Annotated in this window: 66 protein-coding genes, 1 tRNA gene, 1 pseudogene and 1 CRISPR repeat array (1 of these 69 running past the window's edge); of the genes and pseudogenes, 38 read left to right on the top strand and 30 right to left on the bottom strand. The window is 54.0% G+C overall.

The window, feature by feature from the left end; all coding sequences use genetic code 11:
* The coding region (locus tag AC1HCZ_RS04780; RefSeq protein WP_479462409.1) for an RAMP superfamily CRISPR-associated protein at positions 1 to 310 on the bottom strand (310 nt) is incomplete at its 3' end.
* A gap of 49 nt (positions 311 to 359) precedes the next feature.
* Here AC1HCZ_RS04780 and AC1HCZ_RS04785 point away from each other — a divergent pair.
* Positions 360 to 4118, top strand: coding sequence for a type III-B CRISPR-associated protein Cas10/Cmr2 (locus AC1HCZ_RS04785; RefSeq protein ID WP_479462410.1), 3759 nt, complete (start codon positions 360 to 362; stop codon positions 4116 to 4118).
* Positions 4119 to 4123: 5 nt separating this feature from the next.
* The gene (locus tag AC1HCZ_RS04790; RefSeq protein WP_479462411.1) at positions 4124 to 5086 is read left to right on the top strand and encodes a type III-B CRISPR module-associated Cmr3 family protein; all 963 of its coding nucleotides are present in this window, start codon (positions 4124 to 4126) and stop codon (positions 5084 to 5086) included.
* Positions 5087 to 5088: 2 nt separating this feature from the next.
* Here AC1HCZ_RS04790 and AC1HCZ_RS04795 read toward each other — a convergent pair whose 3' ends face one another.
* Entirely contained in the window at positions 5089 to 5544 is a 456-nt protein-coding gene (locus AC1HCZ_RS04795) for a hypothetical protein (RefSeq protein WP_479462412.1), read from the bottom strand.
* A gap of 124 nt (positions 5545 to 5668) precedes the next feature.
* Positions 5669 to 5896, bottom strand: coding sequence for a 4Fe-4S dicluster domain-containing protein (locus tag AC1HCZ_RS04800; protein WP_479462413.1), 228 nt, complete (start codon positions 5894 to 5896; stop codon positions 5669 to 5671).
* Positions 5897 to 5919: 23 nt separating this feature from the next.
* On the opposite strand from AC1HCZ_RS04800, the gene AC1HCZ_RS04805 reads away from it, so the two are divergent.
* The 4 genes from AC1HCZ_RS04805 to AC1HCZ_RS04820 all read left to right on the top strand — a co-directional run bounded on the left by AC1HCZ_RS04805 (position 5920) and on the right by AC1HCZ_RS04820 (position 8024).
* Positions 5920 to 6336, top strand: a complete 417-nt coding sequence (locus AC1HCZ_RS04805) for a YkgJ family cysteine cluster protein (protein ID WP_479462414.1) — start codon at positions 5920 to 5922, stop codon at positions 6334 to 6336.
* Positions 6329 to 6883 (top strand): class II aldolase/adducin family protein, encoded by a 555-nt coding sequence (locus AC1HCZ_RS04810; protein WP_479462415.1) that lies wholly within the window; start codon positions 6329 to 6331, stop codon positions 6881 to 6883. Before AC1HCZ_RS04805 ends, AC1HCZ_RS04810 begins: the two co-directional genes overlap by 8 nt.
* A 344-nt stretch (positions 6884 to 7227) precedes the next feature.
* Complete coding sequence (locus tag AC1HCZ_RS04815; RefSeq protein ID WP_479462416.1) at positions 7228 to 7590, top strand: hypothetical protein; 363 nt, start codon at positions 7228 to 7230, stop codon at positions 7588 to 7590.
* Positions 7578 to 8024: a hypothetical protein gene (locus tag AC1HCZ_RS04820; RefSeq protein WP_479462417.1), complete on the top strand. Its 447-nt coding sequence runs from the start codon at positions 7578 to 7580 to the stop codon at positions 8022 to 8024. The genes AC1HCZ_RS04815 and AC1HCZ_RS04820 overlap by 13 nt, the downstream gene beginning before the upstream one ends.
* On the opposite strand, the gene AC1HCZ_RS04825 is transcribed toward AC1HCZ_RS04820, so the two are convergent.
* Positions 8006 to 8797: a hypothetical protein gene (locus AC1HCZ_RS04825; RefSeq protein ID WP_479462418.1), complete on the bottom strand. Its 792-nt coding sequence runs from the start codon at positions 8795 to 8797 to the stop codon at positions 8006 to 8008. The two genes, AC1HCZ_RS04820 and AC1HCZ_RS04825, sit on opposite strands and share 19 nt — an antisense overlap.
* A gap of 54 nt (positions 8798 to 8851) precedes the next feature.
* Here AC1HCZ_RS04825 and AC1HCZ_RS04830 point away from each other — a divergent pair, with 54 nt between their 5' ends.
* On the top strand, positions 8852 to 9274 hold the full coding sequence (locus tag AC1HCZ_RS04830; protein WP_479462419.1) for a SixA phosphatase family protein: 423 nt from the start codon (positions 8852 to 8854) through the stop codon (positions 9272 to 9274).
* Here AC1HCZ_RS04830 and AC1HCZ_RS04835 read toward each other — a convergent pair.
* Together AC1HCZ_RS04835 and AC1HCZ_RS04840 are read right to left on the bottom strand one after the other, a co-directional pair.
* Positions 9252 to 9542: a transcriptional regulator gene (locus tag AC1HCZ_RS04835; RefSeq protein ID WP_479462420.1), complete on the bottom strand. Its 291-nt coding sequence runs from the start codon at positions 9540 to 9542 to the stop codon at positions 9252 to 9254. The genes AC1HCZ_RS04830 and AC1HCZ_RS04835 overlap by 23 nt on opposite strands.
* The gene (locus AC1HCZ_RS04840; protein ID WP_479462421.1) at positions 9532 to 9777 is read right to left on the bottom strand and encodes a FeoA family protein; all 246 of its coding nucleotides are present in this window, start codon (positions 9775 to 9777) and stop codon (positions 9532 to 9534) included. The genes AC1HCZ_RS04835 and AC1HCZ_RS04840 overlap by 11 nt, the downstream gene beginning before the upstream one ends.
* Positions 9778 to 9980: 203 nt before the next feature.
* On the opposite strand from AC1HCZ_RS04840, the gene glnA reads away from it, so the two are divergent.
* From glnA to pheT, 3 genes are all read left to right on the top strand, one after another.
* A complete protein-coding gene (gene glnA / locus AC1HCZ_RS04845; protein WP_479462422.1) occupies positions 9981 to 11474 on the top strand; it encodes a type I glutamate--ammonia ligase in 1494 nt (497 codons plus the stop codon).
* A gap of 93 nt (positions 11475 to 11567) precedes the next feature.
* Complete coding sequence (gene pheS, locus AC1HCZ_RS04850; protein WP_479462423.1) at positions 11568 to 13004, top strand: phenylalanine--tRNA ligase subunit alpha; 1437 nt, start codon at positions 11568 to 11570, stop codon at positions 13002 to 13004.
* Between the two features lie 27 nt (positions 13005 to 13031).
* Positions 13032 to 14621, top strand: a complete 1590-nt coding sequence (pheT, locus tag AC1HCZ_RS04855) for a phenylalanine--tRNA ligase subunit beta (protein ID WP_479462424.1) — start codon at positions 13032 to 13034, stop codon at positions 14619 to 14621.
* Here pheT and AC1HCZ_RS04860 read toward each other — a convergent pair.
* Positions 14613 to 15125: a hypothetical protein gene (locus tag AC1HCZ_RS04860; RefSeq protein ID WP_479462425.1), complete on the bottom strand. Its 513-nt coding sequence runs from the start codon at positions 15123 to 15125 to the stop codon at positions 14613 to 14615. The two genes, pheT and AC1HCZ_RS04860, sit on opposite strands and share 9 nt — an antisense overlap.
* Before the next feature lie 34 nt (positions 15126 to 15159).
* The gene (locus AC1HCZ_RS04865; protein WP_479462426.1) at positions 15160 to 15393 is read right to left on the bottom strand and encodes a hypothetical protein; all 234 of its coding nucleotides are present in this window, start codon (positions 15391 to 15393) and stop codon (positions 15160 to 15162) included.
* Positions 15394 to 15573: 180 nt separating this feature from the next.
* Here AC1HCZ_RS04865 and AC1HCZ_RS04870 point away from each other — a divergent pair, with 180 nt between their 5' ends.
* Positions 15574 to 15738, top strand: coding sequence for a hypothetical protein (locus AC1HCZ_RS04870; protein ID WP_479462427.1), 165 nt, complete (start codon positions 15574 to 15576; stop codon positions 15736 to 15738).
* A 261-nt stretch (positions 15739 to 15999) separates the two neighbouring features.
* A complete protein-coding gene (locus tag AC1HCZ_RS04875) occupies positions 16000 to 17703 on the top strand; it encodes a chloride channel protein (protein WP_479462428.1) in 1704 nt (567 codons plus the stop codon).
* On the opposite strand, the gene AC1HCZ_RS04880 is transcribed toward AC1HCZ_RS04875, so the two are convergent.
* From AC1HCZ_RS04880 to AC1HCZ_RS04905, 6 genes are all read right to left on the bottom strand, one after another.
* Positions 17700 to 18071 (bottom strand): hypothetical protein, encoded by a 372-nt coding sequence (locus AC1HCZ_RS04880; RefSeq protein WP_479462429.1) that lies wholly within the window; start codon positions 18069 to 18071, stop codon positions 17700 to 17702. The genes AC1HCZ_RS04875 and AC1HCZ_RS04880 overlap by 4 nt on opposite strands.
* A 50-nt stretch (positions 18072 to 18121) precedes the next feature.
* Positions 18122 to 19438: a Fe-S cluster assembly protein SufB gene (gene sufB / locus AC1HCZ_RS04885; protein WP_479462430.1), complete on the bottom strand. Its 1317-nt coding sequence runs from the start codon at positions 19436 to 19438 to the stop codon at positions 18122 to 18124.
* Positions 19435 to 20154, bottom strand: coding sequence for a Fe-S cluster assembly ATPase SufC (sufC, locus tag AC1HCZ_RS04890; RefSeq protein WP_479462431.1), 720 nt, complete (start codon positions 20152 to 20154; stop codon positions 19435 to 19437). The genes sufB and sufC overlap by 4 nt, the downstream gene beginning before the upstream one ends.
* Before the next feature lie 90 nt (positions 20155 to 20244).
* A complete protein-coding gene (locus AC1HCZ_RS04895) occupies positions 20245 to 20967 on the bottom strand; it encodes a hypothetical protein (protein ID WP_479462432.1) in 723 nt (240 codons plus the stop codon).
* A 10-nt stretch (positions 20968 to 20977) separates the two neighbouring features.
* Positions 20978 to 21277, bottom strand: coding sequence for a DUF190 domain-containing protein (locus AC1HCZ_RS04900; protein WP_479462433.1), 300 nt, complete (start codon positions 21275 to 21277; stop codon positions 20978 to 20980).
* Between the two features lie 14 nt (positions 21278 to 21291).
* Positions 21292 to 21942, bottom strand: a complete 651-nt coding sequence (locus AC1HCZ_RS04905; protein WP_479462434.1) for a hypothetical protein — start codon at positions 21940 to 21942, stop codon at positions 21292 to 21294.
* Between the two features lie 84 nt (positions 21943 to 22026).
* Between AC1HCZ_RS04905 and AC1HCZ_RS04910 the strand changes: the two genes are divergently transcribed.
* Together AC1HCZ_RS04910 and AC1HCZ_RS04915 are read left to right on the top strand one after the other, a co-directional pair.
* Complete coding sequence (locus AC1HCZ_RS04910) at positions 22027 to 22368, top strand: hypothetical protein (RefSeq protein WP_479462435.1); 342 nt, start codon at positions 22027 to 22029, stop codon at positions 22366 to 22368.
* 5 nt (positions 22369 to 22373) lie between these two features.
* Complete coding sequence (locus AC1HCZ_RS04915; RefSeq protein WP_479462436.1) at positions 22374 to 23399, top strand: V0D/AC39 family V-type ATPase subunit; 1026 nt, start codon at positions 22374 to 22376, stop codon at positions 23397 to 23399.
* A 2-nt stretch (positions 23400 to 23401) separates the two neighbouring features.
* Here the strand turns inward: AC1HCZ_RS04915 and AC1HCZ_RS04920 are convergent, their stop codons facing one another.
* Both AC1HCZ_RS04920 and AC1HCZ_RS04925 read right to left on the bottom strand, forming a co-directional pair.
* Positions 23402 to 23824: a hypothetical protein gene (locus tag AC1HCZ_RS04920; protein WP_479462437.1), complete on the bottom strand. Its 423-nt coding sequence runs from the start codon at positions 23822 to 23824 to the stop codon at positions 23402 to 23404.
* 24 nt (positions 23825 to 23848) lie between these two features.
* A complete protein-coding gene (locus tag AC1HCZ_RS04925) occupies positions 23849 to 24832 on the bottom strand; it encodes a CBS domain-containing protein (protein ID WP_479462438.1) in 984 nt (327 codons plus the stop codon).
* Positions 24833 to 24902: 70 nt separating this feature from the next.
* Here AC1HCZ_RS04925 and AC1HCZ_RS04930 point away from each other — a divergent pair, with 70 nt between their 5' ends.
* Genes AC1HCZ_RS04930 through AC1HCZ_RS04940 form a run of 3 tightly spaced genes read left to right on the top strand, consistent with a single transcriptional unit; the run spans position 24903 to position 27651 of the window.
* On the top strand, positions 24903 to 25682 hold the full coding sequence (locus AC1HCZ_RS04930; protein ID WP_479462439.1) for an ATP/GTP-binding protein: 780 nt from the start codon (positions 24903 to 24905) through the stop codon (positions 25680 to 25682).
* Between the two features lie 3 nt (positions 25683 to 25685).
* Entirely contained in the window at positions 25686 to 26570 is an 885-nt protein-coding gene (locus tag AC1HCZ_RS04935; RefSeq protein ID WP_479462440.1) for a coiled-coil protein, read from the top strand.
* Positions 26539 to 27651 (top strand): DUF373 family protein, encoded by a 1113-nt coding sequence (locus AC1HCZ_RS04940; RefSeq protein ID WP_479462441.1) that lies wholly within the window; start codon positions 26539 to 26541, stop codon positions 27649 to 27651. Before AC1HCZ_RS04935 ends, AC1HCZ_RS04940 begins: the two co-directional genes overlap by 32 nt.
* Here the strand turns inward: AC1HCZ_RS04940 and AC1HCZ_RS04945 are convergent.
* On the bottom strand, positions 27602 to 28507 hold the full coding sequence (locus AC1HCZ_RS04945; protein ID WP_479462442.1) for a homoserine kinase: 906 nt from the start codon (positions 28505 to 28507) through the stop codon (positions 27602 to 27604). The two genes, AC1HCZ_RS04940 and AC1HCZ_RS04945, sit on opposite strands and share 50 nt — an antisense overlap.
* Positions 28508 to 28583: 76 nt before the next feature.
* Between AC1HCZ_RS04945 and AC1HCZ_RS04950 the strand changes: the two genes are divergently transcribed.
* On the top strand, positions 28584 to 29135 hold the full coding sequence (locus AC1HCZ_RS04950) for a cysteine hydrolase family protein (RefSeq protein ID WP_479462443.1): 552 nt from the start codon (positions 28584 to 28586) through the stop codon (positions 29133 to 29135).
* On the opposite strand, the gene AC1HCZ_RS04955 is transcribed toward AC1HCZ_RS04950, so the two are convergent.
* The gene (locus AC1HCZ_RS04955) at positions 29122 to 29454 is read right to left on the bottom strand and encodes an Sjogren's syndrome/scleroderma autoantigen 1 family protein (protein ID WP_479462444.1); all 333 of its coding nucleotides are present in this window, start codon (positions 29452 to 29454) and stop codon (positions 29122 to 29124) included. The two genes, AC1HCZ_RS04950 and AC1HCZ_RS04955, sit on opposite strands and share 14 nt — an antisense overlap.
* 78 nt (positions 29455 to 29532) lie before the next feature.
* On the opposite strand from AC1HCZ_RS04955, the gene AC1HCZ_RS04960 reads away from it, so the two are divergent.
* The 6 genes from AC1HCZ_RS04960 to AC1HCZ_RS04985 are packed head-to-tail and all read left to right on the top strand — an operon-like array spanning position 29533 to position 36188.
* A complete protein-coding gene (locus AC1HCZ_RS04960) occupies positions 29533 to 30420 on the top strand; it encodes a nucleotide-binding protein (protein ID WP_479462473.1) in 888 nt (295 codons plus the stop codon).
* A 32-nt stretch (positions 30421 to 30452) separates the two neighbouring features.
* Positions 30453 to 31373 carry a helical backbone metal receptor gene (locus tag AC1HCZ_RS04965; protein WP_479462445.1) on the top strand — a complete coding sequence of 307 codons (921 nt, stop codon included), beginning with the start codon at positions 30453 to 30455 and terminating at the stop codon, positions 31371 to 31373.
* A gap of 5 nt (positions 31374 to 31378) precedes the next feature.
* Complete coding sequence (locus AC1HCZ_RS04970) at positions 31379 to 32263, top strand: iron chelate uptake ABC transporter family permease subunit (protein WP_479462446.1); 885 nt, start codon at positions 31379 to 31381, stop codon at positions 32261 to 32263.
* Positions 32253 to 32705, top strand: coding sequence for a cyclic pyranopterin monophosphate synthase MoaC (gene moaC, locus AC1HCZ_RS04975; protein WP_479462447.1), 453 nt, complete (start codon positions 32253 to 32255; stop codon positions 32703 to 32705). Before AC1HCZ_RS04970 ends, moaC begins: the two co-directional genes overlap by 11 nt.
* Positions 32706 to 32763: 58 nt before the next feature.
* Positions 32764 to 35118, top strand: a complete 2355-nt coding sequence (locus AC1HCZ_RS04980; RefSeq protein ID WP_479462448.1) for an ABC transporter substrate-binding protein — start codon at positions 32764 to 32766, stop codon at positions 35116 to 35118.
* A 35-nt stretch (positions 35119 to 35153) separates the two neighbouring features.
* The gene (locus AC1HCZ_RS04985) at positions 35154 to 36188 is read left to right on the top strand and encodes a histone deacetylase family protein (RefSeq protein ID WP_479462449.1); all 1035 of its coding nucleotides are present in this window, start codon (positions 35154 to 35156) and stop codon (positions 36186 to 36188) included.
* A 1-nt stretch (position 36189) separates the two neighbouring features.
* Here the strand turns inward: AC1HCZ_RS04985 and AC1HCZ_RS04990 are convergent.
* Positions 36190 to 36276 (bottom strand) — tRNA-Leu (locus AC1HCZ_RS04990).
* Positions 36277 to 36342: 66 nt separating this feature from the next.
* Between AC1HCZ_RS04990 and secY the strand changes: the two genes are divergently transcribed.
* The 6 genes from secY to AC1HCZ_RS05020 all read left to right on the top strand — a co-directional run bounded on the left by secY (position 36343) and on the right by AC1HCZ_RS05020 (position 40489).
* A complete protein-coding gene (gene secY / locus AC1HCZ_RS04995) occupies positions 36343 to 37782 on the top strand; it encodes a preprotein translocase subunit SecY (RefSeq protein ID WP_479462450.1) in 1440 nt (479 codons plus the stop codon).
* Positions 37783 to 37790: 8 nt separating this feature from the next.
* Positions 37791 to 38387, top strand: a complete 597-nt coding sequence (locus AC1HCZ_RS05000) for an adenylate kinase (RefSeq protein ID WP_479462474.1) — start codon at positions 37791 to 37793, stop codon at positions 38385 to 38387.
* 33 nt (positions 38388 to 38420) lie between these two features.
* Positions 38421 to 38696, top strand: a complete 276-nt coding sequence (locus AC1HCZ_RS05005) for a 50S ribosomal protein L34e (protein WP_479462451.1) — start codon at positions 38421 to 38423, stop codon at positions 38694 to 38696.
* A 183-nt stretch (positions 38697 to 38879) separates the two neighbouring features.
* The gene (locus tag AC1HCZ_RS05010; protein ID WP_479462452.1) at positions 38880 to 39098 is read left to right on the top strand and encodes a PolB1-binding protein PBP2 family protein; all 219 of its coding nucleotides are present in this window, start codon (positions 38880 to 38882) and stop codon (positions 39096 to 39098) included.
* A gap of 51 nt (positions 39099 to 39149) precedes the next feature.
* Positions 39150 to 39644, top strand: coding sequence for a hypothetical protein (locus tag AC1HCZ_RS05015; protein ID WP_479462453.1), 495 nt, complete (start codon positions 39150 to 39152; stop codon positions 39642 to 39644).
* A gap of 23 nt (positions 39645 to 39667) precedes the next feature.
* On the top strand, positions 39668 to 40489 hold the full coding sequence (locus AC1HCZ_RS05020; RefSeq protein WP_479462454.1) for a class I SAM-dependent methyltransferase: 822 nt from the start codon (positions 39668 to 39670) through the stop codon (positions 40487 to 40489).
* On the opposite strand, the gene AC1HCZ_RS05025 is transcribed toward AC1HCZ_RS05020, so the two are convergent.
* The 4 genes and pseudogenes from AC1HCZ_RS05025 to AC1HCZ_RS05040 all read right to left on the bottom strand — a co-directional run bounded on the left by AC1HCZ_RS05025 (position 40486) and on the right by AC1HCZ_RS05040 (position 42353).
* Positions 40486 to 41055: a metallophosphoesterase family protein gene (locus AC1HCZ_RS05025; protein ID WP_479462455.1), complete on the bottom strand. Its 570-nt coding sequence runs from the start codon at positions 41053 to 41055 to the stop codon at positions 40486 to 40488. The two genes, AC1HCZ_RS05020 and AC1HCZ_RS05025, sit on opposite strands and share 4 nt — an antisense overlap.
* Positions 41052 to 41399 carry a YhbY family RNA-binding protein gene (locus AC1HCZ_RS05030; protein WP_479462456.1) on the bottom strand — a complete coding sequence of 116 codons (348 nt, stop codon included), beginning with the start codon at positions 41397 to 41399 and terminating at the stop codon, positions 41052 to 41054. The genes AC1HCZ_RS05025 and AC1HCZ_RS05030 overlap by 4 nt, the downstream gene beginning before the upstream one ends.
* 55 nt (positions 41400 to 41454) lie before the next feature.
* Positions 41455 to 41580: pseudogene (locus AC1HCZ_RS05035) on the bottom strand (ribonuclease P Rpr2/Rpp21/SNM1 subunit); the annotation flags it as partial.
* 92 nt (positions 41581 to 41672) lie between these two features.
* On the bottom strand, positions 41673 to 42353 hold the full coding sequence (locus AC1HCZ_RS05040) for a glycerophosphodiester phosphodiesterase (RefSeq protein WP_479462457.1): 681 nt from the start codon (positions 42351 to 42353) through the stop codon (positions 41673 to 41675).
* Positions 42354 to 42402: 49 nt separating this feature from the next.
* On the opposite strand from AC1HCZ_RS05040, the gene AC1HCZ_RS05045 reads away from it, so the two are divergent.
* From AC1HCZ_RS05045 to AC1HCZ_RS05055, 3 genes are read left to right on the top strand one after another with little or no spacing between them, the layout of a single operon-like run.
* Positions 42403 to 43506, top strand: coding sequence for a class I SAM-dependent methyltransferase (locus tag AC1HCZ_RS05045; RefSeq protein WP_479462458.1), 1104 nt, complete (start codon positions 42403 to 42405; stop codon positions 43504 to 43506).
* 6 nt (positions 43507 to 43512) lie between these two features.
* Positions 43513 to 44646 carry an enolase C-terminal domain-like protein gene (locus AC1HCZ_RS05050; protein WP_479462459.1) on the top strand — a complete coding sequence of 378 codons (1134 nt, stop codon included), beginning with the start codon at positions 43513 to 43515 and terminating at the stop codon, positions 44644 to 44646.
* Positions 44643 to 45089 (top strand): hypothetical protein, encoded by a 447-nt coding sequence (locus AC1HCZ_RS05055; RefSeq protein ID WP_479462460.1) that lies wholly within the window; start codon positions 44643 to 44645, stop codon positions 45087 to 45089. Before AC1HCZ_RS05050 ends, AC1HCZ_RS05055 begins: the two co-directional genes overlap by 4 nt.
* Before the next feature lie 158 nt (positions 45090 to 45247).
* Here the strand turns inward: AC1HCZ_RS05055 and AC1HCZ_RS05060 are convergent, their stop codons facing one another.
* Both AC1HCZ_RS05060 and AC1HCZ_RS05065 read right to left on the bottom strand, forming a co-directional pair.
* Complete coding sequence (locus AC1HCZ_RS05060; RefSeq protein ID WP_479462461.1) at positions 45248 to 45421, bottom strand: hypothetical protein; 174 nt, start codon at positions 45419 to 45421, stop codon at positions 45248 to 45250.
* Positions 45422 to 45610 (bottom strand): hypothetical protein, encoded by a 189-nt coding sequence (locus tag AC1HCZ_RS05065; RefSeq protein WP_479462462.1) that lies wholly within the window; start codon positions 45608 to 45610, stop codon positions 45422 to 45424.
* Between the two features lie 141 nt (positions 45611 to 45751).
* On the opposite strand from AC1HCZ_RS05065, the gene AC1HCZ_RS05070 reads away from it, so the two are divergent.
* On the top strand, positions 45752 to 46540 hold the full coding sequence (locus AC1HCZ_RS05070; protein WP_479462463.1) for an NAD-dependent epimerase/dehydratase family protein: 789 nt from the start codon (positions 45752 to 45754) through the stop codon (positions 46538 to 46540).
* Here the strand turns inward: AC1HCZ_RS05070 and AC1HCZ_RS05075 are convergent.
* Positions 46537 to 47748: an FprA family A-type flavoprotein gene (locus tag AC1HCZ_RS05075; RefSeq protein ID WP_479462475.1), complete on the bottom strand. Its 1212-nt coding sequence runs from the start codon at positions 47746 to 47748 to the stop codon at positions 46537 to 46539. The two genes, AC1HCZ_RS05070 and AC1HCZ_RS05075, sit on opposite strands and share 4 nt — an antisense overlap.
* A 420-nt stretch (positions 47749 to 48168) precedes the next feature.
* Positions 48169 to 48936: direct repeats of the CRISPR family, unit length 26 nt; unit sequence GTGGAGTCTCAAGAGAGGATAGAAAG.
* A gap of 121 nt (positions 48937 to 49057) precedes the next feature.
* Here AC1HCZ_RS05075 and AC1HCZ_RS05080 point away from each other — a divergent pair.
* From AC1HCZ_RS05080 to tuf, 4 genes are all read left to right on the top strand, one after another.
* Positions 49058 to 49387: a hypothetical protein gene (locus AC1HCZ_RS05080; protein ID WP_479462464.1), complete on the top strand. Its 330-nt coding sequence runs from the start codon at positions 49058 to 49060 to the stop codon at positions 49385 to 49387.
* 137 nt (positions 49388 to 49524) lie between these two features.
* Positions 49525 to 49737, top strand: a complete 213-nt coding sequence (locus tag AC1HCZ_RS05085; protein WP_479462465.1) for a hypothetical protein — start codon at positions 49525 to 49527, stop codon at positions 49735 to 49737.
* A gap of 2 nt (positions 49738 to 49739) precedes the next feature.
* Entirely contained in the window at positions 49740 to 50471 is a 732-nt protein-coding gene (locus tag AC1HCZ_RS05090; protein WP_479462476.1) for a D-aminoacyl-tRNA deacylase, read from the top strand.
* A 272-nt stretch (positions 50472 to 50743) separates the two neighbouring features.
* Positions 50744 to 52072, top strand: a complete 1329-nt coding sequence (gene tuf, locus AC1HCZ_RS05095) for a translation elongation factor EF-1 subunit alpha (RefSeq protein WP_479462466.1) — start codon at positions 50744 to 50746, stop codon at positions 52070 to 52072.
* Here the strand turns inward: tuf and AC1HCZ_RS05100 are convergent.
* From AC1HCZ_RS05100 to AC1HCZ_RS05115, 4 genes are all read right to left on the bottom strand, one after another.
* Positions 52056 to 52622, bottom strand: a complete 567-nt coding sequence (locus AC1HCZ_RS05100) for a BUD32 family EKC/KEOPS complex subunit (protein WP_479462467.1) — start codon at positions 52620 to 52622, stop codon at positions 52056 to 52058. The two genes, tuf and AC1HCZ_RS05100, sit on opposite strands and share 17 nt — an antisense overlap.
* 84 nt (positions 52623 to 52706) lie before the next feature.
* Positions 52707 to 54023, bottom strand: coding sequence for a proton-conducting transporter transmembrane domain-containing protein (locus AC1HCZ_RS05105; RefSeq protein WP_479462468.1), 1317 nt, complete (start codon positions 54021 to 54023; stop codon positions 52707 to 52709).
* On the bottom strand, positions 54020 to 54328 hold the full coding sequence (locus AC1HCZ_RS05110; protein ID WP_479462469.1) for an NADH-quinone oxidoreductase subunit K: 309 nt from the start codon (positions 54326 to 54328) through the stop codon (positions 54020 to 54022). The genes AC1HCZ_RS05105 and AC1HCZ_RS05110 overlap by 4 nt, the downstream gene beginning before the upstream one ends.
* On the bottom strand, positions 54325 to 54623 hold the 3' portion of the coding sequence (locus AC1HCZ_RS05115; RefSeq protein ID WP_479462477.1) for an NADH-quinone oxidoreductase subunit J family protein. 184 nt of this gene lie beyond the right edge of the window; 299 of the gene's 483 nt are visible here — the last part of the coding sequence; the start codon falls outside the window, past its right edge; its stop codon occupies positions 54325 to 54327. The genes AC1HCZ_RS05110 and AC1HCZ_RS05115 overlap by 4 nt, the downstream gene beginning before the upstream one ends.

Below are 54623 nucleotides of genomic sequence, written 5' to 3' on the forward strand. Positions count from 1 at the left end.
CTCCTTGTTCTCCGCCCTTGTCTTCTCCCAAGAGACAACACAACCGTTTGCAGTCGGAATCGTCTTTGGAACCGCCCTTGGAATTGCCTTTGGAACAGTCGACTGTGCCCGAGTCTTTACTTAGACAGTTGTTGCTGAGGGCCAATGTCGTCTTTATGGCTCCCTTGAGCTCGGAGGCTGGAACGAAGGGTATACCGAGAGGGTCCCTCACTACTGGCAGGTCCACCACGCCGGGACTCCTCCCCATGCCGGGGTGCAAGTGGGTCAGTGCGCTAGCTACGAGCCCTTCGGAATTCCGACCTACTCCCAAAAACGCCACCCACCCTCGTATTGAACGCTCAGAATAAAACGGTTTAGGATTGAGAGAAGTTTTTACGCTCGGGAACAACTGCCCATCTCGGGAGTGCTCGGACGTGAGCGGAGGGAACGCTGGCGAGAGGAAGAACCCTAACAGTGAATTATTCAAGGTTAAGGTCCTAGCGCTTTTCCACGACCCGCCCTGGAAGCCTTGGGCCTTAGGCGTAGCTAAATACTACGAAATCGAAACAAAGGGCTCAAAGGAAAGAACGTGGTACGTCAAGTTGGGCGAAGTCGCGAAGGAAACGAAAGAGTTATTAAGTCGCTTACGAAGCTCTAAACCTAAGAACTTGAAGGAGCTCTTTGACTCCTCGATTGAGTTCGCTTCCGCGGAGGGGGTACCACAAGAGGTGCCCTCGCCCGCAGAGGATGAGCGCTTCGTCGAGTTCTTTGAAAAGTTTAGCCAAGCAGTAGAGAAGACCTTGGAGCACATAATCGAGGGCGACCGACCCGAAAAGCTTAGGAAATTCTTGGAAGAGGGGTCCAACCTCAAGGCTCACGAGTACCACGCTAAGTTCTTCTTGGCCATAGCAGTATACGTCGCTAAGTTCATGGGATTTCACGAGCTGTATCGTGAGCTCGACGAGGTGTTAAGGAGCTTCGGCGGTAGCAGCGCGTTGTGGGATAAAGTAAAGGAGGCCGACGCGTTCGCCTCCACGATTGACCGTACGTTGTTGAGAATAGTATATGGATTGGATAAGCTGTCGAGAACGGTAGATAAATCATCACGTGATAGATCATCAAGTTCTCACCCTCCAAGTAGGAGCAAGGACAATATATTCGTCAACCCATTCAATCCCAAGTTTAAGATCAGAGTCGAGGGCAATCTGAGCCCCAATCTGATAGCGGCTTACGTGCTCTCCTTCCTCGCGGCCCTCTTCTACTCTTTGTACTTGATCCAGAAGAACGGTAAGAAGGTAGGGCTGAAGGAATTTTACCATTTTGCCTTTTCCCTAATGGAACCTACTTGGTATTACGTAGTTAGACGGCACCCTCCGGCTGATACCAGGGTACCTCATCACACAGTCTTTGACCACATAAACGCTACTTTAGCTATGGTTAACTGGGTTCACAGCAAGGAGCTCAAGGGCCTTTACGTGTTGGTCCAGATCCCCTCCGCACAGACCTTCATAGAGGGGTCTAGGAGGATAAGGGACCTCTGGGCATCTTCATGGCTGTTGAGCTATTTTAGCTGGTTGAGCGTCAAGAGGTTCGTAGAGGAGTACGGCCCGGACGTGTTGGCGAGGCCCCCTGCCCGATTCCACCCGTTCTACTCCAGCTACTTGATCTCGTCCCTCACAGGGGGAAGGGCGCCCGAGGGCTCTGAGTTGTTCTTGGCTAGACTGCTGGGCCTGCCGAAGGGATGGCCAATAGATCCGACGGTGCCCAACAAAAACTATTTGATACTACCCCCCGTTGACGAGGGGAAGCTGAGGGAGTTAATATTTGACGAGGTCGAGAAGGGTTGGTCCAGACTATTGGATTTATTAACAACTTATTTAGATTCCTTCTTCAAACCCCTCGCTTCCTTGGACGAGTATAAAGTCTCCGCGAGGGAGAGGGAACAGATAATTATAGCCAAACATTTCTCCGAGCTCAAAGAGATACTAAAGACTTTGGAAACACCGTTCGCGATTTCCTATTCCTACGTGAAGGTGGACGAGGTTTACAAGGAAGTTAGAGCCCTCGTAGAGCGATTCAACTGGAACTCTGACACGGTTTCTTCTGTAGTCGTGGATCACGAAGATCTGAGGGACACGGTGGCTAAGGCCGTGCTATTCGATTACCTTCAGACGAAGCTGAAGGGGGAGAGGTCCAGGATAGGCAGCAAGGTCGGCAACAACTATTTGAAGTTGGCCAAACGCCTCTATGACCTAGGCGTTACCGGCAGCTGCCACGTGTGCGGCACCGGGATCCCTATAGTGGACGGTAGGGCAGTGAAGGAGATCAAGAAGTCCTTAGGAGAGCACAAAATAAAGTTCGATAGAGATAAATATGGAGCTAGGGTTTTAGTTAACATCTTCAGCGAGAAGCTCTGTCCATATTGTCTAATAAAGAGAATGATGAGGGACTTGTTGAAGGACAACGGACGTCAACTTGTCGGGCTGGAAATGCCCGAGTCAGTATACGTGAGTTTAGGGAGGTACACGATAGACTTACAAAGCAGCAGAAGGCAGCTGGCCTACGAGGAGATACTCAAACACGTGATAGAGCTCTTAGAGAAGGCTGCGAAGTCAGAAGAATTGATTCAGCTTGTTATGTGGAGGGAGTACACCGCTCCGGTACCGGTCCTAAAGCCGGAGGACTTCGAAGAGTTGTCTAGGGAATGCAAAAAGAAGTTAAAGAAGTTAGGGGAGTTAGGAAAGAAGTTAGAAGAGAAGTTAGGAAAGAAAGGAGAGGAGTTAGGAGAGGAGTTAGTCAGGGCGGCTGAGTCGTTGGTCTCCCAAGCTGCACACAACAAGAACTTCGTCGAGGAGAGCGAGATAGAAGGAGAGTTGGCCGACGCGTTGAGGAAAGTACAAGAAGACAAAGAAATTTGGAAGTTCAGGAGGGTCACTGCGACGATAATCGCCGACGGGGACAAGATGGGCTCCGGCGTGATATCCGGGAGGCTCGGCATTACGCCTGCGGAATACGCCAAGGAGATATTCAACATTGACGATAAAGAAATCCACATGAAATTAGTTAAGTTGTTCAAATGGACTGTGAAGGAGTACGAGCGGGCGCTGAAGAGGAGCGCCGACGAGGGGTTAGAGGTTGAAGGGAAGTCCCTCGTCACTACCCCGAGCTACTACTACACGGTCTCCAGAGCTCTGGCCGCCCAGGCTATGCTGGACAGAGAGCTGGTGGAGGCCTTTGGGGGAGTGTTGATCTACGCCGGAGGGGACGACCTAAGGGCCGTGGTCCCCCCAGTCCTAAAAGTAAAATCTGAAGAAAAATCTGAAGAAAGGCTCTACTCAGCCTTGGCCCTCTCGGAGGGGGTAAGGCGAAGCTACTGGGGAGAGAAGTTCGACGACTTCTTAAAAGATTATTTAGAGAAGTTGAATAAGGGCTGGCTCAACCAGCTGAGCGGCGCAAAGGGAGAGGGCTTCAACGACGCTCCTTACAGCCGGACGAGCTACCCGGCCCTGAGGGCTTTCGGCAGATCGTTGGTGTTGTATTACTTTGACGTCAAGTACCCCATGTGGTACGTAATGAAGTATACTCACAAACTGATAGAATCCAAGGATAAGTTCAAAGCATATTTCAAGGATAAGGAGTTATACGAGAAAGACCTATTCGTGGTGGCCTCTACCTTCTCGGTATCCGCGGCCCTGCCGTTCACGGACCACCGCGGTAGCGCCAAGGCGCCGGAGTCTGTGATAGGCGTGTTGACCGCGATAGACCGAGGGTACTTGAGTTCGAGTTATTTAAACGACATAGAGATCTACTTCAAAGAGCTGTGCGAACTGGCCGGAGACGCAGCCGGGTATGACATAGTCAAATACCTCTTAAGGAGGAACTTGAGGAACACTTCGAAGGAGGTGGAGGTGGAGAGGCTTCTGTCGCGCTCCTTCGGTCACTTGTGGCCTTCAGTCCTTGGGAGGTTGGAGGACGCGATGAGAGTTAAGTTCGGCACGCTCGTACCCTCCAACGAGCTCGCCGCGCTCCTCAGCCGCGCGGAGTGCTGCGAGACGGGGGAGGGAGAGAGGAAGGACATTTTGCTCTTACCGGCAGTAGAAATAGTTAGGGCTGCTCGCACCACCAAGATGGCGTGGTGACCGCCTTGGCGAGCTCGATAGACTTCATCCCCCAAACTTCATTGACGTTCCGGAGGCCCTCCGAGTTCCACCCAGCAGTTACGGGCCCCAGCTTGGCGGCGGCCTCCCTCTCAGTCCCCATGCCTTCCACCTTCGCCGGAGCACTGATGAGTGCCATAGACATCTGTGAGGGATCGAACCATACAAGAACTATAAAGTTGCACGAAAGGTTGGAACGTCTAGGTCTGAACTTATACGTAGGCTTTGCCAGTTACCGAGGCAAGGTGTACTATTACACCCATAACGGGTTTATCCCCTTAAACGAAACCGCCAACCACCCGAAGGACAAGGGGGAGACAGAGTACCTAGTCCCGTTGAGGTCCGCTAGGATAGGGATAGCTCTGAACAGAAGGACGAAGAGCGTTAGACCCGAGTACTTGTACGTGGTCGAGAAGGTCTACTACTTGGAAGGCTTCGCCTTCCGGGTCCTCCTCGAGGAATCAAGAGAGCTCCCGAGGTGCTTAGACGGCCTTACCGTGAAGCTCGGAGGGGAACAAGGCTTAGCGAAACTCAAGGTTGACAGTCAATCTGAAATCGAAAACTACTTGATCGTTGATAATGGGAAAGAGGACGCGGAGAGGTGGGAGATAGTCCTGATCTCGCCCGCGTTACTCGACGAGAGTCCCTGGAACGGTGTGGTAGAGCTCGAGTCGAGCAAGATCAAGAAACTCGGCGAGATGCTAGTGGAAGGGAGGCTGAAGGTACTCGAGGCCTACGTGCCTAGGGGAGAGCTGTCTCTGGAAGTAGTCACAACCGGCTGGGACATCCAGTCCAACAAGCCTAAGGAGCCGTTCCTCGTGGTTCCGGCGGGATCAAAGTTAGTCGTGGAAGCTTCAAGGGAAAAAGTATTGGAGGTCTTGAAGAACAAACTAGGATCATCGAAGAGGAGGAGAGAGGGCTGGGGTACAGCGGTCGCCATTGCGTTGTAGGTTTACTCCCTGAGAGCTTTTATGACGCAGTCCTCGCCCTCCGCCTTAACTGTCTTGACTTTCCACTTTTCTCCGTTCAACAGTTCCAAGAGCGCCTTTATTACACCCTCTTCGAACCTACACGTGCCTGTGTTAAAATCCAACGAGGGTGCCTTGCGTATAACGATTGTGAAACAGTCCTTGTCTGGGATAATCTCTACGCTGCCAAACCCGCACTTCTCCAAGAACCTCTTTATCGAGTCTATGCTACTGCCCTCCTCTTTTTTAACAACTTCTACGACTGCTTCTCCCAAGCCCTCCCCTACCTTTCTCATTATTATGTCCGCCGCTGGTCCCAATACTTTCTTGAGCTCTTCGTGTACTTTAACTAGCATAGAGGACTGGACGAGCATAAACCGTACAGAGTGGCCCTTTACGCTCAACGTGCCTTCTTCAGTTTTAGACAGCTCGTAAGCCATAGCTTCGCTCCCTCCTTGAAGGCTTCTCTCCCAAGCGTGTTATAGTAAGAATCGAAGCGTGTTACGTGCGTTACGTAACGTGTGCACTCTTAAGTCCCCCAGAAATTTCCGGGCCCCTTGAAGCTCAGAACTCACGGACTTTGGTGTACTCCAGCTCCCGGGGCTCCAACAAAGGCTCCACCATTATAGCCTCACACAAGGCCTCACACCCTCCGCAGAGGTAACAAGGTCCTATTTGCCTCACAGTTCCCCCCTCTATCGCGAGCGAGCCGAACGGACACAGCTCGACACAGAGGCCGCAGCCCTCACACCTTTCAGGGTCGACCGAAACCCTCCCTAATCCCTCCTCCAAATCAACTCACCCGGTGTCCTACATTGTTCAAGTGTCCGTATAATGAGGAGTGTAAACGTTGTTGCGTTTTCGAAAGGGAGGAGGACATGCCGGTAGTGTTCGAAGATGAGAAAGAGGAACTCGAGAGGATGGGAGAGGTCGAGTTCGTCCAGCTGCTCCCCGGCCTCTACCGCTGGGTGATCAGAGGTCGGTGTCCTTTTAACGACCCTAAGACGGGGAAATGCAAAATACACGACAAAAAACCTTTGAGTTGCAAGATGTACCCGCTCAATGTTAGAGTCAAGGAAAAGAAGGTATTTATCGAGGTATCCAAGGCGTGTTCGTGGGTTAGACACAACTTGAACATTGTTATCAATAATCCACCAGATAAAGTTTTTCCCAAGGAATGGAAGGCCCTAAACGAGGTCTTGCGAAGGCTCAGGGGGTTGGGCCTTGTGTGAGGCGCGTCCCGTAATCGAAGTTATGAAGTTGTTATATCAGAAAGGCATGATAACTGTGTTAAGTGGCAACGCCAGTGTCAGGTGCGGGGAAGTCTTCTTGATAACGCCTTCTGGCGTACCAAAGAACGACATAAAGGAGTTGAGCGTAGTTAACTTGAGGGACCTAAAGTGGCAGGGCCCCAAGCCGTCGATCGAGTATAAGATGCACGCTTTAATATATTTGAAGACGGACGCCCGTTCCGTGGTTCACGCCCACAACCCCAAGGCCGTCTTGGCGGCCAAGTTGGGGTTGCCTCTGGACCCCAAAGAGTACGTGGAGACCGCCTACGCGATCAAGGGGTTGGCGAAGGTTCCGCCTTTAGAGGCGGGGAGCGAGGAGCTCGCCGCGAGGACAGCTGAGGAGGCCGCGAGGGCTGACGTGATCTTGTTGGAGGGTCACGGAGCCGTAGCGTTAGGTAAGGACCCCTACGAGGCGCTTAACAAGCTCGAGGCCCTCGAGTACTTAGCCGAGCTCGCGCTGTTGGAGAGGACGGTTAGGGTGAGGTAGTACCACTGGTTTCAACCCCGTCCCTCCTTCGTGCGAGTTTAAGGGGTGGCCCTCACAGAGACCGGGGTGCTAGAACTCAAAAGTCTCTTGACGCGGGGCCTTGTGCTTTGCGTGTAGGGAAGGGCAGTGCACCGGAAGCGGAGAGGCCCTTCGGGCGCTTGGGGAGGAACGCGAGCGCCCCTTGTGGAATGCCGACAAGGCTTTCCACCCTCCGTAGGAGGAAAACGTCGCTAAAGAAAAGTATAAAAAAGAGTTAAAGGAGGGAGCGACGGTCGTCGAGGCCGCCGTCGGCGGTCGGTGAGCCGGCCCGACTCTGCCCCTTGTATACGCCGGGGTGTCGGAAGTTGAAGGAGATATGCCCTGAAGAGTTGCCCGGAGGGACCGGTTATTCGGCCTCCGTCGATGGTCGTTGCGTGACGTTCGAGGTTCCCGGGAAGAGGTACAAGCTGTGCGCCGACACCCTTGCGGAGCTGGCGAGGGCGAGCTACCACTTCGCCCTCCAACTGCTCAAGGGGAACCCCCGGTGCGTGGAGCCCTCAAAGGGCGCGGAGCCCTTCCGCGGCCCGGGCGAGTGGGCGGAGGAAGAGGGTTTCGCGGCGGCCACGGAGTTCGCAGTCCTAACCCAATCGCCCACGTTCGCCAAACTCTACGGTAAGGTTAGAAGGGTTGAGTACGACCCCTCCACGGGAAGAGTTTGGACCACTTGAGGGCGGAGCTGGAGATCAGGGGACTTTGGAAGTGTGCTAAGAAGCTCCCTAACTTAGACAAGAAGTGTTACGAGGCTGTTAAGAGAGTGGTAGAGAAGTGCGACGACGACTGTTTTTTGGACCCCAAGAAGGTGAAGGAGGAGTTCGAAGAAGTGAGGGTGAGCGAGGTAAGCGCCTCCCAGCTGGCCTTGGCGGCAGTCGTTGTAGTGCAAGCTGTAACTCTGGCCTTCTTGATGTGGAGGCTTAGCTCTTTAGAGGCGCGGCTAAACGAAGACGTAACGAACCTCAAGTTACTTTATACAAAACTATCGCTGACTGTGAACACATTGGTCTCCAAACTGAACTCTGAGCTTAGTTCCACCAAGGAGGAAATCAACTATTTAAAAGAGTTAGTGGAGGCGTTGAAGTACGTTATCTATCTGGAGGGCAAGTAGGGCCTCAACACCACGAAAACTCCGTCCTTGTTGACCACAAGGTCTCCGTCCACGAGCGCCATACCGTCGGGGAAGAAACCCAAGTCGAAACAATAGTCTTTGTTATCTTCGGTAACTAGCATAACTCCCTTACAGTTCTTGTTGAGCAGTAAGGCGTCTTTCCAAGCCAATCCCTCGCGACCCCCGAACCGAAGCTTCTTCCCGTTGAAGACGGAGTAGCTACAAGAAGCGACCAAGTAACCGCCCTCGCCCAAGTCGACGTCCTTCGGCGAGCACACCTTCACCATTCCTTTTACGATTTTGTTCTTTAAATCAACTATCATTATAGCTTTCAAGTCCTTGTTGTAGACAGCTGCCTCCCTCCCGTCCGGCGACAAGTCTGCCGGACAGCCCACGCCCTCGGCCGACCACTCCAGCTCCAAAGAGCTAACGTTATACGCCACAGCCCACCGTCTCCCCACGACTAACAGAACGCCGTCTTCGAAGCCCATGAAACAGACGTCGCTTGAGGGGAGCGGGAGCTCGAGGCCCTCCACGTTCACGAACCTTTTCCCGCTGAAGTGTAGGGCTAGGGTTCCGTTCCAGTAGGCCGCGGCGTCCAGGCCAGAGAACGTGCCTAAGTACAACGGCTCTGGGTTTAGGTAATAGACGCTCGTTAGCCTCTGGTGATGACACAAGACCAAGCCGGTCTTCAACAGCTCGCAAGAGCCCGGCAGCGCGAAGCCGCTCAAGAGCTGGGGGGCCAAGAAGGTGCAGAGCAGCGCGTCCAGCACTCGCAGACCCCTCGGCGATTAACCCCCTCATCCGTTGAAAAGCGGGGACACCCCTTGATAGTCATCCTCTTTCGCCACGGGAAGGCTGTCAGCGCTCAGAAGGCTGGAAGCGACGAAGAGAGGTGGTTAACCGAGGAGGGCAAGGAGGACGTGAGAAGGGTGGCTAGGTGTTTGCCCACCCCAACGGCCATATACTCGAGTCCCCTCCGAAGGGCCAAGGAGACCGCAGAGATACTCTCCAACGCGTTTAACGTACCCTACGAAGTAAAGGAGCAGTTGGCCCCAGGAAAGCTCAACTTGGAGACGTTCGCAACGATATTCAAGCCCGGAGCGCTGTACGTCGCCCACAACCCGGACCTAGAGGAGGTATTGAAGGGATTGGGTTGTGAAGCCAAGCTGAGCGCCGGGGGCGCAGCGGTGGTGAACGTGGGGGCGAGGAAACTCTTGGCCTTGCTCAGCCCGGAGTATTGTCCTTGAGCTTTTCCAACACCTCTTTCCTTATAGCCTCTATCTCTTCCCTGAGTTCCTTCTCTAACTCCTCAACCGGCTTGGGCGGCGGACTCCTTAGGAGTTGAACCCCTATCCAAGCCACCACGCCCCCCACGACGCTGAAGGCGACTATCGCGAGAACTTCTAACACCTTCAGTGCGAGTTGGTCTGGCAAGAAGAGGGTTGACCACGAGAGCGCTATGACCGCGGAGCTGATTGCGAGGAAGACAACACCGACGAAGTCCTTAGAGTTCATTGTTTACTACCTCCACTCTAACCTTAGATGCTACTCCCCTTCCAATCGCTATAGTGGAGCCGTCTACTTCTACTATTAGGGGTCCTATCGGTGGGTTCCTTACCACCTTGATGATGCTACCTTCCCTTATCCCGAGCTCTAATAATTTCCTCAAGCTGCCGAAACCCCCCTCTATGCTTACTACCCTCACCGACGACCCCTCTGGAGCTTCGGATAGATACATCGTCACCCCCATATATAAGCTCGAGACCCTTTCTAAAAAACTTGTTAGGCATGCCTAACGTCATCCGTAAACACTCGTCGACCAAGTGTCCTCTCGTCTTCAATATTTTTAGACGTTAGTATATTTTCTCGCGTTAGTTTACAAACATTGTTCAGTAATGATGGAGTAAGCAACAAATACATGTTCACAAAGGAAGGGAAAATCAGGGAACAAGTTTGACACGTGAAGAGTTAATCAGAGAAGTAGTAGAAACTATGAAGACTGAAAACGTCAGGTGGGTTGCAATCCAATTCCTGGACCTCCCCGGGAGATTGCAACAGATGACCTTTCCCGCGCGGGAAGTGCTTGACGATCCGGAGAGCGTCTTCAACGTGGCCATAGGAGGTTTCGACGGCTCTTCCATAAAGGGTTTCACTATGATCAACGAGAGTGACATGCTCTTGAGGCCCGTGCCGGAGACTTTCGCGATACTTCCCGACGACTGGCAATCCCCTCCGGGGGTGGCGGCCGGAAGGACCGCTAGGTTTTTGGCCCAGATCTTCTGGGGCGGCTATAAGAAGGGCGAGGCCAAGAGGTTCGAAAAAGATCCCAGATACGTAGCCGAGAGGGCCGAGGAGTACTTGGCAGAACAGGGGTACAAGGCTTACTTCGGCCCCGAAGTAGAGTTTATGATACTTAATAAGGTAATTAACGAAGTAGACAGGCCTTGGAAGAAGATGCACGTAGAGGTGATATCAACTGAAGCCGCTTGGAACACCGAACTCCCAATCATAAGGTTTAAGGAGGGCTACGTGCCTGCAATACCCTATGATAAGGTGTTCTGGATAAGGCAAGAGATAGCGACGGTACTCGAAGACTACTTCGGGATACAAGTGGAAGCCCACCACCACGAGGTCGCCTCTCCTGGTCAAAGTGAGATAGACTTCCGATTTGACAGCCTAACTAGGGCGGCCGACAAAGTAGTCACTTTAAAGTTCGTGGTCAAGAACGTCGCTACCAAGTACGGAATGGTTGCTACTTTCATGCCCAAGCCAGTCTACGCTGATAACGGGAACGGCATGCACACGCATCAGAGTTTGTGGAGTAAGGACAAGGACGAGAACTTGTTCTATGACCCTAACGACGAGTACGCCGAGCTGAGCCAGCTCGCCAGGTATTACATAGGCGGTATATTGAAACACGCGAGGGCGTTAAGTGCGATAGTCAACCCGACTACTTCCAGCTATAAGAGGTTGGTGCCCGGCTACGAGGCCCCAATATATATAGCTTGGAGCAAGGCTAACCGCTCCGCTATAATTAGGGTACCTAACTACATGAGAGGGGTGCCCAAGGCCGCGAGGATAGAGTACCGCTCTCCGGACCCCAGCGCCAACCCCTATTTAGCGTTTACCGCAATGGTGATGGCTGGTTTAGACGGCATAAGGAAAAAGATCGAACCCCCTCCGCCGGTCGACCAGAACATATACTCGATGGACCCTAGGGCCAGGAGGGAGTTGGAAGAGGTGCTGAAGAAGCAGCTCGACACGCCGCTACAGCTGCCGAGGACGTTGTGTGAGGCCATAGAGGATCTTGAGAGCGACTATGACTGGCTGCTTCCGATCTTTACCAAGGAGATGTTGGAGACTTGGATCGAGATGAAGAAGGAGGAGTGCTTGAAGATAGAGAGTTACCCACACCCGGCTGAATTCTATGTGTACTTCGACATATGAGGCGTCGGAAGGGGACTTCTTCTCACCTCTCGGACGGCCTAGCGCTCCTCATCCGCCTTTTTAGTCCCTCGAGCCTTGCCCTAGGGGCTTTTCTTGATAAGAGTCCCTGAGGAACACTATCGCCTACTCCTCTCGCTCAACAAGGACGGAGATGAGCTAGAAGCGATAGCTGAGAGGTTGGGGAAGAAGAAGGAGGAGTTGATGAGGCCGTTGGCTGAGCTAGAAAAGGCGGGGCTAGTAAGGGTAGAGCGTGCAGAGGCAGAGGCCTTCGAGCTCAACGAGAAGGGAAAGAAGTATTTAAACGAAAAATTACCCGAGGAGAAGTTGTTAGAGAAGGGTCAGTGTGTCAAGTTGGAGGAGCTCAAGACGGCGCTCGGGCCCGAGGCCGGAGTCGCCATAGGCCTCGCGAAGCGGCTAGGGGGCAAGATAAGCGAGGGCGTACTGTGCTACGACCCGGACAAGCTGAGGGAGTACGCTTCGAGGGTCAGGGAGTGTTTGGAGAAGGGGACCCCTTGCGAGGAGCTCCGGAAGAGGGGCTTCTTGAAGAAGACTAAGATAAAGAAGATAATAGTGAAACCGACCGAGTTGGCCTTGAGAGCCCTCGAGCGCGGGGAGGTAGTGCCCGTTAAGACCATCACTGCGCTGACCAGGAGGGACTTAGTAGAAGGCACTTGGAAGGGCGCGGAGTTTAAGAAGTTTGACTTAAACGTGGAGTTCCCTGTGAGAGCCCCCAAGAGGAGGCACCCGTTGATGGAGTTTCACGAGTACGTAAAGGAGGTCCTAGTATCCATGGGTTTCGAAGAAGTCGTCGGCGACTACGTAACCAACGCATTCTGGAACTTCGACGTGTTGTTGGTCCCCCAGTTCCATCCGGCCAGGTCCGAGACGGACGTGTTCTATGCCTCCAAAGCCCGCGTGTCCCCTCCGCCCGAGGAGCTCTTGGAAGAGGTGGCCCGAGTTCACGAAGAGATGTGGGGCTACTGGAGGGCCGAGATAGCGTTGAGGGTCCTCTTGAGGACCCATACCACAGTGGTGAGTGCCCAGACCATGTACTCGAGGGGAGGGGGCGAGTACCGGGCTTTCTCCTTAGACAGAGTATTTCGCTCGGAAACCTTGGATCCCACCCATTCCATGGAATTTCACCAACTCGAAGGGATAATAGTAGGAAAGGAGGTATCTTTTAAACACTTGCTCGGCTTCTTCGAGGAGATCGCAAAGAAGCTGGGACTGGGGGAGGTGAAGTTCAAGCCTGCATACTTCCCCTTCACGGAGCCCTCAGTAGAGGGCTTCGTCAAGCACCCGGAGCTGGGCTGGGTGGAGGTGTTCCCGGGAGGCATGTTCAGGCCGGAGATGTTGAAGCCCTTGGGACTGGAGGGCTACTCCGTGGCCGCCTGGGGGATAGGAATAGATAGGATAGCCATGTTAGCCTTAGGGCTATCGGACATAAGGGACCTCTACTCTAACGACCTAATAAAGCTGAGGAAAGTGAGGCCGATAAAGGGCTTGTGGTCGGGGAAGGCGTTATTTTGATCGCTCAAAGGCCTCCGGGGGAGAGGCTTGCCAGTAATCACGGTCAAGCTGTGGGACTTGGAGCGAATAGCCAGAGGGCCTTTGCCCGACGACCTCCGCTCGGTCCTCGAGGCGCTTAAGCTGGAAGTCGAGGAGCTGGGCCCCGAGGAGCTGACTTACGAGGCCCCACACGACAGGGCGGACTTGTTCTCAGCTGAAGGTCTAGGAAGGGCCTTGGGAATCTTCTTGGGCTACAGAGGGCCCCCGAGCTACAAGGTCAAGGACGGGAGGGTGAGGCTAGACATCACACGAGCGCCCGAGTACAGGCCTTACGCCTTCGGGGCCGTAGTCAAGAACCTAGAGTTAGACGACGAGGCCATAAGACAGCTCTTCCAGCTTCAAGAAAAGCTGGCGATAAGCTACGGCAACAAGAGGGAAGTCGTGTCTATAGGCCTTTACGACTTGGACAAGCTGAGCCCGCGCTGGGAGGAGGGGCTGACGATAGAGTACAAGGCCTTGAGGGAGGGAAGGATGGTGCCCTTAGGTTACTCGGAAGAGATGACTTTCGAAGAGGTGCTCGAGAAAACTGAGAAGGGTAAGGAGTACGGCCGCTTGGTGGTAAAGGGACGATATCCTGCCTTCGTCAGCGAGGACAAGATAATGTCTTTCGCCCCCATACTTAACGCAGAGGACTACAAAGTGGACGAGAGAACTAAGAACGTATTTGTGGACGTGACCGGCACCGTACCCGAAGTTATGTTAAGGGTATTGGACGTCATGGTCACTTCCTTGGCGGAGCGCTCCCCCGAGCCGGAGATCCAGAGGGTTGAGGTTGTCGGTGCAAACATGAAGACGCCGAGGTTGAAGTACAAGAAGGTGAGGTTGGATAAGGAAGCAATAAAGAGGGTAGCGGGATTCAAGTTGGAGGGCTTGGAGGAGCTGCTGAAGAGGATGGGGCTAGTCGTCGAAGGGGAGTGGGTAACAGTACCGCCTTACCGGATAGACGTCTTCTCTGAGGTGGACCTGGCGGAGGACGCGCTCTCCGCCTACGGTTACAATAAAGTTCCCGCCGAGGCGCTGCCCCCGACCAACTGGGGCTCCCGGGATTACTTCAAGGATTACTTGGCCAGGCTCTTGACATCCATGGGTCTCGAAGAGGTGTTCAATTTCGTTTTGATAGACAAGGAGCTGGTAGAGGAGCTGTTGGGCGTCGAGCCGGTAGAGGTTTCTAACCCAAGGATGAAGAGCTACTCAGCGCTCCGTCCGAGCTTAGTGCCCTCCTTGTTGTTGACTATAAAACAAAACCAAGAGGCCTTGCCACGAATCGAGGTCTTCGAGGTGGGCCCAGTGGTCCTCAAGGACAAGACCCTATGGAGGCTTGGAGTGGCGGTCGCCGGGGACAAGGTCACCCTAACCGACGTGGGCGCGATCTTGAGGGGGCTCGCCCTCGCTTTGAACCTCCGGTACTCCTTGGAGGAGATTAGGGTCAAGCCCTTCATAGAGGGAAGGGCGGCTGCGGTAATAATGGACGGCAAGGTGGTCGGGGTTATGGGCGAGGTGCACCCAGAGCACTTGCAAAAAGTAGGGGTTGAGTTGCCCACCGCGGTTTTAGAGCTGGACGTGGACGCCCTAAGGTGACCACTGGAGCGCCAGCTCGTGTGCCTCCTCTCTGAGCTCGCACAACTCCCTGGTGTTCCTGAACCCCTTTATGCCTTCGCAACCGCTCAACAGCTTCTCAGCTCCTCTCTCCGCCCCGAACTTCCTCATAACTAGCCCAACAAAGATCGCGTTAACCAGCTGCTCGTAGTTCATCTTACACTCGCCGAACTTGGAGCTTACTCTCTCAAAGTCTACTTTGGACGCCAGCGCGGCTGCCGTCGCCACCGCGGAGGCCCTTCCGCATCCCTCCTCGCTGGTCACGAAAACCTTCCCCTTCTCTTTGGCCGCCCTTTCTACCGCCCTGACGAAGTTCCCTAAGGGGAAAGCTGAGTTGACGCAGAGGGGTTGGTGGTAAACAGTCACGTACTCAGTCTTTATGGTGTCTTCGTTGACGTTTATGAGTAACGCTCCCTCGTTCTCCGGCTTATCTATTTCCGGAATTTCAACGTCCTCCAAGAAACAGATGTTACCCACGCACTTCAATTCACATCTCCCTCATTCCCACACAAGGGAAATTTTAAGTTGAGAGGCACACGAAGACGGTCCTTTTAGCCAAGTACTTAAAACCAGACTTGACGAGCCACATCTTGGCGGCCTTCACGTCTCTGTGGTTACACCCCTTTGCCTTGACCACATAGAGGCCGTTTAATTCCTCTATACTTACCACTTCGGCGTTTATCGATTTCATCAAGGCCTCTTCCTCGCTCATGGTGTGTGAGAAGAAGGGCAGCTTGAGGTGGAGCGATAGCAATTGGGCCCCCGAGAGCCCTTAGAGGGGCCGCGCTCACTGGAGCACGGCGGCCAAGTACTTACCTAATAGTTTTTTAGTACTAACGATCAGCTCCGGGTTTCTCATCACCCGCTCAGAATAGGACGCCTTCATCATATTTTAATTTCCCTTGAAAGTACCTCCACCAGAGGTGATTTATAGGTGGTAGACAAGGCGGCCGAGCTCTTGGAAGGCGTTGAGAGGGAGTGTAAGGCGCTCTCGAGGAGCGAGGAGGAGTACCGGAGGTGTCTCCAAGAGAGGCTCGCGAAACTGTTGAGCAGCGAGGAGGCCAAGGCGATAGCTAGGGAGGTCTTTGAGGAAGAGTAGGGTCTAAGCTAATATATGTCAGATATGCTTCTTTTACAAACACTAACACTTATATATGCCTATTTTATAAGCTCTCGTACCCTACACGCGCACGGGAGCGAGAAGATGAGTATGAAGGTAGTACCCAAGAAGCCTATGGTGTTGCCCTTACCGCCCGAGGACTTTGACGAAGAAGTTTTTCCGTACGAAGAGGAGGTAGCGCTCGAAGACTAAAAAGCGTTTGTTTTTAGTGCATGCCCCACCTCCCAATAAGGGGCCCAAGTGAGGCTCGAAGACCTCCCAGAGGATTTACGGACACTCAGCACGGCCTTTCTAATAGGCTTGGTGTCCGGCGTAGTGGTTGCTTTCTTCACAGACGTGTTCATCTGGTCTAACAAGTTAAGGTACGTCCTCGTCACTAACTACCCGTACGTTTTCCCCCCTGTCTCTTTAGCAAGCATCCTTCTTACTGCCTACTTCTTGAAAAAAATGCTCGGCAGCCTTCACGGCTCCTCTACTAGTTACGTGGTGCGTTCCTACCACACGAGACTGGGATACATAGGCAAGAAGGAACTCTTCGTATACACAATAGGTTCCATTACCTCCGTCTTGGGCGGCGCGGTGGTGGGCCCCGAAGGTCCCGGAATAGCGTTGGGCGCGTTCTTCGGCTACTGGCTGGCCCGGTGGCTGGGGGTCAGGGGAGAGGAGCTGAAGAAGATGGTGTTGGTCGGCGCGGCAGCCGGCGTCGCATCAGTCTTCAGGGCGCCCCTAACTGCTATGGCATTCGCCATGGAAGTTCCCTACAAGAGAGCCATAGAGGGCGGGATCTTCTTACAAGCCCTCGTTGCCACGCTGACCTCCTACTTGGTTACGGTCTTCTTGGTAGGGCCCCAAAGGCTCTTGTTGAGTAGCCGGCTCTTCAAGCCCCCCTATCCGAATTTAGACATAATATTGGCCTCTCTGGGCGTTGGCCTAACGTCTGCCGTGCTCACGTACGTAGTTTACTTCATCAAGCATAAGAGCGGCGAGCTTTCGGATATATTCGTTAGGAAGAAGTATTGGTTCGTTCTGCCATTAACGTTAAGCTTATTGATAACAACGTCTACCTACTTGATTTCCCCCTTAGTACCCGGGGCCGGCGACCTGCTGACCGAGAAGGTCTTCAACGATCCAGAGTCCTTCGAGAAAAACTTGCTCGCCTCGGTAGTTGTGGCCAAGTTCTTGCTCCTCCCCCTCTCTCTAACTTGGGGTACCACTGGAGGCCTCTTCATGCCTCTGGTCTCCATAGGTTCAGCCCTAGGCTTGCTCTACGCCAAGTTCTTTTCGGTACACGAGGTCGAGGCTTTGATCATAGCGGGAGTCTCCTCGCTGTTCGCCTCTTCGATGAAAACTTTGTTGACCAGCGTGCTCATAGGAGTAGAGTTCTTAGGCTTCGGAGCTTTCTTCACGTCCACCGTGGCGGCCAGCGTTGGCTACTTGTTCACCTTGCCAATAAGCTTGATTGCCGACCAACTGCCGGAACCTCAAGACATGAAGAGGAGGAGCATTATTGAGATATACTTGAGATTAAAGGAGAAAAAGGATATGGATAAGGTTCTGAAGGTGGAGATAGAAAATATAGTGAATAAAAACGTATTGAGGTTTACGGAGAACATGACCGTCGCAGAGGCCCTAGACCTAGCGATTAAGGATACCCACAACCATTACCCAGTCGTGGACGCCAACGATAAGCTCGTGGGAGAGGTGAGCCTGGAAGAGCTTATAGTGGAGGAGCCATCCAAGAGGATCAAAGAAATAATGTATATGCCTCGCGTTATAGTGTACAAAAAAGTTAGCATAGGATATGTTATCGAACTGATGGTGAATAAGAATGAGGACCACGCTATGGTCGTCGACGAGAGTTTCAAGCTTGTGGGGATGATAACTAAGGCTGACTTGATAAAGTACTTACTTAAGGTCATTAAGGAGGGCAAGGTAGGCTCCTAGCCGCGGTGGGCCCTCACCGTAGCAATTGTGTTATCAGATATCCCGTTCTCCCTCATCAAATCCTCGTTTACGTATACCTCGTTCTCTGGTACTGAGGAGTCTTTCACTGCGTCGAGGACCAGTTTCTTGCCGGACACGGCTATCTCGAGTTTGTCCGTTATGCCTAGCTGTTCAGCTAAGTCCGGGTTTATCTTGGCTTGGGTCGGCTTCACGTCTTTTAGCCTCAACCTTATTCTCTTCTCCCTAACCTTGGGCGCCCTCTGCTTGAGAGCGCTCGCGGGAGGTACCAACTTGACTAGCGCCTTTATGTCGACCTTTTTCTTCGGTTGTTCCTTCACTTCCTCCTCCTTCTTCCCCTCTTCGGGCATGCTCCCTTCCGTGGTCCCACTTAAGGACAAAAATAATAAAAGTTGGAGTCTCAAGAAGCGTTGAGTGTCATCTTGACTATTTCCCTTATCGCCCTGACATAGTCGCTTGGCAAGTCCTTGACCAGCGGATCTATGAAGCCTATGGTTAGCATCTGTACGGCCTCCGGCTCGGTGAACCCCATGGACCTCAGATAGAACAGCTGCTCCTCGCCAAGCTTCCCGACCGTGCCCTCGTGGGCCAGTTCCGCGTCGGAAGTCTTGCTGACTAACTTCGGTATAGTCACGTTTGTGGCTTCGTCGCTCAAGAGCAAGGTGTTGCAAGACTGGTAGCCCTTAACGCCCTTAGCCCCCCTCTCGACGTCTATCTCTCCTAGGAACTCTTCGAAGGACTTGTCCAGCATCACACTTCTGTTTATTACGGTAGCGCTGCTCCTTGAGGCTTCCATTTTGACGAATGATCCGCTCCAAGACTTCATATCTTTCTTCAGCAGAGCTATGTTGTTGAACGAGAGCTTGGCCCCCTCTCCTACCAACCTTATTGTGGGCCTCATGCCTATCTTCGTTCCTCCGAAGCTCACTCCCAACTCCTCTAGGGTCCCCCTCTCCTTCACTATCGCCCCCTTTACCGGCACGTGTATTACGTCGCCCAGCCAGTCTTGGAGGCTAGAGACCCTCATTCTGGCCCCCTTCTCTACGAAGAATTCGCTGCCGCCCAAGTGCACGCTGAAGGGTGCCGGTATGGGGACTATGCAACCTTCTATGAAGTGTACGTAGCTCCCCTCGTCCGCTATCAACATAGTGTGTTCCGTCTGCGCCAGCTGTTCCTCCGTTATCACGAAGAAGGCTTGGACAGGGAAGGGGACTCTGACCTTCGGCGGGACGTACATGAAGGTCCCCCCTCTCCTCAGCGCGACGTGGAGTGCCGCTAGCTTGTGAGCCTCCGGCCTCTGGGCTGTGTGGAGCCTCTGCTTGACGAAGTCCTCGTGGTCCCTCACCGCCTCATCCATAGACTTAAGGATTACTCCTTTTCTCATTAAATCTCTCTTCTGTGCCTCATAAACCACGTTTTCGTTAACCATCACTGTAACTCCGGCTAGCGCGCTCTGCTCTATGTCCGGCACGCCGATCCTCTCTAGCAAGGACTTGTACCAGTCTGGAATCTCACCCTCCCCTGGCTTTACGAACTCCTCCTCGGCTGCCTTGGCGGCAAAAGCTTCTAGGTCGAAGTCTTCTGGCATCCAAGGGGGCGCCGGGACCTTGGGGTAGAGCTCTGCTGCTTTCAGCCTCAGCCTGAGCGCCCACTCCGGCTCCTTCAGTTTCTTGGATATTTCTTCGGCATAGTATCTAATTATCTGAACCTCGTTCATGCTACCACCCCCGCGAAGCCCTTCTCCTCGACGATTTCGATGAGTTCGGGTCCTCCGGTCTTGACTATCTTCCCATCCAACATTACGTGGACCAAGTGAGGCTTAACGTATTTTAATATGTTCCTGTAGTGCGTTATGACTAAGACGCCGGCGCCTTGGGACAGCAAGCGCTTGATTCCATCCGCGATCATCTTAATACTTTCTATGTCGACGCCGGAGTCGGGCTCATCCATTACTACTATCTTGGGTCTCATCGCTATCACCCTAGCTAGGTCAAACCTCTTCCTCTCCCCTCCGCTGAACCCGACGTTGACGTAGCGGAAGGCCACGTCGCTGGGCAAGCCCACCTTGCGCAGCAACTCCTCGACGCTTTCCTTGCAGCCGTACAAGCCCTTGAGCCTCTCGAGCAGCTCTGCCACCCTTATCCCTTCCAGCTCTGGCGGGTGTTGGAGGAGCACCGCCAGCCCCTTCTTTGCCCTCTCCTCCGGAGGCAGCTCCTTGATGCTCTCTCCGTCGAGGAGTATGTCCCCCTTGACTACCTTGTAGCTGGGGTGGCCGGCCAACGTCATTGCCAAGGTGCTCTTCCCGGCACCGTTCGGGCCCACGAGCGCGTGGAACTCGCCCTTGGGGAGCTTGAGGTTTACCCCCTTCAGTATGGTCTTGCCCCCCACACTGACCCACAAGTCAACCACTTCAAGACCTTGCAACTCGTGCATCCGGAGTCTGAAGAGGAAAGGCGGGGGTAAATGGGTAGGGGGTTGGGGGAGCAACTCTTCCTCATTTAGGTTCAGCTAAAACCGGGCTCCTCATCCCCGAGTAGATATTAGCTTTTCCTCACCTCCTACGTTCAAGTAGACGAACTCAACGTCGTTCTCGGAGGCCACTTTGACTATTTCTTTCTCCAGTTCTTCCATTTTGGGCTTGTACTCGGCCGGGAGGTAGACCAAGCTAACTATCTTACCCTCCTCTGTCGAGCCCGTGGCGACTGCATAGGACCCCACATCATTAGTCTCTAGAAATATTATGAGTGCGTGGGAAATAGACTTGTAGATGGCCCACTCATCCGTTAAGTTGTTTAACAAGTCCGTGGGGAGCTTTGGTTCCCTCTCGACCTCTTCCACCCGGACCCTCGGGATGGGCGGGGCCTTGACCACCCTCACTGCCTCGTACTCCTTGAGCTCTTCTTTGACTTCCACTTTCGACAGCTCCTCCAACTTTTCGAGCAGCTCTTTTGGGAACTCGTAACACTCGCCGACCGCCCTCTCTACCTCGGCTTCGGGCGAGTAGTTCTTGAGATCTACGTTAGAGGAAAGGAGCTCACCGTCGCACACCAGCGCTTCAACGACGTCCCACTTGTCGTTCACTAACCCTATGTTTATTATTACGTGTCGACACCCCGAAGGACCTGCCAAGTCCTTAATCGTCTCCTCTAAGCTCGCATAGACGTTAGAGGGGAGTAGCTTCGTCTCAACCTCTCTTTCGTTTACCATCAATAAGGCTTGTACCAAGGGGTGCTTCAAGTCCACCATGTTTTCTCCCTCAAAGGCGCTCTACGTTCCAAGAAACCACGAGCGCGTCGCTCTTAAGGCTCTTAACGAGTTCGACGAACTTCTTGCCCTTTTCCTCTTCCTCTATTACTATGATTATCACCGGCTTGTCCCCGTAGCCGTGGAAGGGGTCCACCTCGCTGGTCCCTTTGTGCTTCCCGAAGCCGGTGTAACCCTTTATTATTGTCATGCCCGACAACCCAATATCTTTCGCCTTTTCCATAATTACTTTGTGCAGAGGGTCGTCCTTGTACACATCACCCTCGCTGAGGAATACTGCGAAGGCCTTCATTTGCGCCGCCAGTTTTAAATGATCGAACTATTTTTAATAAACTTCCGGGCTTCTGCTAAGATCACTGCGGCGAACAACCGCTTCTCGAAATCGGGGCTGCTGATTATAACTTTGTCCAACCTTTCGTCCAACTCTGTCCCGCCGCCCAAGTACAAGCGTACCTTCTCCGAGGGAAAGAGCTTTACGTCCAGCTCCTCGTCGTCCGGACCCTTGGACGCGGCCCTCATGGCCGCCGAGTCGAAGAGGTCCGTGGACTCGAAGGACGCTCTGAGCGCTTCGAGCGCCCCAAGCCGGCCGTATACTTTAGACAAAACGTACACGTAGCGCTTCTCCCACAGCTGGGGGAGGGCTCCCTCTAGCTTGTGGTTCAAGTAGTGTTCGTAGGCAGAAGCTATCAAGTACTTCGCGGCCTCGTCGCCGGAGGAGGGGTCGTAGACCAACCGCTTACCGTCGTAGGCGGCGGGCACCGGTACCTCCTCGCACTCGAAGGAGCTCCAATATTCCTCCGAGACCTCTATCCAAGCCCTAATCTTGTCCAGCCCCTCGCCCGAAGGCACATCGGGCAAGCTGGAGGGCAAACAAACCTTCGGGCTCCCTTCCTTGACCTTCAAGTCCCACGCCTTCAAGTGCTTCTGCACCGCCCTGAGCGCCGCAAAGGCCCTCAAGCTCCCCCCGGGCCCGCCGGGGTTTGAGGCTATTGAGTAGAATAGTCCTTAAACCTCGGAGGCGTGGGGAGGAAGGGGTAGGGCTTGGCCAGCGACCTCAAGACGTTAAACGAACAGTTTGAAAAGTTCCTCAAAGACTTGGAGAAAGTAGAGAAGGATGTTAAAGAGTCCATAAAGAGCGCTGAGGAAGAGGCCGGAAGCGTGGTGGCGGAGGCCGCGAGGTTGGCAGGAGAGATGGAGGTCGAGTACAAGAAAAAGTTGGACGAGCTCAAGGAGTCACTAAACAATCAGCTGGCGTCCGCGCTGCAGAGCTACAGAGAGGAAGCGGCTAGGAGGCTGCGGGATATGCTAAACGAACTGGAGGAGAAGTTCAAGTACAACAAGGAGAAGGCGGTCGAAGCGATCTTGAGCGCATTGTTCGGGTGAGCGACTTGCCGGCAGAGCTGATCTCTCCCGCCGCCATCGTTTACATGTACAGGGGACAAGTGCTCGATAAAGAGAAAGAACTCGGCCTCTTAGCCGCTTCCTCTCCGGAAGAGGTGCGGAACGCGCTCCGGGGAACGTGGCTAGAGGGGGTGGCGATAGAGAAAGTCGTGCCGGAAGAGCTTGAGAAGCTCGCGTACCAGAGGTACTACGAAATACTAATGAAGCTCAGAAGCTATGTGCCCTCCTACAACTTGAAACTCATGATAGACAACTTGGTCGACTGGCTCAGAGCGAGAGACGTGATGTTGGTGGTTAGGTCAGTCGTCTCAGGGAAGGACTTGAAAGAGGTGGAGAACTTCCTCCTCTTCAAGGAGGACCCGGTAGTGGCAACCACACTCTTGACGATAAAGGAGAGGGGTTTGGAGGGTTTGAGCCAAGCATTGAAGGGCTTTAAGATGGCGACCTACGTAGAGCAAGCTGTGGAGATGTATCGCAACTACAAGGACTTGTCTGCCTTCGTGCTTGCTATGGATGTCATGCTGTTGAAGTCAATGTATAACGTGATAAGCAGGATAGGGAAGAGTATGAACGTGGGCACGAGTAAAATAGAGATAAGCAAACTCCTCTGTCCAGAAATAGATGCTCTGGCCATCATCCTCGTCGGGAGAGCAATCCTAAAGGGTCTGAGGCTACCCGTAGAGCCGCCGGCGTGCGACCGGGATGCGGTTAAGGCGTTAGCCCAATCTAAGCCGGACGAGGTCGTGCCGCTGCTCAGGAGGACCCCTTACGGCGAGAGCGTTCCGGAGGACCCGTACGAGGCTCTGGCCAAGGTTAGGGTTAACGCTATGAGGTTGCAGCGCAAGAGGGCATTGGCGGCCTTCTCCGGTTACCCGTTCAGAGTGGCCGTCCTGTTGGCGCTGTTGCTGTTGCTGAGGCTCGATGCGAGGGACGTAGCAACTATAATGACTGGTAAAAAGTTGGGTATGGAACCATCTAAAATAGCAGAGGACTTGAGTTACGAACTCCTATAACGTTAAGCTTTCTCGCTGGTAGTCTTTATCTTGTCCATGTAAGCGGCAATGGGCTTTCCTCCCTTAATCTCTATTACCACTGCAAAACCCGGCAACTCTTTGAGCTTCTCGGCTATGCTCTCCAGCACGGATATAGCGTTCTTAAGTTCGTTTATCTCGCTCATGGCTTTCGTGAGTAAGTTGTAAACCTTGAGAGGGTTGGGCTTTATGTAGAGCGGCACGCCCTCTATCGTTAACTTCAAGGTGGCTTCTCCCTCTTGTATGCTTATCCCCATTTTCTTGAGCACTTCGAGTTCTGCGACTTCTTCCTCGTAGTTCTTTATAAGCTTCTTGACCACTTGCTCCCTCTCTTCCAACTCTTCCTTCAATTTTTCTATGTACTCCTTGAGTTTCTCTGAGTCGTCGAAGGCGAGGATCTCGGCCATGCCTTCACACCCTTCCCTTATTTTCTATTCTCCTTTCCCCCCTAAGTACTTTTCTCCTAAGACAATAAGGGTTAAGGTGTCCACTACTTGCTCCTTGTCCCTTAACAGAGGGATGAGCAAGTCCTTTACCTCCTCTTGAGGACCCGTGAGGGTTGTGAGCACCAAGTCGTAGGGACCGGCAACGTACTCTATGCTCACTACGTTACTCTTTAGGGAAGAAACCTTTTCTGCGATCTCCTTCTCGAAGCCCGGCTTTGTCTTTATTAGTATATAACTCTTCATGGTGAACTCCGCTCTCTCGGTGGCAGCTATGGCTATGTCTCTCGTGAAAGCGTAGTTGTTATCGTTCATCACAAACCTTATCTTGTTCAGCTTCATGAGTATAGAGGCGTTTCTCAAGTTCATCTCGGGAGGAACGTATATTACTCTCTCTGCCTTTTCACTCGGCCTTGTGGAATCCAGCAGCGCCTTTATGATGCTCCTTTCGGATATTAGCCTGCCGCCCGCAAGCGCCCCGTCTACCTTCTTGGTAGCGAAGTGTTTGGCCGCACTCAACACGCTGTCCTCTATTTCCTCTGCTGGCCTCATGGCGTCGTCAATTCGACCCGCCAGCGGATGGAGGACCTTGGGTATTGCTTCGTAAACAACGTCGGTGGAGCTTATGACGCCTATTACCTTCCCCTTGTCGTCGGTCACCGGCATTCTCCTAACCTTGTAAGCCCCGAACAGCTGTAAGACCAGCCTTATCGGGACATCTTCGTGCACTACGACTGTAGTCCTTTTCATCAGCTCCTTAACGGGCACTTGAGCTATGTCCCTTCCCTCCGCTATTGCTCTAATCACATCCCTCTCTGTCATTATTCCGCCTAGCGCGCCGTCTTCCGAGAGGATTAAGACGGCCCCGTACTCGTGCTCAACCATCTTCTTTGCAGCTTCTATGACCGGCTCCTCTGGGTCCGAAACCGGAAAGTCCCTCCTCATAATATCCTTGGCCTTAAGCGATGTCATGACTCTCTAATGACGGGTGAGCGACCAATAGATTAAAGGTTTGCGCGGGAGCGAGGGCGGACGCGACGTCATGTACTTCGTTTACTTGGTAGGGACTGCGGGCTCCGGGAAGACGAGCATGACGAAGACCTTTGGCGACTGGATAGAGGACCACGAGATGAGCGTATGTAAGGTCAACTTAGACCCAGCGGTGGAAGTCCTCCCCTATGCCCCGGACGTGGACGTGAGAGAGTACGTCAACTACAAAGAACTCCTAAAAGAGGGCTTGGGGCCCAACGGGGCCTTGATAAAGTCCGTGGACTTAATGCTTCTCTACGCGGACCAGCTGAGGGCCAGCATAGAGGAGACTGAGAGCAATTACGTAATAGTCGACACGCCCGGTCAGCTGGAGTTGTTCGCGTATAGGAAGAGCACGCTGGAACTTTTCAAGAAGATTACTTCAAAAGACAAAGCAGTTTTGATTTACCTAATAGACCCCTCCCTATTCATAAGCGAGGGCTCCGTGGACCCCTACTCATTCACTTCGGCCTTACTTTTAGGCCTGAGCGTAACAGCGAGGATGAAAGTCCCGCTGGTTCACGTCATAAGTAAGTCTGACTTGTTGAGCGAGGAGTTTGTAAACGTAATAGATTCTTGGTTAGAGGACTTGGGATCCTTGGCAATGAGCTTGGAAGAGGGACATCCGGCCATCACGAGGATAGTCGAGGCCTTGGAGGAGTTCGGCGTGGGTGAGGTGTTGCTAGCTTCTTCTCTAACTGAAGAAGGGCTTGACAATATATACGCCGCCGTGCAACGCGCCCTAGCGGGAGGAGAGGACTACGCAACCGAAGAACCTTCCGCGAGGTTGTGAGCCATGAGGTCCAACGTCCTCGAAGCTAAATTAGACGCGATAAATGCCGAAATAGAGAGTTTGAGGAAGGAGAGGTCTGACCTAGTCTCCAAGATAAAGGAAATGAGGGCCCAGAGGAGGGCACTCATAGAGAAGAAGAGGGCCGAAGTTGAGAGACTGAAAGAGCTGAGGGCGGAACGGGCGAAGCTGGTAGAGGAGCTGAGGCAGCTCAAGGAGTCTCGCAGAGAGGCCAAGCGACAACTGAACGAAGTCTTGGAAGAATTGAAGAAGCTGAGGTCGATCGTCGAGCAAGGCAAGAAGGGCCCCTCCCCCAACTCCTTGAGGAGGCGTATACAGCAGCTGGAGTGGAAGCTTCAGACAAACGTGTTAACTAGGGAGGAAGAGGAGGAGATAGTTAGAGAAATAGCCAGGCTAGAGGAGGCATTGGAGAGACTCACTAAGATAGAGGATGCCAAAAAACGGCTAATAGAGCTCCGAGCGGAGCTCGCCAAGCTTAAGCTCCTAATTAAGAGTTATAACGAGAACATAAGCGAAATTTCAAACAAAATCAGAGACGTTGACGACAGGATAAACAATGTGAAAGAAGAGGTAGATAGACTAAACGGAAAGATAGATGAGCTAAAGGCGAAAATAGATGAGTACTCCAAGAGAGTTGAGGAAATAGACCTCAAGCTCTCCCAGCTTAGGGAGGAGAAGAGGAAGGTCGTAGAGGAACTAAAGAGAGGGGAAGCAATTGTGACGAAGAGCAAGGGAGAGGCGCTGCTGAGCGCGCTCGCCAAGAGAGCTAAGGAAAAAATGGAGCGGGGCGAGCCGCTGACGTTTGAAGAGCTGCAAGCTCTAATGATGGTGGAGGGCAATGGTCAAGAAGATATTAGTAGTAACGGTTGACGTCGACGACGACCTCGGAAAGGTGGGGATAAGCACGCCTATCATAGGCAAGGATGATCTATTGAATGCTGCGGTCGAGTTCGGACTTAAGAGGCCTGAGGACGCCGACCTCAACGCAATGTTCGCCACACTTTCTATAGCTAACATGTTGGACTCAAAGGACGTGGAGACAGAAGCGGCAGCCATAGCGGGCTCCGAGCACGGGGGAGTGGAAGCCCACATGAGGGTCAGGAGCCAGCTCGCGGCGGTCTTGTCCCAGTACCCCGCGGAGGGAATAGTGCTGGTGATAGACAGCCCCGAGGACGAGCGCATAATACCAGTCATCCAAGACTTGGCCCCTATAATCTCTGTTAAGAAAGTTGTAATAGAACAATCCAGGAGTTTGGAACAGACGTACGTACTCCTAAGTAAGATAATAAAAAAAGTAACTGAGGAGAGACGCTTCGCAAAGTACTTCTTGGGAGTTCCTGGAATATTGTTGCTCACCTTGAGTTTCTTAACGCTCACCGGCCTCATAACTTACAGTTTACCAGTCCTAGGGCTGTTGTTGGGTACGTTTATGGTTGTGAAGGGTTACGGGCTGGACGAGGCCGTCTCGAGGTGGTGGAGGACGAAACCCGTGACGCTCGCTACCCTAACCATATCTACCGTGTCATTTATGATAGCAACCTTAGTAACGTACCTAACAATTATTCAGTACAATAAGATAGACATAAGGGTGCTAGGTGAGGTAAGCGTAAACGCCGCGCCTTTCATAGCTTTGGGGACTTCAACGTTCATTTTCTCTAGAATGATAGATAAGTTAAGGAACAAGGACTTGACCGTTTGGAGGGAGGCAACTGAAATAACTGTGTTGGCAGCTGCCACAATGACTGTGGCGAAAATAGGCAGCGCGCTCTCTTCCTTGCCCCAAGGGGCCAATTACTCCCAAGCTTTGGAGAAGCTATTGGGCGGCGACGTGCTGCAGACGATAATTTACGCAGCTTTGGCGGTATTGGGCGTCTCAGGAAGCTTGGCTATGATGGAGAGACTCATTCAAGAGAGGGAGGAGGAACGGCGGAGGAGCCGCGGGACGGCTTAACCCTCCTATAAGTAGCCTTGACCCCGCACTCTTCCCAAGCGGCCTTTGCTTCCTCCGCACCGCCTCCTACCAACAACAAGCTGGGACCCGCTCCGGAGATGGTCACTCCCTTTGCCCCTCCTCCTTTGGCCGCCCTCACGACCTTTTCAAAACATGGGATCAACTTCGCTCGGGCGGGCGTCACCACGGGGTCCATCTCGATGGCGCGCGCTAAGAGCTCTTCGTCCCCGGAAGTCAAAGCCTTAATTACCGCGGCTGTGCCCCCAGCCATCTTGACCGCGTCCCTCAGCTTGACGGACTCCGGGAGGACTGACCTCGCGGCGCCGGTCTTTCCCTCCGGGACCTCGTGCCACGGGGTTACAACGTAGAGTTCCACTTCCACGACCTCGAACTTGAGTACCTTGAACGGGTCATAGGTCACAGCCACCAGCCCTCCCAAGTAAGAGGCCGCCACGTTGTCCGCGTGGGCCGCCCCGGAGACCAGCCTCTCCCCCTCCGCCGCGCTCTTGACGGCGTCCTCCGGACTCAAGGACTTACCCAAAAGCAGCTCTACAGCTTTGACAGCGGCGGCCGCGCTGGCGCCGGAGGAGCCCAGCCCCCTCCCCGGCGGGACGCCCTTGTGAACCCATATCTCGACCCCTACTCCTCCGAGCCTCTTGAGCGCCTCCCTGGCGGCGGCCACGGCGCTGTTCTTGTCGAACGGCACCTCCCAGTCGCCAGTTACCTTCACCACCTTGGTCTCGTCAGATGGTCTCACGCACACCACGTCGAAGTACGCGTCGTGAGCTAAGGCCAACACGTCGTAGCCCGGGCCCAAGTTAGCGGAGCTCGAGGGGGCTCTGGCACAAACCCACAAGCGTCGCACCGCCCCGCCCTGGAGGGCCCTTGCATATAACTTGCTAGGGGACGACAACACCCTACGGGACGTCGCAGTGAAAGCTTTGCTCATAATAGACATGCTGAATGATTTCGTCAACCCCAAGGGTAAGCTGTACGTCCCCAAGTCCGAGACTATAATAGAGAACGTAAAGAGGCTCAAGGAGGCGTTCAAGGATGCCGGGCTACCGGTTATCTACACGAACGACGCGCACTTGCCGAAAGTGGATAAGGAGCTCGAGCTCTGGGGCCCTCACGCCGTAGCCAACACTTGGGGAGCGCGGGTGGTAGAGGACGTCGCGCCGGAAGAGGGGGACTACGTGATAACTAAAAGGAGGTACTCCGCCTTCTTCTCCACAGATTTGGACTTGCTGTTGAGGGAACTGGGGGTAGACGAGGTAGTTCTGACCGGCGTGGCAACAAACGTCTGCGTCTTGCACACGGCAGCCGATGCCTTCTTCAGGGGTTACAAGATAACCGTGGTGGGGGACGCCACGATGTCAGTTCCTCCCGAAGACCAGCAGAAATGGCTAGAGTACATGAAGACAGTATACGGAGCCGAGGTGGTCGACACTTCCCGGCTCGTCGCGACGCTCACCCGCCCTTGAGCTTGGCCGCCTTTTCCAAGACTTTCAACCACAATAACATTTCTTCGGCTTCTTCCTTCCCTCCGGTATACGCCCTGGAGGTCAGCTTGCTTAGCTTCTCTAGGGCAACTTCAGTGACTTCTTTCAACACTTCGTCTGTTCCCTTCTTGCTCTTCTTCTCTACTGTGCTCTTGATTTTGCGTATCTCTCCGTGGACGGGACAGACTATAGTACCATCCTTGAGCTTGTAGAGCGGGGAGCCGCATATGGGGCAAGTCTCCGGGAGCATGGTAGCTCCTTCCTTCAAGAGTTGGGCGGCCTTCTTCACGGGGTCTGACATTCTCCGAACCCCCCGTGCTCACGCACCGGAAGCATTAAGTTAAAGCCATTCGATTGAGACAACGTCCGGAGGGCAGTGATGCTGCTGTTCGGACGGAAGAAGAAGAGTGAGGTCCTCGAACCTCCGCCCAACAGCATTGGAATCGTAGGCTTCAAGGGAGGTGTAGGCAAGACCACTATAGCAGTGGAGCTCAGCTTCTTGCTCGCCAGGAGGGGGATGACGCCCTCTCTAATTGATTGGGACCCTTACAACGCTAGGGCGAGCTTGAAGATACTGGGTAAGGGTTGGGAAACCGAGTGTGGCGCTTGGAACTACGTTGCTGCGGAGTGCGACGAAAAGGCCAATTTGAGTTTGAAAGTCAAGGTCAGGAGGGAAGAAGGAGGCAAGCCTTTGGAGTTGTTCCTAACTCCCCCCACCAAGAGGTACGGCGAGGTGAGCGACCGAATAATAGAGGCCTTGGGCAACCCCAACTTCCCGGGGAGGGCTGAGAGGGCTAACACGCTGGCGAAAAAGGTTTCTATCATAGGAGATATCGTGTTCAACGACTTCCAAGTCCCTTCGTGGATGGGGTTACAAGCCTTCAAAGAGATTGTTAACGCCACTTCCAGGTGGCTAATAGTCGTGGTGGATCATATGCCTCAAAGCTTCCGCCAGACAGAACACTTGGCGAAAGCCCTGTTCCCTAATAAGATATTGGCTCTTATTGTAAACAGGGTGCCCTCCGCGTTACTCACCAACCAGAGGGACAGCAAGGAAATAATGATGAGAGCTAAGGAACTTCAAAGCAAAATAGGGGCGAAGGTAATAGTCATAGTCCCGTTCGACGCGGCCCTCTACGACCAGACCACCAGAGGAGGGCCAGTGTTGGTAGCGGCCTCTAAGGACCCCTCGAAAATAAGGAGCTTGAGGATACTTAACAGGTTACTAAACGTGATAATTGACGAAGCCACCAGCGGCAGCGTTTAAAGTGTAGGGCCGAAGCCCTCGCGGGGAATGGCTTGAACAAGAAAGTAATAATATTAATGCTGTTGTTCTTAGTTCCCTTTTGGTCTTTAACCTTCACGGACAGGGCGGGTTACAAAGTAGACGTCAGCCCTTACCCGCCCCGCAAGGTAGTCGCCTTAACCCCCGCCCTCAGCGAGACAGCCTGTCTGCTCAACTGCTCGAAGCTCGTGGGTACAGTGAAGCCCGTCACTTACCCCCCAGAGCTAGGCGAGTTGGTAAGGGAGGGCAAAGTGAAGGTGGTTGGCTACTTCTGGAGCCCTAACGTCGAAGCAATAGCCGCGCTCTCACCGGACTTGGTCCTCGCTGACGTGGGAAGCGACTTGAGGATGAAGGATCGACTCACAAGCGCCGGACTGAAGGTGTTCTTCGTCAAGGGCGGTGTCTGCGAGAGCGCCAAGTGCGTCGAGGAGGACATTTTGGCGGTTGGAAAAGTCTTAGGCGAGGCCGAGAAAGCCCGGAGGATTGCGGGTTGGATAGAGGGTAACCTCACGTTGGCCAAAAGGGCGGCCAACTCTTTGCCAACGGTTAAGTATTTGGCAATTTTCTACCCATATAAGTGGGGGGTGTACGCCGTCGGCGAGGACAACTTCATCAGTAATATCGCAGATTCGTTAAATGCCGTTAACTTGGTGAAGAACAAAGGATGGCCCAAGATGAGCGAGGAGAAGTTGGCTATCTTGAAGCCGGACGTGGTGTTGGTCCTTACCAGCGGCCGTCCCGACGTCGGCAATATTGTTAACTCTACCCTCAAGCTCGTCCCGGGAGCCAAGTGGGTGTGCGTGATATACGCGGAAGCGGCGGACGTCGTGGAGAGGCCCGGGCCCAGACTCAGCGAAGCCCCGTTAATACTATTGAACGCCCTCCACTTCCACCTCGTGGACTCCCGCGGGGTCTTCTGCTACTCTCGGCGCTAGCCACCTTGGCTTCCCTCCTCTACGGCCCGGCGGGCTTCACGTTGGAACCCCTAGTCCTAAAGATAAGGGTCCAAAGGATCTGGGCCGACGCCTTGGCCGCCTCCGGCCTATCCTCGGCGGCGGTCATGTTACAGTCCGCCTACTCCAACGACTTGATGGACCCCTACCTAATAGGTACCCTTTCGGGCGCGATGGCTGCGCTGGCGGCGTCGGTGTTGTTCTTAGGGCTTACGGCCTTGGCCGGGCCCCAGTCTTACCTAGCGGCCTTCTTCGGGGCCTTGGCCCCGGGAGCGCTCTCGGCCGTGGCCGCCCTCAAGCTGGGCCCCCGCCAGTCCCTTACCTTCGGAATAGCCTTGACTCTGTCGCTACAAGGCTTGGCCTCCTTGCTCTCTTACTTGGCCGCCGCCAAGAGCGGCTTGCCCCTCTTACCCATGCTCTTGGGGACCACTCAGTACGCCTCAGAAGAAGTCCTCAAAGCGGCGTCCGCGGTCGTGGTGGCGACTTGGGCGGGCTCTCTGCTGACTTACAAAGAGGTCAGCTTGTTGGAATACCCGGAAGGCTTCCCGAGGAGCTTCTCAGTAATAGAGGAAAGGGCGACATTAAAGGCGGTCTTAGTATCGGCCGCCTCTTCGGCGGCCGTGGTCTCTTGCTGCGGCGTCCTCCCCTTCTTGGGACTAATAGGAGGGATAGTGGGGAGGAGGCTCTCCCCTCCCGGGTCCGGCAAGACGTTGCTCACAGCCTTCGCTACCTCGTATCTAGTAATCGTAACTACGGACTTTTTCGCGAACTCCGTCGAGACCCCTTACGGCTACTTGCCTGTGGGGGCCTTCCTCTCGCTTATAGGAGGTTCCGTCCTGGCCGTGCTACTGGTGAGGTCCAGTGGGGCCTAGGAGAGGAATGGTAGACATAACCGAGAAGGACGTTGTATATAGAGAAGCGACGGCGGAGGGCGTAATAAGGTTGAGGAAGGAGACTCTAGACCGAATTTATCAAAACGCCGTCGAGAAGGGAAACGTGTTCGAGGTCAGCGGGGCAGTGGCGGTACAAGGGGCAAAGCTCACTCCCCAGCTGCTCCCGTATTGCCACCCCATAAGGCTCACGGACGTCAAAATCATGTTTGAGAGGATAGACGAAAACAGGTTAAAAGTAAGGGTAACTGTAAAGGCCGTCGAGAGGACCGGGGTGGAAATGGAAGCTCTCACGGCGGTCTCGTTGGCATTGCTTAACATATGGGACATGGTGAAGAAATATGAAAAGGACGAAAGGGGTCAATATCCCTATACGGAAATAGAGAGTATCAAGGTGGTGGAAAAATACAAGTCGTCAGCTTAGATCCCGGGCTATGATGCTTATCTACTCTCCCCCCGGAGCTAGCGTCGAAGGTGAGTCTTTGAAGGGGCTCGCAGCTTTGTTGGCACTCTCTGTAGCGCTCGCCCTCGCGCTGCCGGGAGCGAAGGCCGACGTAGAGGTCTACAAGAGTTACGTCAACGAGGCCACCGCCGTACAAGACGTATTGAACGGTAAGCTAGACATGTACTTCTGGTTCGTACCTTCACACATGATCCCCAAGATTGCTGTCAACCCCAACGTGAAGTATTACTTGGCCTCCGGGGGGTTGGACGACATACTGGTCAACCCGTGTCCGACACAAGAACACGGAGGCCCCTTCAACCCCTTCAGCATCAGAGAAGTGAGGTACGCCCTCAACTACTTAATCGACAGAGAGAAGGTGGTTAGTCAAGTCTTGAACGGTTACGGCTTCGCCATAATATCCCCGCTGACCCCCGTCAACCCGGACTACCTAACCGTCATAAAGACTCTCGCCCAGTTCAATTTCCAGTACGACTTTGAGAAGGCTAAGAAGATGATAGAAGACGCGCTGACCAAGGCTGGGGCCGTAATGAAGGACGGCGTGTGGTACTACGACGGCAAACCGATAGTGATAAAGTTCATGATAAGGAACGACGACCCCGTGAGGAAGCAGATAGGCGATATGTTGGCTGACGAGCTGGAGAAGCTCGGATTTAAGGTGGACAGGATATATGGGGACTTCAAGAAGGCGCTACAGCTAGTGTACATGAGCGACCCCGCCAAGGGCGAGTGGCACTTGTACACCGAAGGGTGGGGCAGCTCTTCAATGACCAAGTACTCCGACTCTACGGTCTACCAGATGTACGCCCCCTTCTTCGGTTACATGCCAGGCTGGCAGACGCCCGGCTTCTGTAACTACAATAACAAGGAAATAGATAAAATTGCCCTAGCGTTGGCCAACGGCAACTACGCCAACAAGGCTGAGAGAGACGAGCTGCTAAACAAGCTCGTCAAGCTGGGCATCGAAGAGTCCGTCAGGATATTTGTCGTGAGCCCGATAAACGCATACATAACCAACGCCAAGGTTAAGAACGTAGTTGACGACCTCTTAGCCGGCATACCTAACCGCTGGACCGAAATGATGGCTTACAAGCCCGGATCCCCAGAGTTAACCATTGGTGTCAAGTACGTCCACAAGTGGGCCTGGAACCCCGTAGGGGGCTATCAAGACCTCTACAGCGTCATAATACAACAAGGGATCGTGGACGGCTTCATGGCCAACAACCCCTACAACGGTGACAAGATACCTCTGCTCGCCACGTCTTGGAGCGTCAAGACCGGCAACATAGCTGTGCCCCCTGACGCTATCACCTACAACTACAAGGAGCACAAGTGGACCCACGTGAAGCCCGGGACCACGGCGAAGGCGATGGTAATTCTCAACTTGCGCGACGTGTTGGGCGCGTTCCACGACGGCCAGAAGGTGAGGCTAACTGACATGCTGTATTGGGTCTATTTGGTAATGGAGTGGGGTACCAAGTCCGGCGAAAACGACACCAAGTACGACCCGTACGTGGCCAGCGTGAACGCCCCGTGGATACAGAACTTCAAGGGTCTGCAAGTGGTAGGCCCTAACGCCATAGTAATATACACAGACATGATGCACTTCGACCCGGACGAGTTGGCCTACGAGGTAGCTTCGGTGCTCGCCCCCTCCACGCCGTGGGAGTTGCTATACGCAATGGAACAAGCGGTAGAAGATGGTAAGGTCGCCTTCAGCTCCACAGCTGCCCAGAGCAAGGGGGTCGACTGGCTGGACTTACTGAACCCAGAACACGTCAAGATCATTAGTGAATATTTGAAGAAGGACGCCTCCGAGAACGAAGTGCCGCCCCAAGTGAGCCAGCTGGGTCAGCTCTTAGGTATAAAGTCCAAGTCCAACTACAAAGCCATAATTAGGTTCATTGAAGAACACGGTCACGCCGTCATAGGCAACGGGCCCTTGTACCTAGACCGCTACTATCCCAACAGCGACTCGGCCGTGCTCAAGGCGTTCCGTAACCCCAACTACCCGTTCAGCGCCCGCGACTTCAAGTACCTAGCTTACGAGAACGTCAAGCTAGCCCAAGTGAACAAGGTAGAAGTCAGCCCAGTGACGGTGAGGGGCCAGGAACAAAAGGTGGAGGTGTACGTAGTTGATAAGGGCAAGGGCGAGCCCCTTGACAAGGCCATAGTGTTCGTAGCAATCTACAACCCCAAGGGCGAGCTCGTGAGCTCCGGCTTCGCAACATCCGAAGGCGACGGGAAGTTCGTCTACTCCTTCGCCGTGTCGGAGGAGGCAGAGCTCGGCAGCTATACAGTTAGAGTCATAGCCTATAGCGACGAGGCCTTCTGGCCCTCCATAGCTACCGCTACTTTCCTGGTCGTCGGCTAAAACCCCCTTTTTTCCTCCCGCAGAGGGTAAGGCCCTTGGAAAGGGCGATTTACGTAGGCGACGTCTTCCTCCTACACAAGACCCCTCCCGGGCACCCGGAGAGCCCAGGGAGAGTGAAGGCTATCCTAGATTTGATGAAAAGGACCAAACTCCCCAACTACGTAGAAGTGAGAAGCCCGGTTCCCATAGATGAGAAGGAACTAGAAGTAATTCACGATAAAGATTACATCGAATACGTGAAGAGAGTAATCGAGTCCGGAGGGGGCTACCTGGACCCCGATACCTACGCGGGACCCACCTCTTGGGAGCCCGCCCTCTATGCGGCCGGCACAGTAGCTTACGCCGCCCAGAGGGCAGCGGAGGGAGACCACTGGCTCGCCTTCGCGGCCGTCCGGCCGCCCGGCCACCACGCCCGGAGGTCGGAGGGTAGGGGGTTCTGCATCTTCAACAACGTTGCTTTGGCGGCGGAAGTCTTGAGGAGGAAGGGGATGAGGGTCGCGGTGGTCGACATAGACGTCCACTGGGGAGACGGCACTGCCTACATATTCTACAACACCGACGAAGTCCTCTACATCAGTACCCACCAAGACCCGAGGACGCTCTACCCATTCGAGGGCTTTCCTAACCAGAAGGGATCTGGAAAGGGGGAGGGTTACACGGTCAACGTTCCCCTTCCGCCGGGGACGGGGGACAAGGGCTTCTTGTACGCCCTCCACGAGGTGGTACTGCCAGTGCTCGAGGCCTACTTGCCCCAAGCGCTGTTGGTCTCGGCCGGCTGGGACACCCACTGGCTGGACCCGCTGGCGTCGCTCGAAGTAACGGTGGACGGCCACTGGGAGGCAGTCAGCTCCCTCGCGAGCTTCGCGGAGAGCCTGGGGATCCCTATAGTCATAGCTCTGGAAGGCGGCTACGTGAACTGGGTAGTAGCGAAGAGCACTTTGAACTCCCTCGGGGCCTCTAGGGAGAAGTTCTTTAGCGACGAGAAGAGGGTCGCGGACTATGCCACAGAAGATGTAGAGTTCTATCTGGAAGAGGTTAAGAGGGAGCTGAGGGGTTATTGGCCACTTTAACTGGTGCCGGGGGTGGGATTTGAACCCACGCAGGCCTACGCCAGCGGGTCTTAAGCCCGCCCCCTTTTCCTGGCTCGGGCACCCCGGCTCCGTCCCCGAGGAGACCGGAGCCCTTTTATTAATCAACCCCCACGGCGAGGACGGGGACCTCGAAGTGCAAGACCTAGGGCGTAATGCTTTGGAAGTGCTGGCCGAGATAGGAACCTACGTCCCTGCCGTTCCCCGACCTAAAAGGAAGATAAACCTCTACAAGAGGCTCATCTGGACTGCACTCGCGCTCGTCGCTTACCTAATGATGAGTAACATACCCTTGCCTGGCGTGAGCGTGCAGACCAGCTTCAACTTGCTCTTGATGAACATAGTGTTCGCAGCTAATGCCGGCACGTTGATGCAGCTGGGCATAGGCCCTATCGTAACCGCGGGCTTGGTCTTACAGCTGTTGGTGGGTGCAAAGATAATTGATTTGGATTTGACTGATCCGGAAGATAAGAAGTTATTCACTTTGGCGCAGAAGGGCTTTGCAGTAGTATTGGCGCTGTTCGAAGCAATCGGCTTAGTACTCTCCGGGAGCCTCTGGACCAGCATAGGCCCCAACGGGGTGGTACTCTACAACCCTCCTCCGGCGCCAGTAATGCTCCTCGACATGTTCCTTTTAGCCAGCGCCACTATACTGATAATAATCATGGACGAGATGATTCAGAAGGGCTACGGCCTCGGCAGCGGGATAAGCTTGTTCATAGCGGCGAGCGTGGTCAGCGGGATCGCTTGGGAGTTCGCGGGCTGGTTCAGCCAAGCCGGACAGCTCATTTGGGCAGGATTGGTCCCGGCAGCAGTCAACTGCGGACCCTCCTCCGTAATACTGGGCAACCCCCTCGGCGCCCCCAAGGTCCCGGGAATCCAAGCGGTCTGCGACGGCCGGAGGGTGCCTGTGGGGGCGATGCCGGACCTGGTAGGCTTCTTAGCCACTATAGTCATAATAGCTACAATAGCTTACTTGAGCTCAGTGAAGATCCAAGTCCCGCTCGTTGTGAAGGAAATGAGAGGGATGAGGATAAAGATACCCCTTAACTTGCTGTACGTCACCAACATACCGGTCTTGCTAGCAGCCATAATATTCGCTAATATACAAACCTTGGCTTCCCATGCCCCCGGGAGCCCGCTCTCGGCCATAGCTTACTACTTGACCCCGCCTAGGGGCCTCTTGGCCTTCCTCCACTACCCCTTGAGGATGCTCACTTACGGGGTGGCCCTAACCATCCTCTCCGTGGCCTTCGGCTACTTGTGGGTCGAACTCGCCGGTTTGGACCCGAAGAGCCAAGCTAGGAACTTGATAGAGTCCGGGCTCCACGTGCCCGGGGCGAGGAGCGACCCCAGACACTTGGAGAAGATACTTGCTAAGTACATATACCCGTTAACCATACTATCCAGCATAATTGTGGCCTTGTTGGTCATACTGGCCGACGTGTTCGGGGCCTACGGAACCGGGACGGGACTGTTGTTGGCAACAATGATCTTACAACAGTACTACACGATGCTGACGTACGAGAGGGCGATAGAGACATATCCCCTACTCAGAAAGGTCCTCGGAGAGTGAAGGATATGATGAAGGTCGTCATCGCTACTGGAGTTCCGGGCGTAGGCAAGACGACAGTCACTGGAAAAGCTGTGGAAATCCTAAAGGAGAGGGGATACAAGGTCAAGGTGGCCAACTTTGGAGATTACATGCTCAAGGTAGCCAAGGAGAGGGGGTGGGTACAACACAGAGACGAGATGAGGAAGCTGAACTTGAGCCAGCAGAGGGAGCTCCAAGCCCTGGCTGCCAAGGCCATCGTAGACGAAGCGACGGCCGAGCTGGGCGACGAGGGGGTACTAATAGTGGACACGCACGCTGCCATAAACACGCCTACCGGCGTCTGGCCGGGCCTCCCCAAGCACGTCATTGAGAACTTGAACCCGGCGATAATATTCGTAATAGAGGCCAGTCCGGAGGAGATAGTGGAGAGGCAGAAAGGGGACAAGGGCAGGGTGAGGAGCGACTACTCTGACGTCAATTTCTTGAAGAGGTTCATGGAACTTGCCAGGAACGCCGCTATAGCATCCGCGGTGCTGGTGGGGGCTGCGGTAAACATAATTTACAACCGCCAAGGGGCCGTCGATGAGGCCGCCGCGAAGTTCGCGGAGGCCGTCGAGAAGATATAAGGAGCTAAAAGGGCGGCGAGGGGGGTCAAGTACATGGTAAGGCCCGCGTACCGCTCTCGGAGCCGGAGAAGGGTCTATAGGAGGACCCCTGGAGGTAGGACGGTAGTCCACTTCGAAAAGAGGAAGCCGAAGGCGGCGAGGTGCGCCGTCTGCGGGAAACCCCTCGGAGGGGTTCCCAGGGGGAGGCCAGTGGAGATAAGGAAGCTCTCCAAGACGGAGAAGAGGCCCGAGAGGCCCTACGGCGGCTATATCTGTCATTCATGTCTTATGAAGTTTTACAAATATGCAGTTAGCAAGATGGTTCAGTAATTTTTGGGTTGATGAGGAGGGGTCGGCATCTCCGATCGATGAGGTCTTAGGATCACCGGCGCCGAAGCTTGTGCCCCGCCGGTAACTCCCCGCCTCACCGAAAGGGGAACCCCCGCTCGGCGGGGCTGACCCGCGGCGGGGCCGAGCTAATAGCTCTCCCAGAGGGGATATCAAGGGAACGCCTTGCCCAAGCAGATACCTTGGCACGAGCTCACAGAGGAAGAAAAGTTGGCAGTAGAGTATTTTATTACTTTTAAATCAGTAGGCGAGATAATAGCCCTCCAAGAACTCCGGAGGAAGGGGATAAAGAGGCCCACGCTCGTGTTGGACAGTTTGGTAAAGAAAGGTATAATAAGGCACGGAGAGGGCTGCTATTCCCTAGCTAAAGAGTATAGAATCTAAGGGATTTAAGCTTATTAGGTTCTAGAATAATGGAACGTAGGGAATCATACCTTGGAAGCCAGGAGAGGGCTCACTGCCCCGTTGTTGTTAGGCTTGGTCTTGCTGGCGCTCGCGCTCCTCTCCTACTTCTACTTCTTCGCCTCTCATCAAATGAGCGTAGAAGAGAAAGCGAAAGTTTACAAGGCTTTGGAGGTTCAGCTGAGGCCCATAAAGACCAAAGTCTGTGTGAACGAGAGCGCAATATACGAGTTAACCGCCGTGAATCCGGTGTTCAACCCGAGGGTTTACGCTCAGATAACCCTAATGGTGCCCCCCGGCATGGTGGTGTACGCGGGCCAAGGGGTTAAGGGGGGCTCCGGCTTGGCGACCACCAACGTCGTGATAGAGCCCGGGGAAGCTAAGACCATAAGGGTCAGGATAATCGCGTTGGAGCCGGGACAGAAGATACTAAGCGGCACCCTCTATTACTGGTTCGAAGGCGAAGATAAGAAGGACGCAAGGGCAATAAACTTGGACTTCCCGGTTTCCGTGTTGAGGTGTAGGTGATTTTTGAAAAACGGTTTTACCGTTTGAGGGCCAAGCCCCCCGGATGGTTGGCCTTGGACTGGACGGCGGAGACGTGGGTCAGGTGGTTCGCTTACTCCTCCCTCCTGGCCGAGCCCCCCTCCGTGTGGACCTCCACGAGCTCTCAAGTAGCCTTCATAGTCAGGGTGCTGAAGTCTCACGGCGTCAGGAGCGGGCTGATCCTCGACGCCGGCTGCGGGACGGGGAGGATAACCGTAGGGTTGGCCGAGTACGGCTACGACGTGTTGGGGATAGACATATCCCCCAAGTTCGTTGAGGAGGCCAACGAGAGAATAGCCCGGGCGGGTGTCGAGAACAAGGCCCGGTGTGCAGTTGGGGACTTGAGGAGACTGCCGGAGGTAGTGAAGGACTTGAGGTTTGACGCTATAGTTTCTTGGTTCTCCAGTTTCGGATTCTACGGCGACGAGGTGGACAGAGCGATACTTCGCAACTTCGCTTGGACGTCCAAGCCCGGGGCACTGCTCTTGTTGGACGTGGAGAACAGGGACTCTGTGCTCAGGGCGAGGGGCTTCCAGATGAGCTACAAGTGGACCTTGGAGCACGGAGACAAAGTAATGATAGTTAACAGTCGATACGACCCTTGGAAGTCTATGGACGAGAGCGAGGTCGAGGTCTACGAGAGGGGAGAGGACGGCTTAAAGAAGGTGACTACGATGAACTTGCAGTTCCGCCTCTACTCGCTTCACGAGCTCGCGAGGCTCGCGAGGGAGGGCGGTTGGAAGCCCCTAGAGGCCTACGGCGACTGGTCCGGAAGGCCCTTCGAGCCCTCGTCGCCTAGGGTGGTGCTCGTGGGTAAGAGGACTTAAACCCTCTTGAAGTCGACTACTTTGTTCTCGTAATCTATCAGCGCGTAGTGGCCGTGCCTCAGTGGGCCCGGGTTGACCACCAAGGTCTCGCCCAGCCGGCCCCACCCCCTTGCCTCGTGGACGTGGCCGCAGTGCACTACCTCCGGGGACTTCTCCTCAACCAACCTCCTGACCTCCACCAGACCTATGTGGACTCCGTTCCAAGCCCTGTCCACAACCCCCTTAGGAGGGTAATGCGTGAGCAACACGTCGAAGTCCAGCCTCATTAAGAGCTCGGCGGACGTCTTGGGCTCTTGGCCGGAGAGGCCAGCGAAGCGCTTGCCGTTTACCTCCCTCACTTCGTTCTCAATACCGTAGCCGAGCTCCTCCAAGAGGTCCGCCACCTCCGGGTCGTCCAAGTTTCCTGTGACGGCCAACACCGGGGCCTTGGACGACTCTAAGGCGTGTACTACGCTTAAGCACTCGAAGTCCCCAGTCGCGACCACTAAGTCGTACTCTTCCCGCTCCAATACTTCTTTGAGTTTGGCCGACGCGCAGTGGACGTCTGAGACGTGTAGGACCCTCACCCTCTCTTCCCCTTCCTCTTGTTCTTCTTGAACCTATCTATTTCGGAAAACCTTATCCCGTTCTTATCGACCAATATGAAGGTTCTCCCCCTTACCTCAAGCAACCTCGCCCCCAACCTCTCCGCGACCTCCTCGGCTACTTCCCTTCTGTCCCTCTCTAACACCTTGATCACGCTCTTCTCTATCTTTACCTTGACGAAGCCCCTCTCCTTCAGTTGTCTCTTTATTTCCCTCAGTACCTCTTCCGTCACTCCCTTCTTCCCTATGTGGACCGTCTCCCTCGTCTGGCTCAGCTCTCCCCTCAGCCCCTTCAAGCTCTCCCGGATACCTCCTAACGTACCCACAATTTAAGCACCTAATCACTACCGTTGGCTTGCCCTTGTTCCTAACCCTAACGCTCGCGGTGACGCCCGGAATCAACGGGACGAAGCACCTCCTGCAGAACCTCCTCTTGATCTTCTTGGGGACTCTGTAACCTCCCTTCTTGGCCACTGCGAAAGCTTGTCTCCCCAACGAGGAGGCCACCTCCAGCCTCCCTTTCCTCGCCTCTTGAAACGCCAGGTCAACGAGGGCGTAGAACCTCTGTTTGGCCAAGTCCTTTAAGAGTTCCCGCTTTTTCAATTTCTTCCCCTCAATGCCCTCTCCAGCCAAGCCTTGGCTAAGTCCGGCCTGTCTGTGGCGAAGGCGTCCACCCCGAGCTTCAACGCTTCTTCCACCTCCTTCGGTCTGTTGTGGAGCCATGTTAGGACTTTCAGTCCCAAGCCCTTCGCCTCTCCGACCAGCTCCCCGTCGGCCACGTCCCTCCGGGGTGCTGCCCACTCGAGCTCCAAGCCCTCCACTAGCTGTCTTAAGGAGAGAGGCCTCACCACGAACAACAAACCCTTGCTCGGGTATTTCAACCTCTTGAGCTGGGGAGCGTAGAACGACAACACAGTGACAAGCTCCCAGCCCTCCAAAGCCTTGTCTAGGGCCTCGGCAGCCAAGGGGCTGGGGTCCTTAAGCTCAACGAAGAGCCTCTTCTTGTGGGATTCGACCACCAAAGCCAAGACTTCTTTTAGCGTAGGCACGTAGGGCAAGTACCTCTTCAGCTGTCCCAACGTTAATGACTTTATGTCGTACTTCTTGTTACCTATCTGCACTTCCCTGTCGTGGTGAACGACCAAGCTGCCGTCCCTCAAACGCCACACGTCGCACTCCACTGCGTCCGCCCCGCTCTCTAAGGCGTACCTGAACGCCCGGACAGTGTTGCCCTTAACTACGAACCTAGCCCCTTGGTGGCCCACTACAATGGGCTTCAACGCTCTTACCACACTTTTACTGCCCAGGGGAGCGCAAAAGCGGAAAACCATGGGTGTGTGCGACCAACTCGAAGGGTTCGAGGACGTATTCATGAAGTACTTGGAGGATGTGCAAGACCTAGCCATTAAAATGGCAACCTCTAGGTTCTTTATTAGGGATGACCCAATCAACCTTCCGCTTAAAGTACTGAGAAAGGTAAGCGTCCGTTTCGGGGGGAGGACGGTAACGGAAGCGTTCTTCCAGCGCTGCATGAGGACGTTGGAGTGGCACCACTACCCTCCGTGGACCTTCTCTTATTTTATGTATTCTTCTGTGTTTCACGGGGTCCTTGGCGCGCTGATTAAAGATCCCAAGGACTTTATCGAGGCGTGCGAGCTGTTCGAGAAGGAAAGTCAAGAAACTTACGTGAACCTCCTCAACTACTTGGCCTTGGCGGACCTATTGAAGTTCATGGCACCCTCGGTGGTTTCCGGAAAGTTCACCTTTTGCTACATACCTAAAGCGGACTTGGAGAAGAGGGGCATCAAGCGCGTGGGAATTGGCAAGTACTTACCGCTCTACGACGTGAAGGGCTTATTTAAAATAGAAAACTCGGAAAGCCTTATGAGGGAGATATTCGCGTGTGAGAGTTACAAGTGCGAGGAGTGCGGCGTAGTTCCAGTAGACAACTCGGCCCTCTTAGACCTGGGCGCGGCTTACGGGGAGACCACCCTCTGGTACTCGCTCTACGCCTCGAACTCCAAGCTATTGGCCGTAGACGCTTCGGCAGAGGTGTTGAAAGTAGCGACGAGAAACAAGGAGTTGGCCGATAAGTTTTTAAGATCCAAAAATAATGAGATGATAATAATAAACAAGGCGATCAGGAAAGAGTCCGACGTGGAGGAGCTGACGAGGTTGATCGAGGATAAAGATAACTACTTCCTCAAGAGCGATATAGAAGGCTACGAGAGGGACGCTTTGGAAGTCTTTAAAAACTTCTTGAAAGAGCGAAAGCCCTACTTGGCCTTGGCTGTCTACCACCGTTGGGACGACTTAATAGTGATCCCGAGGGAGGTGAAGGAGATCAACCCAGACTACAAGCTTTACTTGAAGCCTCACATCTCCTTCTATAAGGTCCCTTACGGGCACTCCTACGTCCTCTTCGCGAGGTGACAGACGTTGGAGTTGTTGGCCTGGAACCTACCCGAAGGGATTAAATTCAAAATAAAGGTAGTAAAAATGAAGATGAAGATAGACTTTGAGACGAGTTTCGGAATGGCTGAGGGGGCGCGGGTAATAGCGGTCGCTGAGGCGGAGGGGTGCAAAGGCTTCGGCGAGGCCCCCGCAGAGTCGGAGCCGCTCTACAGCGGAGAGTTCGTGGACTCGGTAATATCATTCGCTAAGCTAGTTATTCCCAAGATTAAAATGGTTGAAAACGTAAGTGGTCTCTTAAAGACTCTAAACAAGTACCGGGGCAACAACTTCGCCAAATCTATGATAGAGTACTCAGTGCTGACCTTACTCTCTTGTTTGAGGAAAGAGAGCTTGGTCAAGGCAGTGGGCGGGAGGAGGGTGAGGATACCGATTCAAGAGAGTATAGGAATAGTGAGGGATGAGGAGGAGCTGGTCAAGTGGGCCGAGAGGGCCCTCGAGTGGGGCGCGAGGAGGCTTAAGGTTAAGATAAAGCCCGGCTGGGACGTAGAGCCCGTGAGGACCCTCAAGAGGGAGTTCCCGGGCGTCCCGGTGTTGGCCGACGCCAACGGGGCTTACAACCCTCTCAAGGACGTCCACTGGGAGTACTTGAGCAAGGTGGCTTCTTACGCTGACGCGCTGGAGCAGCCTTTCCCGCCCCACGACGTCGTCTTCTCTGCGAAGCTCGCCTCCTCTGAGGGCGTTGAAGTAATTTTGGACGAGAGCCTGGAGGAGCCCGAGGGCGTAGCGGAGACGGCCCACTTGGTGGACGCCTTGGGGGCTCCCTTAGGAATAAACCTCAAGCCGCCTCGTTTCGGGGGACTGATCAAGAGCGTGGAAGCCATAGAACTAATATTGGAGAACGAGCTACCGTTCTTCATAGGAGGAATGTTAGAGACCGCGATCGGGAGGAGCTTAAACATGACCGTGGCCTCGTTGGCCAGGGGGAACCTCGAGCCCTCCGACTTCAGCCCCGAGGACCACTTGTTTGAGAGGGGCCTTGCGAAGGATCCCTTCGAGGTCAAGTGCGGTTTCGTAGAGGTGAGGGACGCTCCGGGCTTATTGTTTGAGATAGACGAAGATTATTTGGATTCGATAACTGTTTCTGAGGTGGTCTTTTGAAGCCTCTGAAGCTCCCGCCCAAGATAAAGGTCCTAGAAGCCTTGGGAGCCTTGGCCGACGGGAGGGTGAAGTTGAGGGACGGGAGGGCGGAGGTCGTCTCGAGTGAGGGCGACAGGGTTTACGAGGTCTGTGTAGACTTGGAGAGGAGGCTGGCGGACAGCACGGACAACGGAACTAGGTTTAGGGGCTACGCGGGCTATCCAATAATAGCAGTCCTAATGGCGTTGGGAAAGCTCCCTTACGACCCGGAGGTCGCCGAGGCTTTCAAGGGAGTACCTTGGAGGAGGTTAAACGAGGAGTACAAGAAGTACTCAAAAGTAATGGAGGTAGTGTTGAAGGAGGCGGAGAGGAGGGGGGTGAGGCGCGAGAGGGTGCTGAAACTTGTGGAAGAAATAATAAGGAAGCTAAAAGATTTGGGGTTGAGAAAAGGTTGCTATCTGTAGCTTAAGGCGGCTTCGGCGAGGTAGAGCTCCAGCTCCTCTTCGGAGGGCTTGGGCTTGGGGAGTTGGACTGCGGTCTGCACGCTAGACCCCGAGAGCTGGTCCGAGCGGACCCTTAAAGGTCGGTGTCTAACGCTCTGTTAGACAGTAGTAGAAAAAGTTTATCTGGAGGGGAGGCACTCGGGGCCCACCCTTATCACTTTGACGTCCTCCCCTCCAGCGTCGACCTCCGCTTCGAGCCTTTCAAGTACTAACTTCAGTTTTGCGTTGCCCAGCTCGCGTTTCAAAAAATCTACGGTCTTCTCGTCTAGCTCAACTACCAAGACCAGCTTCAATTACTCCCCTCCCTTCTTCGCCTCGACTACGCTCTCCTCGGTGGGTTCGGCTGTAATTATCAGCTTTCCGTGGACGTCCTTAATCTCCATAACTATCTTGTTTACTCCCTTGGCGCTCAAGGCGCCAAAGACCTTCTCCAAAACTTGGTCGTCTATCTCAGCTTCCATGTGGGCATGCATCTTAGCCACGCGCCATCCCTCGAGGGGTACTACGGCGAGTCTCCTTAATTCTCTTATCTTTGAAAAACAACTATCTCTATGTATTGAAAATTAGATGTTCCCTGGTTAATGGGTCGGCGCGAAGGAAAGTTAACTGGGTTGGGTGGAACCTTGAAGCTCGCCGTCGTGGGGGCTTGGGGGTACTTGGGGGCGAACTTGGCGGAGCTCACGGAGTCTTGCGGAATAGCCCGGAAGTCTAGCGCGGAGAAGAGACCTTTCTTGAAGGATGCATTCAAAGACAAGGAAACGTACTTGATAAATGAAATAAATGAAGAAGAATTGAGGCTGGTCTTGGAGCGCTGCGGCGCGGACGCGGTGGTCTACGCGGCGGGCAAGCTTTTCGGCAAGCGGGAGGAGATGTACGACTCCCACGTGACCAGGGCGTTAATCTCCTTAAAGGTCGCAAAGGAGCTCGGCCTTAAGTACGTGTACGTGAGCTCGGTGGCGGCGATGGGTTTAGCCGACACTTGCGAGGAATCTGGGAGGGTGAGGGAGGAGGACGAACTCTTGAAAGGTTGCGTCCCAATCGGGAAATATTCCGAGACCAAGGCTGAAGGCGAGAGGGCGGTATGGAGGGAAGGAGGCTCAATAGTGAGGCCTGCACTGGTAGTGGGCAAGTGGGCCTACCGGCCGGAGTGGAAGCTCTTGAACCTTGCAAAGGAAAAATCGCTCCCAATTCCAAACATGAACGTCAGCACAGTTGAGTGTGTGGCAAAGGCTATAGAAAGGGCTGCCTCGTCGCCCGGGTGGTACCTGGCCGTGGACGGCACGTTGAGGGACTTGGGCTTCAAGGCTTACGACGTCAAGCCCCCGAGACTCGTAATAAAAACTTTGAAGCCTATTGCGCACGCATTGGCGGTTATGAGGTACCGATACGAGAGCAAGAAGCTCAAGTGTTAGTTCTCCTTAATAGCGTCTGCCACTTTCTTCGCTATTTCAGCCACCGCCTCGTCGGTTATAGCTGTGGGCCCTATGGCGTTATACTTAACTTCGGCAACTGACTTGTAACCGCAGTTCTCCAGTGTCTTCTTCAAGTCCTCTATTGCTGCGCTGGACCAGCCGTAGTTTGAGATCAACACGGCCTTCTTACCGTTCCCCACCTTCCAGCAGAGCTCTTGAGCTACGAACTTTAGGAACGGGAAGGCCTCGACCTCGTAAGTGGGCGTGGCGAACACCACTATCTCCGCGTCCGACGCGTCCGTCAATATCTCGGAGATGTACGGCCGAGAGGTGTCGTTGAAGCCATAGACGGTCACTTCCATCCCCTCCTTTACCAGCTCGCACTCCACTCCCCGGGCGATCTTCTCTACGGTACCGTACATGGAAGCGTACACCAGAAGCACCTTGTTGTGCTTAGGTTTCGACTTGCCTACGTCCTTGTACACTTGGAAAACCTTGTCTACGTTCTTCCTCCATATAAGTCCGTGGGCCGGAGCCACGATCTTCGGCCTTATTCCGAGCTTCTCTAGCTTGGTAATGTTTCTGTCTATCCATTCCCTGTAATGTCCTATCACCGTCACTACGTACTTCCTCATCTCTCTTATCATCTCTTCCAGCTTTACGCACTGGTCATCGAAGAAGGAGAGTGGGATCCCATATCCCCCGAAGGCGTCGCAAGTAAGCAACGCTCCCTCGTCCTCGAGCCACGTCATCATCGTTTCTGGCCAGTGGAGCCACGGCGTGTGGATGAACCTCAACCTCTTGCCGCCTACCTCCATCACTTCTCCGTCCCTCACCGCTTTGAACCTCTCCTTGGCCTTGGGATATGCATTCATCATTCTGCCAGCCAGTGGGTGACCCAAGACCTTTGCCCCCGACGCCCAGCGGAGCACGTCCTCCAAGCTGCCCGAGTGGTCAGGCTCCATGTGATGGACCACTACGTACTTCAAGCGGTCTGGCGAGGTTAATCTCTCTAGGGCCTCCATCAAGTGGCTGGAGAACTGCCTTTTCCACGTGTCGAACAACACGTCACCTTCGTCAGTTTTCAACAAGTAGGCGTTGTAAGTTATACCTTCGGGTATCTCCCATAAGGCTTCAAAGTACTTAGTGTAGCGGTCGTCAACCCTAAGGACGTACAAGCCTTTAGTAACCTCGGCTATGTGATACATTACCAACTCTTCAGCCTCCTCCTAGTTAGCGACAGGTCGCGAGGAATTTTGCTTTCCCGTGTCGGTCGGTTCGACCCAAGTCCTCCAGTCGGGTTCGGACTTGAGAGCAGCCTCTTGTAGTTTAGGTACGAGAATAATCATCTTCGTAATCTAATGTATAACTCATCATCAACTTTTTCTCGCTCCTCATTTCCATTTTCCTCATTGAGCCCGTGGGAACACTCTATATTCGGAACCGTACCATTACTATTCTCATTTCTCAACCCCCTTATATCTTTTCATGGGAACGCCCAAGGCCTTAGGGGTAAGGGCAGAGGAAAATCTCTTAAATGGAGAGAAAAATAGCTGGGAATTGTAAGGAAGCGGTAGAACGAAAGCCTTTTAAGGGAAGGAACTTGGAGCTTTATACGGAAGCGCTCGGCGGAGTCTCAAGAGAGGATAGAAAGCTAGAATAGATGAACCAAAAGAAATTAAAATATGGAAGTGGAGTCTCAAGAGAGGATAGAAAGACTAACACAGCTGAAGCAATCTCTTGACAAGAATATCATCAAGTGGAGTATCAAGAGAGGATAGAAAGGCGGGTTAAGTAAGCGCTGGTACTTTTCCATTTCCTCCTCCTCGTGGAGTCTCAAGAGAGGATAGAAAGAACGGTTGCACGGCCACCATTACGTTCAGCGTGCCCGTCTTGGGTGGAGTCTCAAGAGAGGATAGAAAGAGAAAGAAATAGACCTTCGTATGCACGCGTGCCGCACGTGTGGAGTCTCAAGAGAGGATAGAAAGCCAGCCTGGTGCCCAACGTTGTTAATGCAGGTTTCACCAAGGGTGGAGTCTCAAGAGAGGATAGAAAGTGCAATACTTTGTACGGCGCACGAGAAATGTGATAACGGAGTCGTGCGGTGGAGTCTCAAGAGAGGATAGAAAGATGACGCGATTCAAATGAGCCTAAAAGTTTTCATAAATGCGGTGGAGTCTCAAGAGAGGATAGAAAGATCACTTCCTTCTTCACTGTTCTCACCCCTCACTCCTCAGTGGAGTCTCAAGAGAGGATAGAAAGTTACTCTCGTCGTTAACATTGCCGTCACCATCGATATGAGGTGTGGAGTCTCAAGAGAGGATAGAAAGAATGGCTCGGTACGGCGGGGGCTGGCGCGGTAAAGCACTGGTGGAGTCTCAAGAGAGGATAGAAAGATGCAGAGTAACATATCATCTTCGACAACCTAAACATATCACGGGGGTGGTCGGGGTGTCGGAAAGGTTTGAATTTGTAAACCTCACGCCGCATGACCTTAACATATGCAGAGACGGAAAAATGGTAACACTCCCGAGCAAAGGGGTGGTCAATCTAGAAGAAACGGTAGATATAATAGGAGAAGTAGAGGTGGAGGAGTTAAGAGTTCCATTGATAAAGGTCAGGTACAGCGACAAGTTCGACATCAAGTTGAAAGAGGACATCGACCTAAGAGGTAAAATATTGATTGTCTCTGGTCTATTTAACGAAGCTATCGCTGATGAACTAAAAGAGCAGACCGGTGCCAGAGCAGTGTTCGCACCATATACACCACGCGCTGGCGAGCTAGCGCCCGAGAGGGACGAAAAGGGGCGTATCAAGTGCATAAAGGCGCTTAGATTTTTAGCTTAATTTTTCTTTCCTCCTTTCTATCCTCTCCTCTAGTATTTCTTTCTAACATACAGAGGAGTTTCGAAAGAGGATAGAAAGATTGCTACGAGAAATTTATTCCACAACTTTACTGGAGCGTTAAGAGGGGGGACAGAACGTTGAGAGGAGGGTTGAGAATTAAAGGCCTGGGAAAGAGGGACCCCCAAGGTTATTACGTAATAGTAGCAAAGGAGGGAGCCGAAGAGTTCTTGCCTCCGGATGCACTGGTGGAAAGGGTTGGCGACAAACTCCTGATCCGTTTGAAGTCGCGCTCCTTAGCCCTCAAGGTTCTTAGGTCCCTCGAGGCGGCCGGCTTGTTGGACGGGCCTTGAAGGTGAGCGTAGTTTACTATCCGGGAGATCCCGCAGCTAAAGGAACAGCCGAGATCCTTGAAACGGAATACGGAATTAAGGTAATAGAGCTGCCGGAGGACCCGCCCTTCTTCGAATTTAACGAGATGGTCGGGGACGCGTTCATCGTCCTTTCGAGGCACTCCAGCGAAAAGAGGGTGAAAGCGTTCACAGTGCATCACACGGGTAACTTCGGAGAGGCGAGGCTCGGAGGGGAGCCCAGGAAGCTCGGAGTAGCTTACCCCTCCCTCGCTTGTTCCCTTCTAAGGGCTATGAACGCCTCCCGGAGGGAGGGCTACGACGTGACCTACGAGGCCACCCACCACGGCCCCACTAGCGACAGGCCGTTGGTCTTCGTGGAGATAGGGTCGACGAAGGAGGACTGGGAGGACCCGGCTAACCACAAAGCCTTGGCCCGGGCAGTTGCGTCGTGGGAGGACTACAGTTGCGAGGCCCCCAAGGCGGTTTGGGTGGGCGGACCTCACTACTCCAAGAGGGCCACCAAGAGGTGCTTGGAGGAGGAGGCTTGTTTCGGCCACATAGCAGCTAAATATGTCGTTGAGAGTTTAGACGAAGAACTGTTGAGACAAATGGTGGAGAGGAGCTTCGAGAAGCCCGAAAAGGCATACGTGGAGAAGAAATCGCTCAAATCCGAGTCCCGCTCGAAGCTCATTAAAATTATGCAAGACCTCGGTTTAGAGGTACTCTTGGTCTGAGGGGCCTAGGTGCGCGGTTTTTTGGATTTTAGACGAGACCTCGTTGAGGGTCGCTCTGTAATGCACAGCGTAGGGAACGTTTTGTATCTTCTAGAGATGAGAAGCAAGGACTGGGACCGAAGGAGAGATCTTTTAGATAAGGGCCTCAGCGTCACCCTCTGTCCTCACCGCTCGTAGCAGCTCACCCATACCTCATCGGCCTTCGAGTACTACCATCGTACCAATCTTTTTAAGTCGACACTGACTAGCCCCCGGACGGAGGGATCAGTAGTATGAGCAAGAAAGAGAAGCCTCACATGAACTTGATAGTGATCGGCCACGTAGACCACGGCAAGAGCACCCTAGTGGGTCACTTGTTGTACGAGCTGGGCTTCGTTGACGAGAAGACGCTGAAGATGCTGGAAGAGGAGGCCAAGAAGAGGGGCAAGGAGAGCTTCAAGTATGCCTGGCTGCTGGACAAGCTCAAGGAGGAGCGCGAGAGGGGCGTTACCATCGACTTGACCTTCATGAAGTTCGAAACTCCCAAGTATTACTTCACCATCATCGACGCCCCCGGCCACAGGGACTTCATTAAGAACATGATCACCGGTGCCAGCCAAGCAGACGCGGCCATACTGGTGGTCAGCGCCAGGCCGGGTGAGTTCGAGGCCGGTATGAGCGCCGAGGGCCAGACCAGGGAGCACATACTCCTAGCCAAGACCATGGGTATCGATCAAGTAATAGTAGCCATTAACAAGATGGACGCCACCGAGCCTCCTTGGAGCGAGAAGAGGTACAAGCAGATAGTAGAAACTTTGAAGAAGTTCATGAAGGGCTTGGGCTTCAAGGTAGACGAGATACCGTTCGTACCCGTGAGCGCTTGGACCGGCGATAACATAATTAAGAGAAGCGAGAACATGCCGTGGTACAAGGGCCCGACTTTGGTCGAGGCTCTGGACAACCTCAAGCCGCCCAGCGTGGAGAAGTGGGCTAAGCTCCCGCTCAGGATACCCATCCAAGACGTCTACAGCATCACCGGCGTCGGCACCGTCCCAGTAGGAAGGGTAGAGACCGGCGTCCTTAAGGTCGGCGACAAGGTAGTGTTCATGCCGCCGGGGGTAGGGGGTGAGGTCAGAAGCATAGAGATGCACCACGAAAAGATAGAGCAAGCCATGCCGGGCGACAACATAGGCTTCAACGTAAGGGGCGTGAGCAAGAACGACATAAAGAGGGGAGACGTGGCGGGTCACCCGGAGAACCCGCCCACCGTGGCGGACCAGTTCACCGCCAGAGTGTTCGTCATCTGGCACCCCAGCGCCATAGCGGTCGGCTACACCCCGGTGGTCCACGCTCACACCGCCAGCGTCGCTAGCAGGATAATAGAGATCAAGCAGAAGATCGACCCCAGGACCGGTAAGGTGATAGAGGAGAACCCGAGCTTCTTGAAGCCGGGCGACGCGGCGGTAGTGGTCTTCAAGCCCCTCAAGCCGATGGTGATAGAGAAGTTCCAAGAATTCCAGCCTCTGGGCAGGTTCGCCATGAGGGACATGGGCAAGACCGTCGGAATAGGCATAGTAACCGACGTTAAGCCCGTCAAGGTAGAAATCAAGATGAAGAAGTAAGCCCCCTTTTTGTCCCACCTTCCCTTAACCCCTTGAGTACCACGTGTAGGCAAGGCAACACCAAGAGGGCCCCCGTAGGGAGCAAGAAAACCTTCTTCTGCTCCCTCCCGGGGTAGTTCTCCAGCAACAGCTTCACTTGTTTACATCCCCCGAACAGCATCAGGAAGAATGCGGCCTCCACCAAGTCGACCCCTTGCCTCAAGGGGTCGCACGTCCTGGTCGCTTGTTCCCCGTCTATGTAGTACAAGTCTCCTCCCTTAACCAAGAAGTTGTCGAACTTCGCGTCACCCAGTGCCCAGCAAAGCGAGTGGGCCCTCCACAGGGCCCGGGCCACCTCCTTCCCGTCGGGGCCGAGCACATCCCCCTCTAAGTACTTCCTGACCAAGAAACCCTTCCCGAGAGACACGAGCTCCGGGGTTGGGAGCTCGGAGAGCAAGAAGAGCGCCTCCCTCGCGGCCCTTTCTGTAGGAGAGAGGGAGTAAGGGAAGAAGGGGAAGAGAAGCTTCGCGGGCAACCACTTAATTGCCCTCCAGCTCTCGTATACCTTCACTACCTTCTCCCCTTTCGGGGAAGCCTGATACAATAAGGTCAAGAGCCCTTTGATCGCCCTCAAAAACTTGTTCAACATGGGCCATCAGCTCAGAGCAGTAGGTACTGGCAGCGCGGGATAGAAGTACAAGAGCAACACGACAGACGCCATGAACCACATCATTAGCTCGAGTCCAGAGTTGGACTCCGGTTCTTCCTCAGGCTTCTTGGCGACCGCTGCTATAGCCTTCGCGTAGCCATATCCCGTGGCCGCGGTGAACACTACGGCCGCCAGCGCTATGGCTAGGGCGTACCAGCTCGGCAAGTTCTCCGAGGTCAGTAAATTTATTAACGCGAACAGTTTAGCGTTGAACCCTGCCGTCGGCGGTATGCCCAAGAGCGACATCATCCCTATAGCGAAGGCCAAGGCAGTCAAGGGCCTCTTGTACAACAGGCTCAATTCGTTCAAGCTGACCTCGTTTTCCTTCTTCAGCAGTAGAACTGCAGAGAAGCCTATGGTGTTGGACAAGGAATAGGCCAAGGCGTAGTAGGCAAGTATCGCTGCGGCCGTCGGGCCGGGGGCTGCCAAGGCGAGGGCGGCGAAGCCGGCGTGGGCTATGCTGGAGAAGGCGAGCAACTTCTTAGTTCCCGAACTGAGGGCCATGCCCCCGGCGGCCACCGCTATGGACGCGACAGCTAAGAGCATGACCGGCACTAGCACTTGCCAGTAGCCCACACTCATAGCCATCTTTAGCGGACCGGCTGCGAGTATTCCCAACGCTATGAAGGCGCTGGCCTTGACGGCGTTGGACAAGTACAAGGCCGCGCTGGTGCTGCTCAAGGAGTAAACGTCTACCGCCCACGCGTGCATTGGGACCAACGCCACCTTGACCATTATGGAGGCCAGTATGAGTGTCAGTCCGACTATAGCAGTTGAGGTCTGGGTGAACTCCACTAAGCTAAAGGTGTTGGTGCCGGCGAAGTAGAACGCCAGCCCGGAGAAGAGCAATACGGCTGCAAACACACTGAACACCAAGTAAGTGCTGAGCGTCCTTATCTTGTCCTTGGAGGCTGGGTAGAAAGCTATCGCAGCCGCTGAGAGCGACATTGCCTCGAGCGATATTGCTAGGGTGGCCAAGTTCCTCGAGGCCGCAACCAAGTAGCCGGCTATCGTGACCAGCGTTACTAGCAGGACGAAGTGCCTTTGGGATCTGGTGTGGAACAAGAGTGTCATTATAGACGGTACAGTTATAGCCATCATGCCCATCTGGGTGTAGTAGTCTCCCACTATGCTTCCCACCTTACCGCTTGCGAAGAATATGCTGAGCGTCAATAGGAACGCAGACAAGTACTTGGACAGTTGGGCCGGTAACAAGAGGGCTTGGAGTATGGCTAACAAGCCCAACAAGAGGGAAACTATCACTTGTCCTCACCCCCCTCCTTTATCTTAATAACGTCGACATCACGATAGACGTAGTTGAAGAGCGTAACCAAAGCAATGAGCATCGCCCCCTCAATTCCTATAGCCACCAGCGCTAGGAGGCCCAAAACCTCTCCGGAAGCTTGCCACTGGGCGGCCGCGGCCGCGCCCAGTATCGTTACAGTCGCTGCCCCTACTATCTCCAGCGCTAACATTATCCTTATCAAGTTCCTCCTGGCAGCTATGCCGTAGAGCCCTACTACGAGGAGGGGAATAGTGGCCCAGATGGCCGCTCCCAGCTCGCTCAAGCTCTCACCTCCTGTAAGAACACGTACCTAACTATGTAAGCTGAAGCTATCAAGGCCACTATTAGCAAAACGCTGAGGGCTACCGTAAGTCCTATATCTTCGAACAAAACGTCTGCTATCTTCGACGCGTCAGAGCTGTAGAAGGTGAAAGTTCCGGGGGTGTTGAGCGTCAGGAAACCGATGCTTATCCCTAACACGCTGAGCGCCAGCGCAGCTACGGTGCCGGCGCTCCTAGACTTGAGGACCTCCCTTCTCTTTTTTGATGATATTGCGGCGTACAAGGCCAGTATCGCCA

The sequence above is a fragment of the Ignicoccus sp. genome, from assembly GCF_056435145.1.

What these genes read in the sequence shown, in the direction of transcription:
- AC1HCZ_RS04795 (WP_479462412.1), bottom strand. Translation starts at nt 5,544, where the DNA reads ATGGCTTACGAGCTGTCTAAAACTGAAGAAGGCACGTTGAGCGTAAAG.
- AC1HCZ_RS04835 (WP_479462420.1), bottom strand. Translation starts at nt 9,542, where the DNA reads ATGAACTCTAAGGACTTCGTCGGTGTTGTCTTCCTCGCAATCAGCTCC.
- AC1HCZ_RS04840 (WP_479462421.1), bottom strand. Translation starts at nt 9,777, where the DNA reads ATGGGGGTGACGATGTATCTATCCGAAGCTCCAGAGGGGTCGTCGGTG.
- AC1HCZ_RS04880 (WP_479462429.1), bottom strand. Translation starts at nt 18,071, where the DNA reads ATGCCCGAAGAGGGGAAGAAGGAGGAGGAAGTGAAGGAACAACCGAAG.
- sufB (WP_479462430.1), bottom strand. Translation starts at nt 19,438, where the DNA reads ATGAACGAGGTTCAGATAATTAGATACTATGCCGAAGAAATATCCAAG.
- sufC (WP_479462431.1), bottom strand. Translation starts at nt 20,154, where the DNA reads ATGCACGAGTTGCAAGGTCTTGAAGTGGTTGACTTGTGGGTCAGTGTG.
- AC1HCZ_RS04895 (WP_479462432.1), bottom strand. Translation starts at nt 20,967, where the DNA reads ATGGTGGACTTGAAGCACCCCTTGGTACAAGCCTTATTGATGGTAAAC.
- AC1HCZ_RS04900 (WP_479462433.1), bottom strand. Translation starts at nt 21,277, where the DNA reads ATGAAGGCCTTCGCAGTATTCCTCAGCGAGGGTGATGTGTACAAGGAC.
- AC1HCZ_RS04920 (WP_479462437.1), bottom strand. Translation starts at nt 23,824, where the DNA reads ATGGCCGAGATCCTCGCCTTCGACGACTCAGAGAAACTCAAGGAGTAC.
- AC1HCZ_RS04925 (WP_479462438.1), bottom strand. Translation starts at nt 24,832, where the DNA reads ATGACATCGCTTAAGGCCAAGGATATTATGAGGAGGGACTTTCCGGTT.
- AC1HCZ_RS04930 (WP_479462439.1), top strand. Translation starts at nt 24,903, where the DNA reads ATGTACTTCGTTTACTTGGTAGGGACTGCGGGCTCCGGGAAGACGAGC.
- AC1HCZ_RS04935 (WP_479462440.1), top strand. Translation starts at nt 25,686, where the DNA reads ATGAGGTCCAACGTCCTCGAAGCTAAATTAGACGCGATAAATGCCGAA.
- AC1HCZ_RS04940 (WP_479462441.1), top strand. Translation starts at nt 26,539, where the DNA reads ATGGTCAAGAAGATATTAGTAGTAACGGTTGACGTCGACGACGACCTC.
- AC1HCZ_RS04955 (WP_479462444.1), bottom strand. Translation starts at nt 29,454, where the DNA reads ATGTCAGACCCCGTGAAGAAGGCCGCCCAACTCTTGAAGGAAGGAGCT.
- AC1HCZ_RS04960 (WP_479462473.1), top strand. Translation starts at nt 29,533, where the DNA reads ATGCTGCTGTTCGGACGGAAGAAGAAGAGTGAGGTCCTCGAACCTCCG.
- AC1HCZ_RS05000 (WP_479462474.1), top strand. Translation starts at nt 37,791, where the DNA reads ATGAAGGTCGTCATCGCTACTGGAGTTCCGGGCGTAGGCAAGACGACA.
- AC1HCZ_RS05005 (WP_479462451.1), top strand. Translation starts at nt 38,421, where the DNA reads ATGGTAAGGCCCGCGTACCGCTCTCGGAGCCGGAGAAGGGTCTATAGG.
- AC1HCZ_RS05045 (WP_479462458.1), top strand. Translation starts at nt 42,403, where the DNA reads ATGGGTGTGTGCGACCAACTCGAAGGGTTCGAGGACGTATTCATGAAG.
- AC1HCZ_RS05075 (WP_479462475.1), bottom strand. Translation starts at nt 47,748, where the DNA reads ATGTATCACATAGCCGAGGTTACTAAAGGCTTGTACGTCCTTAGGGTT.
- AC1HCZ_RS05080 (WP_479462464.1), top strand. Translation starts at nt 49,058, where the DNA reads ATGGTAACACTCCCGAGCAAAGGGGTGGTCAATCTAGAAGAAACGGTA.
- tuf (WP_479462466.1), top strand. Translation starts at nt 50,744, where the DNA reads ATGAGCAAGAAAGAGAAGCCTCACATGAACTTGATAGTGATCGGCCAC.